Annotated in this window: 52 protein-coding genes and 2 tRNA genes (1 of these 54 only partly in view); 33 read left to right on the top strand and 21 right to left on the bottom strand. The window is 70.0% G+C overall.

All coding sequences use genetic code 11. The features are described 5' to 3' along the window. Together ABZ906_RS23255 and ABZ906_RS23250 are read left to right on the top strand one after the other, a co-directional pair. On the top strand, positions 1-104 hold the 3' portion of the coding sequence (locus ABZ906_RS23255) for a DLW-39 family protein (protein WP_003999697.1). It extends 25 nt beyond the left edge of the window; only the last 104 of its 129 coding nucleotides appear in the window; its start codon lies beyond the left edge, outside the window; it ends in the stop codon at positions 102-104. A gap of 187 nt (positions 105-291) precedes the next feature. Next, positions 292-1,617, top strand: a complete 1,326-nt coding sequence (locus tag ABZ906_RS23250; protein WP_361385482.1) for a hypothetical protein — start codon at positions 292-294, stop codon at positions 1,615-1,617. A 1-nt stretch (position 1,618) separates the two neighbouring features. Here the strand turns inward: ABZ906_RS23250 and ABZ906_RS23245 are convergent, their stop codons facing one another. Then, the gene (locus ABZ906_RS23245) at positions 1,619-3,082 is read right to left on the bottom strand and encodes a serine/threonine-protein kinase (RefSeq protein ID WP_361385479.1); all 1,464 of its coding nucleotides are present in this window, start codon (positions 3,080-3,082) and stop codon (positions 1,619-1,621) included. 49 nt (positions 3,083-3,131) lie between these two features. After that, entirely contained in the window at positions 3,132-3,680 is a 549-nt protein-coding gene (locus ABZ906_RS23240) for a DNA-binding protein (protein WP_361200327.1), read from the bottom strand. Between the two features lie 183 nt (positions 3,681-3,863). Here ABZ906_RS23240 and ABZ906_RS23235 point away from each other — a divergent pair. Next, positions 3,864-3,936 (top strand) — tRNA-Ala (locus ABZ906_RS23235). A 96-nt stretch (positions 3,937-4,032) separates the two neighbouring features. Here the strand turns inward: ABZ906_RS23235 and ABZ906_RS23230 are convergent. After that, complete coding sequence (locus ABZ906_RS23230) at positions 4,033-4,755, bottom strand: DUF5324 family protein (protein WP_361200325.1); 723 nt, start codon at positions 4,753-4,755, stop codon at positions 4,033-4,035. Positions 4,756-5,015: 260 nt separating this feature from the next. On the opposite strand from ABZ906_RS23230, the gene ABZ906_RS23225 reads away from it, so the two are divergent. Both ABZ906_RS23225 and ABZ906_RS23220 read left to right on the top strand, forming a co-directional pair. After that, positions 5,016-5,549 (top strand): peptidylprolyl isomerase, encoded by a 534-nt coding sequence (locus tag ABZ906_RS23225; RefSeq protein ID WP_361200323.1) that lies wholly within the window; start codon positions 5,016-5,018, stop codon positions 5,547-5,549. Between the two features lie 118 nt (positions 5,550-5,667). Continuing rightward, positions 5,668-6,561, top strand: a complete 894-nt coding sequence (locus tag ABZ906_RS23220) for a rhomboid family intramembrane serine protease (protein ID WP_361200320.1) — start codon at positions 5,668-5,670, stop codon at positions 6,559-6,561. 346 nt (positions 6,562-6,907) lie between these two features. Here ABZ906_RS23220 and crgA read toward each other — a convergent pair whose 3' ends face one another. Beyond that, on the bottom strand, positions 6,908-7,162 hold the full coding sequence (gene crgA, locus ABZ906_RS23215) for a cell division protein CrgA (RefSeq protein ID WP_160506128.1): 255 nt from the start codon (positions 7,160-7,162) through the stop codon (positions 6,908-6,910). 92 nt (positions 7,163-7,254) lie between these two features. On the opposite strand from crgA, the gene ABZ906_RS23210 reads away from it, so the two are divergent. The 6 genes from ABZ906_RS23210 (at position 7,255) to ABZ906_RS23185 (ending at position 11,748) form a co-directional block, all read left to right on the top strand. Beyond that, a complete protein-coding gene (locus tag ABZ906_RS23210) occupies positions 7,255-8,025 on the top strand; it encodes a DUF881 domain-containing protein (RefSeq protein WP_361200317.1) in 771 nt (256 codons plus the stop codon). 22 nt (positions 8,026-8,047) lie between these two features. Continuing rightward, positions 8,048-8,743 carry a class E sortase gene (locus tag ABZ906_RS23205; RefSeq protein ID WP_361385868.1) on the top strand — a complete coding sequence of 232 codons (696 nt, stop codon included), beginning with the start codon at positions 8,048-8,050 and terminating at the stop codon, positions 8,741-8,743. Beyond that, positions 8,694-8,936, top strand: a complete 243-nt coding sequence (locus ABZ906_RS23200) for a hypothetical protein (RefSeq protein WP_361200314.1) — start codon at positions 8,694-8,696, stop codon at positions 8,934-8,936. The genes ABZ906_RS23205 and ABZ906_RS23200 overlap by 50 nt, the downstream gene beginning before the upstream one ends. Before the next feature lie 5 nt (positions 8,937-8,941). After that, on the top strand, positions 8,942-9,631 hold the full coding sequence (locus ABZ906_RS23195; RefSeq protein ID WP_361385865.1) for an aminodeoxychorismate/anthranilate synthase component II: 690 nt from the start codon (positions 8,942-8,944) through the stop codon (positions 9,629-9,631). A 128-nt stretch (positions 9,632-9,759) separates the two neighbouring features. Then, positions 9,760-10,965: a class E sortase gene (locus ABZ906_RS23190; protein WP_361385862.1), complete on the top strand. Its 1,206-nt coding sequence runs from the start codon at positions 9,760-9,762 to the stop codon at positions 10,963-10,965. Positions 10,966-10,989: 24 nt separating this feature from the next. Next, positions 10,990-11,748: a class E sortase gene (locus ABZ906_RS23185; RefSeq protein WP_361385476.1), complete on the top strand. Its 759-nt coding sequence runs from the start codon at positions 10,990-10,992 to the stop codon at positions 11,746-11,748. A gap of 100 nt (positions 11,749-11,848) precedes the next feature. Here the strand turns inward: ABZ906_RS23185 and pknB are convergent, their stop codons facing one another. The 6 genes from pknB to ABZ906_RS23155 form a co-directional block, all read right to left on the bottom strand. Next, entirely contained in the window at positions 11,849-13,846 is a 1,998-nt protein-coding gene (pknB, locus tag ABZ906_RS23180; protein ID WP_361385473.1) for a Stk1 family PASTA domain-containing Ser/Thr kinase, read from the bottom strand. 168 nt (positions 13,847-14,014) lie between these two features. After that, positions 14,015-15,472 carry a penicillin-binding protein 2 gene (locus ABZ906_RS23175; RefSeq protein WP_361385470.1) on the bottom strand — a complete coding sequence of 486 codons (1,458 nt, stop codon included), beginning with the start codon at positions 15,470-15,472 and terminating at the stop codon, positions 14,015-14,017. Next, a complete protein-coding gene (locus tag ABZ906_RS23170; RefSeq protein WP_361200303.1) occupies positions 15,469-16,893 on the bottom strand; it encodes an FtsW/RodA/SpoVE family cell cycle protein in 1,425 nt (474 codons plus the stop codon). The genes ABZ906_RS23175 and ABZ906_RS23170 overlap by 4 nt, the downstream gene beginning before the upstream one ends. Positions 16,894-16,919: 26 nt before the next feature. Beyond that, on the bottom strand, positions 16,920-18,458 hold the full coding sequence (locus tag ABZ906_RS23165; RefSeq protein WP_361200300.1) for a Stp1/IreP family PP2C-type Ser/Thr phosphatase: 1,539 nt from the start codon (positions 18,456-18,458) through the stop codon (positions 16,920-16,922). A 131-nt stretch (positions 18,459-18,589) separates the two neighbouring features. Beyond that, positions 18,590-19,114: an FHA domain-containing protein gene (locus tag ABZ906_RS23160; RefSeq protein ID WP_361200297.1), complete on the bottom strand. Its 525-nt coding sequence runs from the start codon at positions 19,112-19,114 to the stop codon at positions 18,590-18,592. Positions 19,115-19,124: 10 nt separating this feature from the next. Next, complete coding sequence (locus ABZ906_RS23155) at positions 19,125-20,030, bottom strand: DUF3662 and FHA domain-containing protein (RefSeq protein WP_361385467.1); 906 nt, start codon at positions 20,028-20,030, stop codon at positions 19,125-19,127. 414 nt (positions 20,031-20,444) lie between these two features. Here ABZ906_RS23155 and ABZ906_RS23150 point away from each other — a divergent pair. The 4 genes from ABZ906_RS23150 to ABZ906_RS23135 all read left to right on the top strand — a co-directional run bounded on the left by ABZ906_RS23150 (position 20,445) and on the right by ABZ906_RS23135 (position 23,605). Continuing rightward, positions 20,445-20,531: transfer RNA gene (locus tag ABZ906_RS23150), tRNA-Leu, on the top strand. Between the two features lie 278 nt (positions 20,532-20,809). After that, positions 20,810-22,267: a DUF2252 domain-containing protein gene (locus ABZ906_RS23145; RefSeq protein WP_361385464.1), complete on the top strand. Its 1,458-nt coding sequence runs from the start codon at positions 20,810-20,812 to the stop codon at positions 22,265-22,267. Between the two features lie 78 nt (positions 22,268-22,345). After that, positions 22,346-23,224 carry a J domain-containing protein gene (locus tag ABZ906_RS23140; protein ID WP_361385461.1) on the top strand — a complete coding sequence of 293 codons (879 nt, stop codon included), beginning with the start codon at positions 22,346-22,348 and terminating at the stop codon, positions 23,222-23,224. A 33-nt stretch (positions 23,225-23,257) separates the two neighbouring features. Continuing rightward, positions 23,258-23,605, top strand: a complete 348-nt coding sequence (locus ABZ906_RS23135) for a rhodanese-like domain-containing protein (protein ID WP_361200288.1) — start codon at positions 23,258-23,260, stop codon at positions 23,603-23,605. Between the two features lie 40 nt (positions 23,606-23,645). On the opposite strand, the gene ABZ906_RS23130 is transcribed toward ABZ906_RS23135, so the two are convergent. From ABZ906_RS23130 to paaA, 6 genes are all read right to left on the bottom strand, one after another. After that, the gene (locus ABZ906_RS23130; RefSeq protein WP_361385458.1) at positions 23,646-24,779 is read right to left on the bottom strand and encodes an acyl-CoA dehydrogenase family protein; all 1,134 of its coding nucleotides are present in this window, start codon (positions 24,777-24,779) and stop codon (positions 23,646-23,648) included. Between the two features lie 193 nt (positions 24,780-24,972). After that, positions 24,973-26,049 (bottom strand): 1,2-phenylacetyl-CoA epoxidase subunit PaaE, encoded by a 1,077-nt coding sequence (gene paaE / locus ABZ906_RS23125; RefSeq protein ID WP_361385455.1) that lies wholly within the window; start codon positions 26,047-26,049, stop codon positions 24,973-24,975. Further along, on the bottom strand, positions 26,049-26,555 hold the full coding sequence (gene paaD, locus ABZ906_RS23120) for a 1,2-phenylacetyl-CoA epoxidase subunit PaaD (protein ID WP_361385452.1): 507 nt from the start codon (positions 26,553-26,555) through the stop codon (positions 26,049-26,051). The genes paaE and paaD overlap by 1 nt, the downstream gene beginning before the upstream one ends. Further along, positions 26,549-27,298 (bottom strand): 1,2-phenylacetyl-CoA epoxidase subunit PaaC, encoded by a 750-nt coding sequence (gene paaC / locus ABZ906_RS23115; RefSeq protein WP_361200276.1) that lies wholly within the window; start codon positions 27,296-27,298, stop codon positions 26,549-26,551. The genes paaD and paaC overlap by 7 nt, the downstream gene beginning before the upstream one ends. Beyond that, positions 27,295-27,585, bottom strand: a complete 291-nt coding sequence (gene paaB, locus ABZ906_RS23110; protein WP_190083040.1) for a 1,2-phenylacetyl-CoA epoxidase subunit PaaB — start codon at positions 27,583-27,585, stop codon at positions 27,295-27,297. Before paaB ends, paaC begins: the two co-directional genes overlap by 4 nt. After that, positions 27,582-28,580: a 1,2-phenylacetyl-CoA epoxidase subunit PaaA gene (gene paaA / locus ABZ906_RS23105; protein WP_361200273.1), complete on the bottom strand. Its 999-nt coding sequence runs from the start codon at positions 28,578-28,580 to the stop codon at positions 27,582-27,584. Before paaA ends, paaB begins: the two co-directional genes overlap by 4 nt. A gap of 225 nt (positions 28,581-28,805) precedes the next feature. Here paaA and ABZ906_RS23100 point away from each other — a divergent pair, with 225 nt between their 5' ends. From ABZ906_RS23100 to ABZ906_RS23090, 3 genes are read left to right on the top strand one after another with little or no spacing between them, the layout of a single operon-like run. Then, the gene (locus ABZ906_RS23100; RefSeq protein WP_361385449.1) at positions 28,806-29,648 is read left to right on the top strand and encodes a DUF5819 family protein; all 843 of its coding nucleotides are present in this window, start codon (positions 28,806-28,808) and stop codon (positions 29,646-29,648) included. Further along, positions 29,645-30,952 (top strand): HTTM domain-containing protein, encoded by a 1,308-nt coding sequence (locus tag ABZ906_RS23095; protein ID WP_361385446.1) that lies wholly within the window; start codon positions 29,645-29,647, stop codon positions 30,950-30,952. Before ABZ906_RS23100 ends, ABZ906_RS23095 begins: the two co-directional genes overlap by 4 nt. A gap of 16 nt (positions 30,953-30,968) precedes the next feature. After that, positions 30,969-31,748 carry an RNA methyltransferase gene (locus tag ABZ906_RS23090; RefSeq protein ID WP_361385443.1) on the top strand — a complete coding sequence of 260 codons (780 nt, stop codon included), beginning with the start codon at positions 30,969-30,971 and terminating at the stop codon, positions 31,746-31,748. A gap of 15 nt (positions 31,749-31,763) precedes the next feature. On the opposite strand, the gene paaN is transcribed toward ABZ906_RS23090, so the two are convergent. Beyond that, positions 31,764-33,455 carry a phenylacetic acid degradation protein PaaN gene (gene paaN / locus ABZ906_RS23085; RefSeq protein WP_361385440.1) on the bottom strand — a complete coding sequence of 564 codons (1,692 nt, stop codon included), beginning with the start codon at positions 33,453-33,455 and terminating at the stop codon, positions 31,764-31,766. A 195-nt stretch (positions 33,456-33,650) separates the two neighbouring features. Here paaN and ABZ906_RS23080 point away from each other — a divergent pair, with 195 nt between their 5' ends. Next, on the top strand, positions 33,651-35,168 hold the full coding sequence (locus tag ABZ906_RS23080) for a 3-hydroxyacyl-CoA dehydrogenase (protein WP_361385437.1): 1,518 nt from the start codon (positions 33,651-33,653) through the stop codon (positions 35,166-35,168). Continuing rightward, the gene (locus ABZ906_RS23075; protein WP_361200255.1) at positions 35,165-35,758 is read left to right on the top strand and encodes a TetR/AcrR family transcriptional regulator; all 594 of its coding nucleotides are present in this window, start codon (positions 35,165-35,167) and stop codon (positions 35,756-35,758) included. The genes ABZ906_RS23080 and ABZ906_RS23075 overlap by 4 nt, the downstream gene beginning before the upstream one ends. Before the next feature lie 4 nt (positions 35,759-35,762). Here ABZ906_RS23075 and ABZ906_RS23070 read toward each other — a convergent pair whose 3' ends face one another. Beyond that, entirely contained in the window at positions 35,763-36,359 is a 597-nt protein-coding gene (locus ABZ906_RS23070; protein ID WP_361385434.1) for an Lrp/AsnC family transcriptional regulator, read from the bottom strand. Between the two features lie 189 nt (positions 36,360-36,548). Here ABZ906_RS23070 and pdhA (ABZ906_RS23065) point away from each other — a divergent pair, with 189 nt between their 5' ends. From pdhA (ABZ906_RS23065) to ABZ906_RS23025, 9 genes are all read left to right on the top strand, one after another. Beyond that, positions 36,549-37,721 carry a pyruvate dehydrogenase (acetyl-transferring) E1 component subunit alpha gene (gene pdhA / locus ABZ906_RS23065; RefSeq protein WP_361385431.1) on the top strand — a complete coding sequence of 391 codons (1,173 nt, stop codon included), beginning with the start codon at positions 36,549-36,551 and terminating at the stop codon, positions 37,719-37,721. Further along, complete coding sequence (locus ABZ906_RS23060) at positions 37,718-38,746, top strand: alpha-ketoacid dehydrogenase subunit beta (RefSeq protein WP_361385428.1); 1,029 nt, start codon at positions 37,718-37,720, stop codon at positions 38,744-38,746. The genes pdhA (ABZ906_RS23065) and ABZ906_RS23060 overlap by 4 nt, the downstream gene beginning before the upstream one ends. Further along, on the top strand, positions 38,746-40,239 hold the full coding sequence (locus tag ABZ906_RS23055; RefSeq protein ID WP_361385426.1) for a dihydrolipoamide acetyltransferase family protein: 1,494 nt from the start codon (positions 38,746-38,748) through the stop codon (positions 40,237-40,239). Before ABZ906_RS23060 ends, ABZ906_RS23055 begins: the two co-directional genes overlap by 1 nt. 71 nt (positions 40,240-40,310) lie before the next feature. After that, positions 40,311-41,399, top strand: coding sequence for an NTP transferase domain-containing protein (locus tag ABZ906_RS23050; RefSeq protein WP_361385423.1), 1,089 nt, complete (start codon positions 40,311-40,313; stop codon positions 41,397-41,399). Beyond that, positions 41,396-43,018: a molybdopterin molybdotransferase MoeA gene (locus ABZ906_RS23045; protein WP_361385420.1), complete on the top strand. Its 1,623-nt coding sequence runs from the start codon at positions 41,396-41,398 to the stop codon at positions 43,016-43,018. Before ABZ906_RS23050 ends, ABZ906_RS23045 begins: the two co-directional genes overlap by 4 nt. After that, positions 43,006-44,127, top strand: a complete 1,122-nt coding sequence (locus ABZ906_RS23040) for a potassium channel family protein (RefSeq protein ID WP_361200234.1) — start codon at positions 43,006-43,008, stop codon at positions 44,125-44,127. Before ABZ906_RS23045 ends, ABZ906_RS23040 begins: the two co-directional genes overlap by 13 nt. 401 nt (positions 44,128-44,528) lie before the next feature. After that, on the top strand, positions 44,529-45,506 hold the full coding sequence (locus tag ABZ906_RS23035; RefSeq protein ID WP_361385417.1) for an NAD(P)H-quinone oxidoreductase: 978 nt from the start codon (positions 44,529-44,531) through the stop codon (positions 45,504-45,506). 271 nt (positions 45,507-45,777) lie between these two features. Next, on the top strand, positions 45,778-46,113 hold the full coding sequence (locus ABZ906_RS23030; RefSeq protein ID WP_361385414.1) for a hypothetical protein: 336 nt from the start codon (positions 45,778-45,780) through the stop codon (positions 46,111-46,113). Positions 46,114-46,233: 120 nt separating this feature from the next. Next, positions 46,234-46,776, top strand: a complete 543-nt coding sequence (locus ABZ906_RS23025; protein WP_361200225.1) for a bacterial proteasome activator family protein — start codon at positions 46,234-46,236, stop codon at positions 46,774-46,776. A 137-nt stretch (positions 46,777-46,913) separates the two neighbouring features. Here the strand turns inward: ABZ906_RS23025 and ABZ906_RS23020 are convergent, their stop codons facing one another. Further along, positions 46,914-48,581 (bottom strand): protein kinase, encoded by a 1,668-nt coding sequence (locus ABZ906_RS23020; protein ID WP_361385412.1) that lies wholly within the window; start codon positions 48,579-48,581, stop codon positions 46,914-46,916. A 295-nt stretch (positions 48,582-48,876) separates the two neighbouring features. Between ABZ906_RS23020 and ABZ906_RS23015 the strand changes: the two genes are divergently transcribed. Further along, entirely contained in the window at positions 48,877-50,466 is a 1,590-nt protein-coding gene (locus tag ABZ906_RS23015; protein WP_361200219.1) for a protein kinase, read from the top strand. Between the two features lie 131 nt (positions 50,467-50,597). Here the strand turns inward: ABZ906_RS23015 and ABZ906_RS23010 are convergent, their stop codons facing one another. Both ABZ906_RS23010 and ABZ906_RS23005 read right to left on the bottom strand, forming a co-directional pair. Further along, on the bottom strand, positions 50,598-51,035 hold the full coding sequence (locus ABZ906_RS23010; RefSeq protein WP_361200216.1) for a pyridoxamine 5'-phosphate oxidase family protein: 438 nt from the start codon (positions 51,033-51,035) through the stop codon (positions 50,598-50,600). A gap of 130 nt (positions 51,036-51,165) precedes the next feature. Continuing rightward, a complete protein-coding gene (locus ABZ906_RS23005) occupies positions 51,166-51,828 on the bottom strand; it encodes a response regulator transcription factor (protein ID WP_361200213.1) in 663 nt (220 codons plus the stop codon). Positions 51,829-52,209: 381 nt separating this feature from the next. Between ABZ906_RS23005 and pdhA (ABZ906_RS23000) the strand changes: the two genes are divergently transcribed. Genes pdhA (ABZ906_RS23000) through ABZ906_RS22990 form a run of 3 tightly spaced genes read left to right on the top strand, consistent with a single transcriptional unit; the run spans position 52,210 to position 55,877 of the window. Beyond that, complete coding sequence (gene pdhA, locus ABZ906_RS23000) at positions 52,210-53,388, top strand: pyruvate dehydrogenase (acetyl-transferring) E1 component subunit alpha (protein WP_361385409.1); 1,179 nt, start codon at positions 52,210-52,212, stop codon at positions 53,386-53,388. Positions 53,389-53,390: 2 nt separating this feature from the next. Continuing rightward, positions 53,391-54,371: an alpha-ketoacid dehydrogenase subunit beta gene (locus ABZ906_RS22995; protein ID WP_361385406.1), complete on the top strand. Its 981-nt coding sequence runs from the start codon at positions 53,391-53,393 to the stop codon at positions 54,369-54,371. A gap of 12 nt (positions 54,372-54,383) precedes the next feature. After that, positions 54,384-55,877: a dihydrolipoamide acetyltransferase family protein gene (locus ABZ906_RS22990; RefSeq protein ID WP_361385403.1), complete on the top strand. Its 1,494-nt coding sequence runs from the start codon at positions 54,384-54,386 to the stop codon at positions 55,875-55,877. Positions 55,878-55,928: the final 51 nt, after the last annotated feature.

The raw sequence follows: 55,928 nt of genomic DNA, 5'->3' as shown, positions 1-55,928 counted from the left end.
TGGCCGCCATCGGCGGGCTCCTCGTGTACCGCCAGATCCAGGCGGATCGCGCCGAGCAGGATCTGTGGACGGAGGCGACTGACTCCGTGCCCACGGGTTCGTGAGTACAGCCAACAGTCTCTTCACAGGGCCCCGGCCGCTTCTGCGGCCGGGGCCCTGTGCTGTCCGGATCTTTCCGTCCTCCTGTCTTCGCGTGCGCAAGCCGTCGCCTTGCGTGAGCAAAGGTTGTCGTGTGTCCGCGCGGGCATGAGTGGGCGGTATTGCTGTGGCATCGGGGAGGGGTGGCACGTGATGGGGCGGGTGCGCGGAGGCCGGGCGGCTCTGGCCGCTGGAGCGGCGCTGTGCGTGGTGATGGCACTGCCGGGAGCGACCGCGGCCGCGGACACGCCTGGCCCGTACGTCTTCGCCGACCGGGCGGTGCCGGTCGAGGGCGCGAAGAGCAGCACGGGCAGCGCGAGACTCACGCCCGGATCGACGTACAAGAGCTCCCTCGCGCGCGGGGGAAAGGTCTACTACCAGCTTCAACTCGACGCCAGAGAGACCGTGTACGTCTCGGCCACCGCCGTCCCCGGACCGGATTCCCGGGTCGTCTACGGAGACGGCGTCGAAGTGTCCTTGCAGGACGCGAACGGCAACAACTGCAACTCACAGGACGCCCGGTTCGGTACGTCGCAGAGCCCGCGCCCCATCACCGCCTGGGCGGTACGGGAGGTCGGCCCCGCCGAGAACCGGTGCAAGGCGGCCGGCACGTACTACGTGGTGGTCGAGCGGAACACGCGGCCCGGATCCAGTACGGAGACGTGGGACACGGAGCTCCGTGTCGTCTCGGAGCCGGGCGTGGCCAAGGGCGCCTCCACGATGCCGCCGGATTCCTGGAACTCCGCCTCGCCCACGCCGCCCGCGGGCGGACGCACGGAACGCAGGGGCGGCACCGGGTACAACGACGCCCGTGCGCTGCGGGCGGGCGTCTGGGGGGATCGGATCGAGCCGGGCCAGACGCTCTTCTACCGCGTGCCGGTCGACTGGGGACAGCAGGTCTCCGCAAGTGCCGAGCTGGGCGGTGCGAGCGGGGGCCGGGACGAGTACGTCCCCGCGGCGCTCGTCATGTCACTGTCCAATCCGCTGCGGGCCCGCGTCGAGGAAGCCGACACGGCCTACGACGGCAAGCAGAGCTCGACCGCGCTGGATCCCATGGCCCCCGTCGCGTACGAGAACCGGTACTCGCCGATCGACGACGTGACCGGGACGCGGGTCGCCGGGTGGTACTACCTCGCGGTCCATCTCAGCCCGAAGGTCGCCGGACAGTTCGGCAAGGGGGCGCTGGATCTGACGCTGCGGGTGGGCGTCGAGGGCACCGCTGAGAAGGGGCCCGCGTACGTGGGGGCGGCGCGGCCCGCGGACCTGTTCAGCGTCACGGGGGAGGACGAGGAGGCCGCGGAGCGGGGGGAGACGGCTGCCGGGAGCGGGGACGGGGGAGAGAGCGGGAGCGGGAGTGGGCACGGCTCCGTGGGCAGGGCCGCCATGAGGGTGGTCGCCGTCAGCGGGTTCGGCGCCGGGGCCCTGATCCTGGCGGTCCTGGGCGTGTGGACGCTGATCGGGCGGCGGCGGGCGACCTGATTCAGGTCTGCGCCAACGCCCAGAAGCCCACTGCGAAGCACAGCAGCGCCGCAAGCAGCATCGGGATCGCCACCTTCGCGGGCGGCCCCCCTCGCTTCTGCCGCCGTCGCCGCGAAGCCGGTCGGCTCTGGAGCGGCGCCTGCGCCGGTGTGTGAGCGGTGTACGGATAGGCGGGGGCAGGTACGGGATGCGCCGGTGACATCACGGAGTGTGACGACTCGTGCGTCTGTAACTGGTGCCCCTGCAACTGACCGAGGGCCTGGGCCGGGACGTGGACCGGGACCTGAACGGGGGCCGGGGCCTGCGCCTCGTAAGGAGCGTCGTAGAGGGAGTCGTAAGGGGAGGGCGCATGGGGGGACTGAGCGGGCGGAGGCGGCGTCACCGGCTGCTGTGGCAGTGGCAGTGGCTGCGGCAGTGAATGTTGCTGCGGCTGCGGCTGCGGCGACGGCGGCTGCGACGGCGGAGTCCGTGGCGGAGTGGGCGGGATGCTTCCCGTCCGCGGCGCGGAGAGGGGCGGGGGCGGTACGGAGGGGGATACGGAGGGCGGTACGGAGGGGGGAGCGAAGTCCGGCTGTGCCGGCACCGTGAGGGGCCCGTCGGGGCCGAAGCCCCGCGGAAGCGGGCCCAGGTGGTCGAAGATGTCGACGATCTCGTCGTCGGGCCCCGGCTCGGGCAGCAACTCGACGGCCGCGTTCAATTCTCTGCGCGCGCTCGTCGCGGTACGGAACCGCTTGTTCGGATCCGGCTGGAGGAGCAGGGCGACGACCCGCCACAGCGGCTCGGGCACGCCCTGCGGAGCCCCGGGCGTGCCATGGTCGGCGAAATGCTCGACCAGGGCCTGCGTGTCCGGCTTGGCGCCCTCCAGCAGGTGCAGGGCCACCAGGCCGACGGCGAAGAGGTCGGCGGGAAAGTCCGGTTCGGCACCCATCATCTGCTCGGGAGCGAAGTAACCGGGCGTCCCCACCACGTAGTTGGCCTCGGTCAGGCGTGGCTCGCCCTTCCGCATCGAGATGCCGAAGTCGGAGAGCCGTAGGTGCGGACGTGCGTTGCCGGTGACTTCGAGCAGGATGTTGGCCGGTTTGATGTCACGGTGCACGACCCCCTCGGCGTGCACCGCGGCGAGACCGGAGAGCAACTGGTCCAGGAGCGTGCAGACCAGGCGGGGCGGCAACGGGCCGTAGTCCCCGATGACATGCGCCAGCGAGCCGCCGGCGACCAGGGCCATGGTGAACAGGACCTTGTCGTCGTCGGCGGCCCAGCTGGCCGGCGCGAGCACATGGGGGTGGTCGATCCGCAGCGCCTGCTCCCGCACGAAGCGCAACAGCGTGTGCGCGTCGCTCTGTTGCAGGACCTTGGCGGCCACATACCGGCGTCGCCGGTGGTCCCAGGCGCGCCAGACCGCTCCTACTCCCCCGCGGCCGATCGGGTCGACCAGTTCGTAGCGGCCGGCGAAGACCTCACCCATGGTCGCGCATTGCTTCCTCTCCGGGCCGCCCGGTGGCCCGGCCGGCGGCTCAGTTCTGGTGCGCCTCGTAGTGGGCGACCGCGTCCGCGGTGCGTCCGGCGCCGTACACCCGGAGGAACTCTGCCAGTTCCGGGTGGGTCGGGGCGAGGGAGTCCGCGGCATCGATGATGTCGCCCGCCGCCGCGACGGAGCGCAACAGTGACTGGATTTCGCGCACCACACGCTTCACCGTGGGCGCACCCGAAGGCAGCGGCGACTGCGCGGTGTTGGTCAGGACGGAGCCGCCCTGGGATTTCCTGATCTCGTCCATGCGGTCGGTGGCCTCGGCGGCGCTCACACTGCCGTCGGCGACCTGGCCCGCCAGCTCCTGGAGGAGCTGCACGCGCTGGACGACCGCAGGGTTGCCGATCTTGGCGCGCTGCCCGCTCATCAGCTGGGACAGCATGGGCGCGGACAGACCGAGGACGCCGGCGAGGCGTGCCTGGTTGAGGCCCAGATCATCGATGAGACGGCGGAAGAGCGCCCCCAGCGGCTCCCCGTACCAGTTCCGCTGGAGTTCTCGTGCTCTCGCGGTCGTCTCTTGTTGTGCGGCGTCCATTGCGTCTCCCCATCGCTTCCCCAAAAAACCGTGGTTCGCTGCCGCGAACCACGCCGAGCATCTTACGGAGCGTGGTCGTTCACCGGGACCCCCAATCCTTTTGCGAGATGTGGGGGGTGACCCGGTACTCTGGTCTGCGTTGCCCACCGGAGCGGGATTCTTCCGGATGGGTGCGCCGTTTTCGGGGCCTTAGCTCAGTTGGTAGAGCGCTGCCTTTGCAAGGCAGATGTCAGGAGTTCGAATCTCCTAGGCTCCACAGGAACGCCGTAGGGCGGACCACCTCCGAGGTGGTCCGCCCTACGGCGTTGTTCGTACTTCTTGTGCAGGTCAGCGCGGGTCAGCGCCGGGCAGGTCAGCGTCGGTCGTCGCGCTCCGAGGCCTCGGACTCGGCCTGCTTGGCCTGGACCTCGGGGTCGAGGGAGGCCTGACCGCTGCCGTCGACCGAAGTCAGCGGCGTGCTGTCGGGGACCTCCGTCGCGGCCGGCGGCTCGACGAGCCAGTCCGGGTTCGCCTGCTTGTCCCACCACTTCCACGCGGCGATCGCGCCACCCGCCACGATGCCGGTGACGATCAGGACCTTGGCCATGCGTCCGGCACGGGCCCGGCGGTTGTGCTTACGGGTCAGCCGCCGGATCTCCTTGGGAGACACCTCGCCGCGCAGGGCGGACAGCGCCGCGGACCCGCGGGACGCCGCCTCCTCACGGACGGGCTGAGCTGCGGCCACGGCGCTCTCGATCCGCGGCTTCGAATAGTCGGCGGCCTGCCGGGCGGCCTCGCGAGCCTGCACGGCCGCCTTGCGGGTGCGGACGGCGGCTTCGTGCGCGGCGTGGTCGACCTTCGGCGGCACGTGCGCACGGGCCTGCTCGATGCGGGGCCCGACATGAGCGCCGTACTGGGCACGGGCTTGCTCGGCGGCCTGCGACACCTTTGGCGCGAGCCGTACGCGGGATTCGTGCGCGTAATGGACGGCCTGTTCCTTGGCCGTGCCGGCGTAGGGGGCCACCGCCTCCGCGGCATGCCGCACGCTGTCCCTAGCCGAACCGGTCGCGGCGCGCACGCTGTCGATGCGGGTCACAGGATCCTCCTCCTCGGTGGCTTATAGGTATGTCACCTTTCCACCCTTTACAGGATCATGCCTTCCAGGTGACTCCGAGGCATGAGAGGGCGGGCATCCGGGTGCATCCGGGTGCCATGAATTTGATCAAATCGGTACAAGGAGAGTTCTTCGCCGACAATGCCACGGATCGTCGCGGCGCGCTCCCACTCGGTGACTACTCGTCCCAATCCGGTCCGTGGGAGTATCAGGACGTCACAGAAGACAACGGAAGGCAGACCGTGGCCGAGCAGCTCTACGCCACCCTGAAGACCAACCGCGGCGACATCGAGGTGCTGCTGCACCCCAACCACACGCCGAAGACGGTCAAGAACTTCGTCGAGCTCGCACAGGGCGAGCGTGAGTGGGTCAACCCGGAGACCGGCAAGAAGACCACGGGACGGCTCTACGACGGAACGATCTTCCACCGCGTCATCAGCGGCTTCATGATCCAGGGCGGCGACCCGCTGGGCAACGGCACGGGCGGTCCGGGCTACGAGTTCGAGGACGAGTTCCACCCCGACCTCGCCTTCGACAAGCCCTACCTGCTCGCCATGGCCAACGCGGGCCCGGGCACCAACGGCTCCCAGTTCTTCGTGACGGTCTCCCCGACCGCCTGGCTCACCCGCAAGCACACCATCTTCGGTGAGGTCACGGACTCGGCGAGCCAGAAGGTCGTCGACGAGATCGCGGCCACGCAGACCAACCCGCGCACCGACCGCCCGGTGAACGACGTGGTCATCGAGTCGGTCGTCATCGAAACCCGCACCGCCTGACACCGGCGCACCCCGCGAGGGAACCAAACCGCCCCGCCCATCCGTAAGGAAGGGCGGGGCGGTGCGTTCGCCACGCGCGCGCGTAACTGTGCCTTCGTACGGACATTGAGGGGACCCCATGGACCAGGCACCCGGCAGCCCGCAGGGGCCACAGGACGCATCGAACCTGCCCGGCTGCTACCGGCATCCGGACCGCGAGACGGGCATAAGCTGCACCCGCTGCGAACGCCCCATCTGCCCGGAGTGCATGATCAGCGCCTCGGTCGGCTTCCAGTGCCCCGAGTGCGTGCGCGAGGGCTCGGGCACCGGACACGCGCCCGCGGCCAACCAGCCGCGCACCATCGCGGGCGGCTCCATCGCGGCGGACCCGCGCCTGATCACCAAGATCCTGGTCGCGATAAACGTCCTCGTGTTCATCGCGATCCAGGTGAACGACCGGCTCGTCGGCGACCTCGCCCTGATCGGTGAGTGGCCGCCCTATCCGTACGCGCCGACCGAGGGCGTCGCCGAAGGCCAGTGGTACCGCCTGGTCACGTCGATGTTCGCGCACCAGGAGATCTGGCACATCGCGTTCAACATGCTGGGCCTGTGGTGGCTCGGCGGCCCGCTGGAAGCCGCGCTCGGCCGCACCCGCTATCTCGCGCTCTATCTGCTCTCCGGCCTGGCCGGCAGCGCGCTCACCTATGTCCTCGTCGGCGCGAGCGATGCCTCGCTCGGGGCCTCCGGAGCGATCTTCGGTCTGCTCGGCGCCACCGCCGTCCTGATGCGGCGCCTGAACTACGACATGCGTCCGGTCATCGCGCTGCTCGCGCTGAACATGCTCTTCACCTTCACCTGGAGCGGCATCGCCTGGCAGGCGCACGTCGGCGGTCTGATCGCCGGAGTCGTGATCGCGTACGGGATGGTGCACGCGCCCCGCGAGCGGCGGGCGCTCGTGCAGTGGGGGACCTGTGCCGTGGTGCTGATCCTGGTCCTTGCGACCGTGGTCATCAGGACCGCGCAGCTCGGCTGAGGCTTGCTCCGAGCTCGGAGCTCTGACCGGCGGAAGCACCGCTCGGAGGCCTCCGCGGTCACCCGAAGCGCACTGTTGTCCACAGCGTGTGCCGAATCTTGTGCATGCTGTGGGGAACAACTGTGCCCCTTGTCGCTGACCTGGGTTTACCCAGGAAGGACAAGGGGCCAGTAGTCACTCGGATGTCGATCTGCCAGTCACACCGGCGTCAACGTCACGAGGGTTATCCACAGATCGTCTTTCTTTTCCCCAGTTCGGTCCCCAGTGTGGATAGCGCTGTGGATAACTCAGGGCAAGGCTTGATTCCCGCCGCCGTGGCAGCGCGCTCACAGCCGGTGGAACGGCGCTACTTCCACTGGGTGGAGACGCCGAACCCCGCAGCGATGAAGCCGAAGCCGACCACGATGTTCCAGTTGCCCAGCGGGTCGATCGGCAGCTTCCCGTCGGTGACGTAGAAGACGACGATCCAGGCGAGCCCGATGAGGAACATCGCTAGCATCACCGGAGCCACCCAGCTGCGGCTGGTCAGCTTGATGTTCGTCGCCTTCTTCGCGGGCGGCGTGTAATCGTCGGCCTTCTTGCGGATCCGTGACTTCGGCACGAGGGTCTCTCCTGTCGATACGGGGAGCTGAGCCCTCCCCCGGGCGTCCGTTAGCGTAGTGCTTCCGCGGCGCTGAAGGAGATAAGGGTACGTTGAGCAATTCTGCCGACTCCCCCGCAGGTCCGGGTCGACGTCCACGCTGGCGGCCGGTCCGGCTGCTCACGGCCGCCGTTTTCGCGCTCGCGGGCCTCATCTTCTTCACCAGCTTCAACACGGCCAAGGGCACGAACATCCGCACCGACGCCTCTCTGCTGAAGCTCTCGGACCTGATCGAGGAGCGCAGCCACAAGAACGGCAAGCTCGACGAGTCCAACGGCTCCCTCCGTGACGAGGTCGAGTCCCTGGCCGAGCGCGACAACGGCGGCACGAAGGCCGACGACGCACGGCTCAAGGCCCTGGAGAAGAACGCGGGCACCAAGAAGCTCAGCGGCGATGCCGTCTCCGTCACCCTCGCCGACGCCCCGCCGAACGCCACCGCCAAGCTCCCCGGCTACCCCGAGCCCCAGCCCAACGACCTGGTCATCCACCAGCAGGACCTCCAGGCCGTGGTCAACGCGCTCTGGCAGGGCGGTGCCAAGGGCATCAAGGTCATGGACCAGCGGCTCATCTCCACCAGCGCCGTCCGCTGCGTGGGCAACACCCTGATCCTCCAGGGCCGCGTCTACTCGCCGCCGTACAAGGTGACGGCCGTCGGTGACCCGGAGAAACTCAAGACGGCGCTCGCCGCGTCCCCGGAGATCCAGAACTACATGCTGTACGTCAATGCGTACGGCCTCGGCTGGAAAGTCGACGACGACGGGGCGATGACTCTTCCCGGCTACTCGGGCACAGTGGATCTCCACTACGCGAAGCCCGTGGAGTAAGCCGCTGGGAGAGCCTGTGTCGGTGCGAGTGCTCGTCAGGACGTTCAGCGAACTGTGCATCACCGTCGGCACGCTGATTGTGCTCTTCGTGGTGTACGTCCTGTTCTGGACCGGCGTGAAGGCCGACAACGCCATGGACAGCCAGATCGACGATCTCCAGGAGCGGTGGGCGCAGGGTTCGGTGCCCGCGCAGACGGACGGCGGCGGGTCCGCGGAGACGCCCTCTCCGAAGAAGCCCGCCCCCTACGAGGACGGCAAGCCCTTCGCCGTCATGTACATCCCGCGCTTTGGTTTCACGTGGAACAAGCCGGTCCTCGAAGGCACGGGGACCGGCATCCTGAAGAAGGGGCTGGGTCACTACGGGGACACCGCGCAGCTCGGCCAGCGCGGCAACTTCTCCGTGGCGGGCCACCGCCGCACCTACGGAGACCCGTTCAAGGACTTCCCGAAGCTGCGTCCGAACGACCCCGTGGTCCTGACCGACGGCACCACGTGGTTCACGTACCGCATCGACAAGAAGCCCTACAAGACGCTGCCCGGCGACATCGGCGTCATCGACGCGGTTCCGCGCAAGTCGGGGTTCGACGGTCCGGGCCGTTACCTCACACTTACGACCTGTGAGCCAGAGTGGGGCCACAGCCACCGGTTGATCGTCTGGGCGCACCTCGATGCCACCCAGCCCGTCGAGGCCGGGAAACCAGAGGCACTGCGCCGTTAGTCTGGTGCCGTACGGCTACGGAAGGGACGGCATGTACGGCTGGATCTGGCGGCATCTGCCGGGAAACGCATGGGTTAGGGCGCTGCTTTCGCTGATGCTCGTCTTCGCTGTGGTCTACGTGCTCTTCCAGTACGTCTTCCCCTGGGCCGAGCCGCTGCTTCCCTTCAACGACGTGACGGTGGACGGCCAGTGAGCGCAGTGAGCCCGGTCAGCGCGGTCAGCGCAGCCAGCGCGGTCAGCGCCGAGGGGCGCCCCCGCCGCATCCTCGTCGTCGACAACTACGACAGCTTCGTCTTCAACCTCGTCCAGTACCTCTACCAGCTGGGTGCGGAGTGCGAGGTCGTGCGCAACGACGAGGTCGAGCTGCGCCACGCGCAGGACGGCTTCGACGGCGTCCTGCTTTCGCCGGGCCCCGGCACACCCGAGCAGGCAGGCGTCTGCGTGGAGATGGTGCGGCACTGCGCCGGCACCGGGGTGCCCGTCTTCGGCGTCTGCCTCGGCATGCAGTCGATGGCGGTGGCGTACGGCGGAGTGGTGGACCGGGCGCCGGAGCTGCTGCACGGCAAGACGTCTCCCGTGGTGCACGAGGGCAAGGGCGTCTTCGCCGGTCTTCCGTCGCCGTTCATCGCGACGCGCTACCACTCGCTCGCCGCCGAGCCGGCCACGGTTCCGGCCGATCTTGAGGTGACCGCGCGTACGGAGGACGGCATCATCATGGGCCTGCGCCACCGTGAACTGCTGGTCGAGGGCGTTCAGTTCCACCCCGAGTCGGTGCTCACCGAGCACGGTCACCGCATGCTCGCCAACTGGCTGGTGGAGTGCGGGGACGCCGGGGCGGTCGGTCGGTCGAGTGGTCTTGCCCCGGTGGTGGGCAGGGCCTCGGCGTGACCGCCTTGCGCCCCGAGCGCGATTCCTCCGGCCTTCCGTACGACGACCAGTACGCGTCGTACGGGGAGCAAGGGGCGTCCGAGGAGCTCGGGGCGTTCGAAGCGGCCGTCGACCACCTCGCCGATCCGCTGACCGATCCGCTGCCGGGGCAGCATCCTTCGCCGTGGTTCCGCAGCGGGTCCGCGGAGCCGGAGCAGCCGCCGCTACCCGAGCCGCAGCCGCTGCCGGAGCAGCCGCAGGAGCAGGAGTGGTACGACCCCGCGGGGTACGCCCGTGACTGGTACGGGGTGCGGGAACCGACGTACGAGGAGCTGTACGGCGCGTACGCCCCTCAGCAGCCCTCCCCGGCGTACGAGCCGATACCGGAGGCCGCGCGGCCCCAGCCCCAGCCCCAGTCGCAACCCCAGCCCCAGCCCCAGCCTCCGGTGGACGACGAGACGGTAGGGCTGCGGACGTCGGACACGCGCCGAATAGCCGACCCGGACGCCGACCCGAACTCCGGGCAGGAGCGCCCCGAACCGGAGCGCCCCGCGGAAGGCGGACGGGCCGCCCGCCGCAAAGCCGCCAAGAAAGGCGCCTCACGCGCCGCCACGAGCCCTGCGGCAGCATCGGCCGCCCCTCTCTCCCGCGTGGAGGCCCGCCGCGCCGAGCGCGCCCGCAGGCCCTCCGCCGGAGCCGTCCTGAGCCGGGGCATCGGTGAACTGTTCATCACCGTCGGCGTACTGATGCTGCTCTTCGTCACGTACCAGCTGTGGTGGACCAACGTCCGTGCCCAGCAGCAGGCCAACGGCGCCGCCAGCGACCTCCAGGAGGAGTGGGCGAAGGGCAAGGGCAAGCCGGGGGCCTTCGAGCCGGGGCAGGGCTTCGCGCTCCTGCACATCCCGCGCCTCGACGTCGTCGTGCCGATCGCCGAGGGCATCGACAAGGCGAAGGTCCTGGACCGCGGCATGGTCGGCCACTACAACGAGGGCGGCACCAAGACGCCCATGCCGGACGCCAAGAAGGGCAACTTCGCGGTCGCCGGGCACCGCAACACCCACGGCGAGCCGTTCCGGTACATCAATCAGCTCGAACCGGGCGATCCCATCATCGTGGAGACGCAGGACAAGTACTTCGTCTACAAGATGGCGAGCATCCTGCCGCAGACCCAGCCGAGCAACACGTCGGTGATCGGTCCTGTCCCGCCGGGGTCGGGCTTCACCAAAGAGGGCCGGTACATCACACTGACCACCTGCACCCCGGAATTCACGAGTAAGTATCGAATGATCGTCTGGGGCAAGATGGTCGAGGAACGACCGCGCAGCAAGGGCAAACCGAGCGCGCTCGTCAATTAGCACGGTGAGAACGGGGCGGAACCAGTGGCAGCCACGACCGACAACGACGAGGAGCAGACCGAGGAGCGGTCGGGGGAGCAGGCCGAGAAGCCCGCGCCCTCCCGCACACCACGGTCACGGGGACGCGGCCCCATCGCCACGGCGGTCAGCGTCTTCGGCGAACTCCTCATCACCGCGGGCCTGGTGCTCGGCCTCTTCGTCGTCTACTCCCTGTGGTGGACCAACGTCGTCGCGGACCGCGAGGCGCACAAGCAGGGCGACAGGGTGCGTGACCGCTGGGCGGGCGGCCCGGGGAAGCTGGACACCAAGGACGGCATCGGCTTCCTCCACGTCCCCGCGATGGGCGGCGAGATCCTGGTGACCAAGGGCACCAGCAGCAAGGTGCTCAACCACGGTGTCGCGGGCTACTACGAGGACCCGATCAAGTCGGCTCTCCCGCAGGACAAGGAAGGCAACTTCACGCTGGCCGCGCACCGTGACGGACACGGCGCGAAGTTCCACAAGATCGACAAGATCAAGAAGGGCGACGCGATCGTCTTCGAGTCACGGGACAAGTGGTACGTCTACAAGGTCTACTCGACCCTCCCCGAGACCTCGAAGTACAACGTGAACGTCCTGAACCCGGTCCCGAAGGAATCGGGCGCCAAGAAGCCGGGCCGCTACATCACCCTGACGACCTGCACGCCGGTCTACACCTCCAACTACCGCTACGTGGTCTGGGGCGAACTGGAACGCATCGAAAAGGTCGACAACAAGCGAACACCGCCGGCCGAGCTGGACTGAGCGCCCCCCCCGCACGGAAACGGAAAGAGCCCGCCCCCGCACGGAAAGAGCCCCGGACAACGCCTGCACGGCGTTCTCCGGGGCTCTTCTCGTACCGGGGTCAGTCCTCGTCGTGGCGGGAGGAGAAGCCCGTGGCGCCTTCGATGAAGCCGCCGCCTCCTCCGTTGCCCCCGCCGTTGTCGCCCTGGTTCCCGCCTGCCGTGGTCAGGTTGACCGCGCTGCCGGGTTCGACCTCTTCGTTGGCGCCGGGTTGGGAGAGGACCACGAGGGCGTCGTCGTCCTGCGGGCCCTGGATGTTGCCGACCGTCAGACCCGCGTCCTCGATGGCCTTGCGGGCGTCCTTGAGCTTCTGGCCGGTGAGGGTCGGCACGGTGGCCTTCTCGGCCTTCTTGGCGACCTTCAGCGTGACCGTGGAGTTCGGGTCGGCCTGGGTCTGCGGGGCGAGGCTCTGCGAGATGACCTTGCCGGGGTCGACCGAGTCGCTCTCCTCTTCCTCGCACACACCGTTGAGCTTGTTGCTCTCCAGCTGAGCCTTGGCCTCGTCACAGGTCTTGCCGGTCACGTCCGGGACCGTGGACTTCGCGGCCTCCTTGGCCACCTCAAGGGTGATCTTGCTGCCCTTCTCCACCTCGGTACCGAAGACCGGATCCGAGTCCAGGACCTCGTCCGGCGTACCGGAAGACTCCACGGGCTTGGTCTCGACCTTGAACTGGTACTTGTCGCCCTCGAGCTTGTCGGTGGCGGTTTCGACGTCCAGGCCGATGACCTTTGGCACCGATACCTTCGGCGCCCCCGTGGACACCGTCACGTTGATCGTGTCGCCCTTTTTGACCGAGGCGTTCGCGCCCGGGGTCTGGGCGCAGATCTCGCCCTTCGGGTACTTCTCGCACGGCTTGTGCTCGGAGTCGTCGAGGACGAGGTCCACGTTCTTGGCCGACTTCTTGGCGTCGGCGAGCTTCTCGCCGACGAAGTTGGGGGCCTTGATCGAATCGCTGCCGCCGCTCCCGGTGAACGCCCACTTCCCGATGAGGATCGCGCCCACCAGGACGAGGAGACCCGCGACCACCAGCAGGATCGTGGAGGTGTTGCTCTTCTTCTGACGGCGGCGCGAGTGATCGTCGTAGCCGTCGTCCGGGCCGACCGGCGGCATCATCGACGTCTGGCCGCCGCCGTTCTGCGGGCGCAGCATCGCCGTCTGCTGGTCGTCCGGGTGGCCGCCGTAACCGACCGCGCCCATGGCGGCGGTGGCCTGGACGGGCTGGCCGTCGAGGCAGGCCTCGATGTCGGCGCGCATCTCGTCGGCCGACTGGTAGCGGTAGTCCGGGTCCTTGGTGAGGGCCTTGAGGACGATGGCGTCCATCTCCGGCGTGATCTCGCCGTCGAAGACGCTGGGGGCCTGCGGCTCTTCCCGTACGTGCTGGTAGGCCACCGCGACCGGGGAGTCGCCCACGAACGGCGGGCGGACGGTGAGGAGCTCGTAGAGCAGGCAGCCGGTGGAGTAGAGGTCGCTTCGCGCGTCCACCTGCTCGCCCTTGGCCTGCTCCGGCGAGAGGTACTGCGCGGTGCCGATGACCGCCGCCGTCTGCGTCATCGTCATGCCGGAGTCGCCCATGGCGCGGGCGATGCCGAAGTCCATGACCTTGACCTGGCCGTTGCGCGTCAGCATGACGTTCGCGGGCTTGATGTCGCGGTGGACGATGCCGTTGCGGTGCGAGTACTCCAGGGCCTGGAGGATGCCGATGGTCATCTCCATGGCGCGCTCGGGCAGCAGCTTGCGCCCGGAGTGCAGCAGCTCACGCAGGGTGGACCCGTCGACGTACTCCATCACGATGTACGGGATGGAGACCCCGTCCACGTAGTCCTCGCCGGTGTCATAGACCGCGACGATCGCAGGATGGTTGAGCGAGGCGGCCGACTGGGCCTCACGGCGGAACCGGGCCTGGAACGACGGGTCACGCGCGAGGTCGACCCGCAGCGTCTTCACCGCCACGGTGCGTCCGAGCCGGGTGTCGTGCGCGAGGTAGACCTCCGCCATCCCGCCTCGGCCGAGCACCTGGCCCAGCTCGTACCGCCCGCCGAGGCGACGCGGCTCTTCCATAGCTATTCCAGCCCTCTCCGTCAGTCCTGACCGCACCCTTGTGTGGTCCGGCGGTGTGCTGTCCGGGCATACCGTACCCGGCTCGCCTTACGAGACCCGGCCGCCACCGTCACCCGATACAGGACCGGTATCGCAACGTGCACTGATGTGAAGAAGCCGTGACGCGGGTCACTTCTTGCTGTCGAGAACCGCCTGCATCACGTCCTTGGCGATGGGCGCGGCCAGACCGCCACCGGAGATGTCGTCACGGCCGGCCTTGCTGTCCTCGACGACCACCGCGACGGCCACCGGCGAACCGGAGTCGGTCTTGGCGTAGCTGATGAACCAGGCGTAGGGGTTCTCGCTGTTGTCGATGCCGTGCTGGGCCGTACCGGTCTTGCCGCCGACCGTCACGTTCGGGATCTTGGCGTTCGTACCGGTGCCGTCGTTGACGACCGTCTCCATCATGTCCTGGAGCTTCTGCGCGTTCTCCTCGGAGAGCGGCTGGCTCATCTCCTTGGGCGCGTGCTTCTCGATCACGTCGAGGTTCGGCGCCTGCAGCTCGCTGACCATGTACGGCTCCATCAGCTTGCCGTCGTTGGCGATGGCCGAGGCGACCATGGCCATCTGGAGCGGCGTCGCGGCCGTCTCGAACTGGCCGATGGAGGAGAGCGCGGTCTGCGGCCGGTCCATCTTCTCGGGGAAGACGGAGGCGTTCGAGCGGACCGGCACGAACTGCTCTTCGTTGAAGCCGAACTTCTCGGCCGTCTCGGTCATCTTGTCCTTGCCGAGGTCCGAACCGATCTTGCCGAAGACGGTGTTGCAGGACACCCGCAGTGCCTCACGCAGCGAGGCGTTCTTGCAGGGGATGTTGCCCTCGTTCGGCAGCGGCTGCGTGGTGTCGGGCATCGTCCACGGCAGCGGCGACTTGGTGGGCGCGTCGATGTCGTCGTACAGACCGTGCTCAAGAGCCGCCGCGGCGGTCACCGCCTTGAAGGTGGAGCCCGGCGGGTACGTCTCGCGCAGCGCGCGGTTGAGCATCGGCTTGTCTTTGTTCTTGTCCAGCTTCTGGAAGGCCTTGCCGTCGGCACCGGCGAAGGTGGAGGGGTCGTACGACGGCGCGGAGGCCAGCGCCAGGATCGCGCCCGTGGACGGGTCGATCGCGGCGACCGCACCCTTGCCGAGGCCCTTCAGGCCGTTGTACGCGGCCTTCTGTGCCGCGGTGTTGAGGGTCGTGACGACGTTGCCGCCCTCCTTCTTCTCGCCGGTCAGCATGTCCAGGCTGCGGCGGAAGAAGAGACGGTCGTCGTTACCGGTCAGGATGCCGTCCTCGATGGACTCCAGCTGGGTCGCGCCGACGCTCTGCGACGCGAAGCCGGTGACCGGGGACCACATGGAGCCGTTCGAGTACGTCCGCTGGTACTTCAGGTCGTTCCCGTCGCCCGACTCCTTGGAGCCGGTGACCGGCTTGCCGTTCACGATGATGTTGCCGCGCGGGGTGGCGTACCGCTCGATGGTGACGCGGCGGTTCTTCTCGTCCTTGGCGAGGGTGTCGGCCTGGACGTACTGGAGCCAGTTGTCCCGGACGATCAGGGCAAGGATGAGGAACCCGCAGAAGACCGCGATCCGGCGCAGGGGCTTGTTCACGGTCGGACCACCTGGGTCATCTCGGCGTCAGGGTTCGGGGCTGGGGCCGGCGCCGGTCGGCGCGCGGTATCGCTGATGCGGATGAGGATTCCGATCAGCGCCCAGTTGGCGATCACCGACGAACCGCCGTACGCCAGGAAGGGCATGGTCATACCGGTCAGCGGGATGAGGCTCATGACGCCGCCGGCGACCACGAAGACCTGGATGGCGAAGGCGCCGGACAGGCCGATGGCGAGGAGCTTGCCGAACGGGTCGCGCGCGGCGAGGGCGGTGCGCACACCGCGCTCCACGATCAGCCCGTAGATCAGCAGGATGGCCATGATTCCGGCGAGGCCGAGCTCCTCGCCGAACGTGGCGAGGATGAAGTCCGAGTTGGCGGCGAACTTGATGAGGTCGGAGTTGCCCTGGCCGAGGCCGGTGCCGAGCGTGCCGCCGGAGCCGAAGGCCCACAGGGCCTGCATCGCCTGCTCGGAGTGGCCGACCACGCCCTGCTGGCTCAGCGTGTACTCGCGCATGGGGTCGAGCCACGCGTCGACGCGCTGCTTGACGTGCGGCTCGAAGGAGGCGACGCCGACCGCGCCGACCGCGGACATCAGCAGACCGAACACGATCCAGCTGGTGCGCTCCGTGGCGACGTACAGCATGACGACGAACATGCCGAAGAACAGCAGGGACGTACCGAGGTCGGTCTCGAAGACGAGGATCAGGATCGAGATGATCCAGACGACGACGATGGGTCCGAGGTCACGGCCACGCGGCAGGTAGAGCCCCATGAAGCGGCGGCTGGCCAGGGCCAGGGCGTCGCGCTTCACCATGAGGTAGCCCGCGAAGAAGATCGCGATGACGATCTTCGCGAACTCACCCGGCTGGATGGAGAATCCGCCGACGCGGATCCAGATCTTGGCGCCGAACACGTTCATGCCGAGGCCGGGGACCAGGGGAAGCAGCAGCAGGATGATGGCGCCGACCATCGAGATGTACGTGTAGCGCTGCAGGACGCGGTGGTCCTTCAGCAGGAGCAGCACGCCGACGAACAGGGCGATGCCGATCGCGGAGTACATGAGCTGGTTCGGCGCCGCCGCGCTGAAGTTGGGCAGCTGTTGTAGCCGCTTCGACTGGTCGAGCCGCCAGATGACGACCAGACCGAGGCCGTTGAGCAGCGTGGCCAGGGGCAGCAGCAGCGGGTCGGCGTACGGCGCGAACTTGCGCACCACGAAGTGCGAGACGCCGGCGAGGAGACCGAGCCCCGCTCCGTACCCGAGCATGCCGGTGGGCAGTTCGCCGTCGATCGCCAGACCTACGTTGATGTAGGCGAACAGCGGGATGACGACGGCGAACGCGAGGAGCGCGAGCTCGGTGTTGCGCCTGCTCGGCGCCCCGATCGCGCCGATGGTCGACGTGTGTGTAGTGCTACTGCTCATGGCGTGCAAAGGCCCCCAACGGCTGCTTACTGCTTACCGCACAGTGGGACCAGCTTCTCCTCGTCCTCGGACAAGCTGGGGCCGGGTGTGGGAGTCGGTGCGGTCTTGGACTTGTTCTTGTCGGTCGAGTCGTTCTTGTCGTTCTTGTCGGCCGGGTCGGTCGGATCGTCGCTGGGGGCCTTGGCGGCCAGGCCGGTGGTGCCGCCCGCCTCGCCCTCGCCGGGCTTGGCGTTCTCACGCTCGGCCTTGCGGCGCTCGGCCTCCTTCTCGCAGGCCGAGGCCTGCAGTCCGAGCTCCTCGATCTTGCTCTTGGCGTCGTCGAGGTTGCCCTCGGCGATGGTCGCCTCGACCTGCTTGCGCTGGTACGGCGGCAGGTACTTGAGTTCGATCTTGGGGTAGTCCTCCTCGACCTTCGACAGGCTGACCCACGCCAGGTCCTGGTCGATACCGCGGTAGAGGGCGACGTTCTGGTCGTTCGTGCCTACGAAGTACTGGGTCTGGGTCCAGCGGTAGCCGCCGTACAGGCCGCCGCCGATGACCGCCAGGGCGAGCACGGTGTAGAGCGATCTCTTGAGCCACTTGCGGCCGCCGCCGGGCTTCACGAAGTCCTCGTCGCTGTAGGCGCCGAAGTTCGACTCCGGGACGTACCCCGTCGTGTCGCCGCTGCCGGGCGGCCCGAAGCCGCCTCCCGAGGGCTGCGGGGGCACCGGACGGCCGAGGCCGGACGCGCGGCCCGCGGGGGTCTGCATGGCGCCGTCGTCCTGCGCCTGGAGCTGGTTCTCGGCGACCGCGCCGACGACCACGGGGGTGTCGGAGAGCTGTCCCGCGAGGGTGTCGCCGCTGTCGATGTCCAGGACATCGGCGACGATCACCGTGATGTTGTCGGGGCCGCCGCCGCGCAGCGCGAGCTGGATGAGCTCCTGCACGGTCTCCTGCGGGCCCTGGTAGCTCGCGAGGGTGTCTTCCATCGTCTGGTGCGAGACGACGCCGGAGAGACCGTCCGAGCAGATCAAGTAGCGGTCGCCGGAGCGGACTTCGCGGATGGAGAGGTCCGGTTCGACGTGCTCACCACTGCCGAGCGCGCGCATCAGCAAGGAGCGCTGCGGGTGGGTGGTGGCTTCCTCTTCGGTGATCCGGCCCTCATCGACGAGACGCTGCACCCAGGTGTGGTCCTGGGTGATCTGCGTCAGGACGCCGTCCCGCAGGAGATAGGCGCGGGAGTCGCCGACGTGCACGAGGCCGAGGCGCTGACCGGTCCACAGCAGGGCGGTCAGGGTGGTCCCCATGCCCTCGAGCTGGGGGTCCTCCTCGACCATCAGGCGCAGTTGGTCGTTGGCCCGCTGCACGGCGGTGCCGAGCGACGTGAGGATGTCCGATCCCGGTACGTCGTCGTCGAGGGTGACGAGCGTCGAGATCACCTCGGAGCTCGCCACCTCACCCGCGGCCTGGCCCCCCATGCCGTCGGCGATCGCGAGGAGACGCGGACCGGCATAGCCGGAGTCCTCGTTCCCCTCCCGGATCATGCCTTTGTGCGATCCGGCGGCGAAGCGCAAAGACAGACTCATGCGCACCTCGCCCGTCGGCTCCGGGTACATCCGCACGGTGCCCACCCTCCGGTCGGGAGCGCGCCGGCGTCCAGGTCCTGGACCGCCGTTTCGGCTCGCTCGCTCCGCTCGCGCTCTGTCATGACGTAGTACTACTTCCGCAGCTCGATGACGGTCTTGCCGATGCGGATCGGCGCGCCCAGCGGAACGGGCGTCGGGGTGGTGAGTCGGGTCCGGTCGAGATACGTGCCGTTGGTGGACCCGAGATCCTCGACGATCCACTGGCCGTCACGGTCCGGGTAGATCCTGGCATGCCTGCTTGACGCGTAGTCGTCGTCGAGCACGATCGTCGAATCGTGTGCCCTGCCCAGCGAGATCGTCTGGCCCTGCAGGGCGACCGTCGTGCCCGCGAGGATCCCTTCGGAGACGACCAGCTTGCTGGGGGCGCCGCGGCGCTGCCGCCCGCCGCCCTGCTGCTGGCGCTGGGCGGGCGGTGCTGCCGCCTGCTGTTGCTGGCGAGCGGCCTGCTGCGGACGCGCGTTCTCACGGCGCGAACCGCGCTGTGTGACGCGCGTACCGAACAGGTCGCTGCGGATGACCTGGACGGCCACGATCACGAACAGCCACAGAACGGCTAGGAAACCCAGCCGCATGACCGTCAGGGTCAGCTCTGACATTGCCCCCGCTTCACCCTTCGGCTTGCCGGTAAACGATGGTGGTTTGGCCCACGACGATCCGCGAGCCGTCGCGGAGCGTAGCGCGGGTGGTGTGCTGCCCGTCTACCACGATGCCGTTGGTAGACCCGAGATCCTGGATCGTCGAGGGCGTTCCGGTCCGGATCTCACAGTGCCGGCGCGATACGCCGGGGTCGTCGATCCGCACATCGGCGTCGGTGCTGCGTCCCAGCACCAGCGTCGGGCGGGAGATCTGATGGCGATTGCCGTTGATCTCGATCCAGCGCCGCACCTGCGCACCCGGAAGAGGCCCGGCGCCGGGCCCCTGGGGGCGGCTCGGTGCCGGTGAGGCGCCGCCGGGACGGCCGCCGGGGGGCGGCCCTGCGGGCATGGGGGGAGGCGCGTTGGAGGGCTGAGGGGATTGCGGGTAGCCGTAGCCGCCGCCCGCGCCGCCCGCGGGGGGCCTCGCGGGGCTGTGACCGCCGCCGTGACCGCCGCCGGGGCCCGAGGGTCCTGCGGGTGCGCGCTCGGGGCTCTGCGAGGTGCTGGACGCGAGCGTGCGGCTGCGCACTCGGTACAGACCCGTGTCGAGATCCTCGGCCTTCTCCAGGTGGACCTTGATGGGGCCCATGAAGCTGTACCGCTGCTGCTTGGCGTACTCGCGGACCATCCCGGAGAGCTCGTCGCCGAGCTGTCCCGAGTAGGGGCTCAGGCGTTCGAAGTCGGGCGCGCTGAGCTCCACGATGAAGTCATTGGGAACGACGGTCCGCTCGCGGTTCCAGATCGTCGCGTTGTTGTCGCACTCGCGCTGCAGGGCGCCGGCGATCTCGACGGGCTGGACCTCGGACTTGAACACCTTGGCGAAGGTGCCGTTGACGAGACCTTCGAGTCGCTGCTCGAACTTCTTCATGACTCCCATGGGGCACCTCCTCCGTCGTAGTCATCCTGGTACTGCTTACTGATCGTATCCACGCGCCGGGAAATCGGCTGGTTCCCCCTGTCCGCCCAGTCGATGAGTGTCGCCTCTCACAAGGCATGCCCGCACCAGGGTTCCGGGATCCTTCCGGACTCCTCTCGGGCTCCTTCAACAGGGATCGTAGAGGGGGCCTCATTCCAGTGTCCCGCACCCGCGTGCGGAGCTTGGCCGCGTACGGCGGAAGTCGGTCGGTCCGGCCCTCATCTCTCCGGATCACCTGGGCAGGTGCCCCCGAATACGGATGTGAATCCACCCGCCGCAGCGTGCTAATCTTCTGGATGTCGGAAGGCGCCGCACCACACAGTGTTCGCACAGAGTGTGTGCACGAAGCGGTGAGGGGCCCAGGACAACACCCATGCGCGGGTGGCGGAATAGGCAGACGCGCTGGATTCAGGTTCCAGTGCCCGAAAGGGCGTGGGGGTTCAACTCCCCCCTCGCGCACCATGTGGAGCGGGTCTCCACCAGGATGAAAGTCCTGGTGGGGGCCCGCTTCTCGTTGTGTCTGCGGTGCTTGCGGTGCTTGTGCGGGCTGTTTGGCGCGGGGGCTCGCGTGACGGTGATGTATGTCACCGGGGGCAGTTCTGGGCAGTTCGGGGTGCCGGTTTGTCCACAGGCTGTGGGTTGTCCACAGGCTCTGACGCGTTCCGGCGCCCGGCGGTACCTTCATGCCAGGTGGGGCCAGGGAATGCCTGCCTGCGCGGTCCGGACGGTGGGGGTTTGTCATGGCGGGGATCGACGGTGTGCGGCTGCCGTACGTGAAGGGGTTCGCGGAGTGGGGCTCCCAGGGGCCGACGGGGGCTGCGGAGGCTTCTGGGGCGGGTGCTTCGGGGGGTTCGCCGAAGCGGGAGGGCAAGGCGCTGCGGGCCCGCGTCAGCCGTGCCTCGCACGAGTGGTTCGCCGAGGACGACGGCCGCCCCGGCCCGGTCGAGGCCGTGGAGGAGACCAACCGCAGCAGGCTCCCCGAGCTGACGCCGATCCGCGTGGGCAGGATGGCCGCTTCCCCCTTCGCCTTCCTGCGCGGTGCGGCCGGTCTGATGGCGTACGACCTCGCGCGCACCCCTGTGACGGGGATAGGCGCCCAGATATGCGGTGACGCGCACGCGGCGAACTTCGGCCTGTACGCGGACGCGCGGGGCGGACTCGTCATGGATCTGAACGACTTCGACGAGACGGGGCACGGGCCCTGGGAGTGGGACGTGAAGCGGCTCGCGGCCTCCCTCGTGCTCGCGGGGCGCGAGGCCGGGGCGAGCGAGGACGTCTGCAGGGAAGCCGCGTTCGACGCGGTGGGGGCGTATCGCCGCACGATGCGGTTGCTCGCGAAGCTGCCCGCGCTCGACGCGTGGAACGCCATCGCGGACGAGGAGTTGGTCTCGCACACGGACGCCCGCGATCTGCTCGGCACCCTGGAGAGCGTCTCCGAGAAGGCCCGGCACAACACGAGCGCCCGGTTCGCCGCCAAGTCGACCGAGCGCGTCGGGGGCGAGAGCGGCCGCGCGGGGCGGCGGTTCGTCGACGCGCCGCCGGTGCTGCGGCGGATACCGGACGCGGAGGCCGTCGAGGTCGCCTGCGCGCTGGAGGAGTACGTGGGCACGCTGTCCGAGGACCGGCTGCCGCTGATCGCGCGGTACGCGATCCAGGACGTGGCGTTCCGCGTCGTGGGCACGGGCAGCGTGGGCCTGCGGTCCTACGTCGTGCTGCTCCTGGACCACCGGGGAGAGCCGCTGGTGCTTCAGGTCAAGGAGGCGCGGCCCTCCGTACTGCTCCCGCATCTGCCCACGGCGGGCTTCGAGGTGCCCGAGGTCGCGCACGAGGGGCATCGGGTGGTGCTCGGGCAGAAGCGGATGCAGGTGGTCAGCGACTTCCTGCTCGGGTGGACGACGGTGGCCGGACGGCACTTCCAGGTACGGCAGTTCAGGAACCGCAAGGGCAGCGTGGACCCGGCTGCACTGGCCGCCGACCAGATCGACGACTACGGCCGGATGACCGGGGCCCTGCTGGCCCGCGCCCACGCGCACAGCGCCGACCCGCGCCTCATCGCGGGCTATGTCGGCAAGAACGACGAGCTGGACACGGCGGTGGCCGCGTTCGCGGTGGCGTACGCGAACCGGACGGAGGCGGACCACGGGGAGCTGGTGCGTGCGGTCAAGGAGGGGCGGGTCGCCGCGGAGGCGGGGGTGTGAGGCGAGGGCCGCGCCGGGGCCGTGCGGCGGGGGATGCCATGCGGGCCGGGCTGTGTCGCGGTGGCCTACGCTGGACGGGTGACGACCCCGGAAACCGAGCCGACGCAGCCCATGACGCCTGATCCTGATCACGTGACCGCCGGTCGCGAAGCTCCTGACGGGGCGGCGGGGCAGGGGGGCGCCGCGCGGCCCGAGGAACGTCTCGAGAAGGCGGTCCGGGCGGCCGAGCAGGCGCTGATCGAGTATGAGATCGCCGTCGAGACGTTCCGGGTCGAGGTGGAGAACTTCTCCCGGCTCCATCACCAGAAGCTCGGCCCGATGTACGCGCGCCTCGACGAGCTGGACGCGGAGATCGCCGAGGCCCTCGCGGCCCGCAGCGGCGACCCGGAGGACCGGCTCAAGGCTGAGGAGGCGCGGGCGCGGGTCATGCCGATGCCGGGCGTCGAGGAGCTGTTCCACGGCTGGATGGACGGTGACGGCCTATATCCGGAGGCCGCCGCGATGCTGACGGACCAGTCGGTGCGGCCGCCGCAGCGGGTGCGGCCCAGCGACGAGGCCCGCAAGCTCTACCGTGAGCTCGTCCGCAAGTCCCACCCCGACCTGGCCCAGGACGACGCGGAGCGCAGCCGCCGGGACGAGTTCATCACGCGGGTGAACGCCGCCTACGCCCGTGGTGACGAGGCCTTGCTCCGGGAGCTGTCGCAGGAGTGGGCCGCCGGCCCCGTGACCGAGCAGCGGTGGCCGAACAAGAGCGAAGAGCTCTACGCGCGCCTGGAGTGGCTCTCCCAGCGCAAGGAACTGCTCACCGTGGTCGCGCAGGAGCTGGAGGAAGGGGCGATCGGCGCGATGCTGCGGATGGCGCCGGACGATCCGGACCAGCTCCTGGACGAGATCGCCGAGCAGCTGCTCGCGCAGGTCACCGAGCGCGAGGCCGAGCTCGCGCGGCTGACCTCGTAATCGACCCCCTGGACGGTCGGGTAGCGTCGGGGCATGGCTTTCGGATCTCACGTGCCCACGGTCGGTGTCGGCGACCTCGCGAGCGGCGACTTTCTCCTTGACGTCCGTGAGGACGAGGAATGGCAGGCGGGCCACGCCGAGGGTGCGCTGCACATCCCGATGAGCGAGTTCGTCGCGCGCTTCGGCGAGCTGACCGAGGCCGCCCCGCAGGACGGCAAGGTCAACGTCATCTGCCGGGTCGGCGGGCGCTCGGCGCAGGTCGCCATGTACCTCGTCCAGCAGGGCATCGACGCCGTGAACGTCGACGGCGGCATGCAGAGCTGGGCGGCCGCGGGCCGGCCCGTCGTCGACGACAAGGGCCAGCCGGGCACCGTGGTCTAGTTCGGCCTGGTCGAGCCCGGGCCGCCTTGGTTCGGGCGGGTCAGCCGAGGGGGTGGGCGGCCAGCAGGTCGCCCAGGGTCTCCTCGTGCGCCGCTGCCGGGCCGAGGGACAGCTCAAGATGCTTGGCCCACGCGTGGTAGCGGTGCAGGGGATAGTCGGTGTCCGATCCGAAGCCGCCGTGCAGGTGCTGGGCCGTCTGCACGACCCTGCGTACGCCCTCCGACGCCCAGATCTTGGCGACGGCCACATCTCCCGTGGCGGGCAGGGCGCCGCTCGCACCGGTGCTGATGCGCCAGGCGGCCTGCCAGAGGGTGACCTCCATCGCGCGCAGGTCGATGTAACGGTCGGCCGCCTGCACCGCCACGGCCTGGAACGTGGCGACGGGGAAGCCGAACTGCTCGCGCTTGCTCGTGTATTCGCCGGTCATGCTCAGCACCGCCTCGCCGAGGCCGAGCGCGAGGGCGCAGGTCCCGGTGGCGAGCAGATCGCGCAGCCACTCCCAGGCCCCGTCGGCCTCGATGACGTCACCGCCGCCGATCCGTACGGAACTCAGGCTGAGCTCGCCGAGGCGCTCACCGCTCGTGGACACCTGCTCGGCGACGCCGATGCCCTGGCCCTCGCGGGGGACCACCGCGATGACGGACCTGCCGGCGGAGGTGTGGGCGGGCACCACGATGTGGTCGGCGTTCTGTGCCCAGGGCACAGCCGTCTGTGTGCCGTCGAGCAGCCAGTCGTCGCCGTCCTGCCGTGCGGTCACGGAGAGTTCGGCGGGGTCGTGCCCGCTGCGGCCGTTCGCCGCGACGGTCAGGACGAGCTCTCCGCGGGCAGCCTTGGGCAGGATCCGCTGCTTCAACTCCGCGCTGCCGTACGTCTGCACGGCATACGCGGCCGCGCTGCTCTCCAGGAGCGGGACCCGGGCGAGCTTCCTCGCGGACTCGCGCAGGACCAGGCAGAGCGCGGTGGCATCCAGGCCCGCGCCGCCGTACTCGGGGTCGAGGAGCAGGCTCAGCAGGTCGGCCGCGGCGACCTTGGACCACAGCGCGCGGTCGAAGTCCTCCGCGACGGCGCCCGGTACGAGGGCGGGGCTCGGCACTCCGTCGGCTGCGACGGAGGCGAAGAGCGCCTTCGCCGCCTCGACGGCCGCCTGCTGTTCCTCGGTGAAGGTGAAGTCCACTGCCTGTCCTCCCGTGCACCGGCCCGACTGCTCTGTCTGTCCCGCCCGCCAGCTATTTCTGACGGGCCGTCAAGATAGAACAGGTTCTATAGGAAGGGAACAGCGACGGGACAGGCAGTGCGGTACGCGGGGCGGACAGTGCGGCGGTACGCGTGACAGGCAGTTGCGGTACGCGGGGTAGCAGTGCGGCGGCTCAGCGGTCGAAGTCCAGCTCCACGGTGTCCGTGGCCGGATGCGACTGACATGCGAGCACATACCCCGCCTCCGTCTCCTCCGGCTCCAGCGCGAAGTTGCGGTTCATCCGCACCTCGCCCGAGACCCTGAAGGCCCGGCAGGTCCCGCACACCCCGCCCTTGCAGGCGTACGGCGCGTCCGCGCGGTTGCGCAGCACGGTGTCCAGGAGGGACTCTCCGTCCCGGACCGGCCAGGTGCCGGAGCGTCCGTCGAGCGTCACCGTCACGGTGCTGTTGGCGGGGGCGGCCGACACGGCGGCGGGCGCCGGTGCGGCGAGGCCGTCGTCCACGTGGAATATCTCCTCGTGGATGCGCTCGCGCGGCACGCCCAGGCGGCGCAGGGTCTTCTCCGCGCCCTGGACCAGGCCGAAGGGGCCGCACAGGAACCAGCCCGACACCTCGTCGACGGGCAGGAGCGCGGGCAGCAGCCTGCCGAGCCGCTCCTCGTCGAGCCGTCCGGAGTCGAGCCCCGACTGCTGCTCCTCGCGGGAGAGCACCGTGACCAGCTGGAACCGCTCGGGCCAGCGGTCCTTGAGGTCGGCGACCTCCTCCAGGAACATCGTCGACGCGGTGGTGCGGTCGCTGCGGACGAGGCAGAACGTGGCGCTCGGATCGCGCTCCAGGAGCGTCGTGACGATGGAGAGCACCGGTGTGATCCCGCTGCCGCCGACCACCGCCGCATAGCGTCCGGGCGCCGGTTCGAGCGTGAAGCGCCCGGCCGGGGTCATCACCTCGAGCGCATCGCCGACGGCGACTTCCTTCAGGGCGTACGTCGAGAAGGCGCCGCCCTCGACGAAGCGCACCCCGACCCGCAAGGTCGTCGGCTCCGAGGGGCGCTCGGGGTGGGGCGCGGGTGCGCAGATCGAGTACGTACGCCGGATCTCCGCGCCGTCGACGAAGCGGCGGACGGCGAGGTGCTGTCCCGGGGCGTACCGGAACTCCTCGCGCAGTGCGGGCGGCACCTCGAAGGTCAGCGCCACGGAGTCGTCGGTGAGCCGCTCGACGTCCGCTACCCGGAGCTGGTGGAAGCGGGCCATCACAACTCCTTGAAGTGGTCGAACGGTTCACGGCAGGAGACGCACCGGCGCAGGGCCTTGCAGGCCGTCGACGAGAAGCGGCTGAGCAGTTCGGTGTCGGTCGAGCCGCAGTGCGGGCAGCGGACCGAGAGGGTGAGCGGTATCGGACCGCCGCTGCCGGTCCCGTCGACGCTGTGCGGGCGCGGGGGCGCGATGCCGAACTCCGCCAGCTTGCGCCGGCCCTCCGCGCTGATGTCGTCCGTCGACCAGGCGGGGGAGAGCACGGTGTGCACGGAGACCTCGGCCATCCCGCGCTCGCGCAGCACCTGCTCGATGTCGGCGGTCATGGTCTCGATGGCCGGGCAGCCGGTGTACGTCGGGGTCAGCTCGACGTCGACCTTGCCGATGCCGCGGACGCGGACCCCGCGCAGGACCCCGAGCTCGGCGAGCGTGATGACCGGCAGCTCCGGGTCGGGCACGGAGCCCGCAAGGGCAAGGAGCTCTTCTTCGAGGGCGGTGGTCACCATGACGCCCCCGGATGACTGCGGTGCAGATGCTGCATCTCGGCCAGCATCCGCCCGAAGGACTCGGTGTGCAGGCCCTGGCGTCCCGCGCCCGCCGCCCAGGCCCCTTCCTGCGGGCCGGTGGGCACGGTCAGGGTGGCCTTCTCGATGACGGCGGTCACCGAGGCCGTCCAGCTCTCGCGCAGCGCCGCCCAGTCGACGCCCGGGGCGCCGTCCGTGCCGTCGAGGCCCTCCACCGGCTGGAACATCTCTCCGGTGAACCGCCAGAGCGCGTCGAGCCCGCGCGCCATCCGCTCATGGCTCTCCGCGGTGCCGTCGCCGAGCCGCAGCGTCCACTGCTCCGCGTGATCCTGGTGATAGGCGACTTCCTTGACCGCCTTGGCCGCCAGCGGGGCGAACGTGCTGTCACCGCTCGCCAGCTGCCCGTACAACAGGGTTTGGTAGGTGGAGAAGTAGAGCTGGCGGGCGATGGTGTGCGCGAAGTCGCCGTTCGGCTGCTCGACCAGCTGGAGGTTGCGGAAGGCGCGCTCCTCGCGCAGGTAGGCCAGCTCGTCCTCGTCCCCCGCCAGGGAGAGCAGGACGCGCGCCTGGCCGAGGAGGTCGAGGGCGATGTTCGCCAGGGCGACCTCTTCTTCGAGGACGGGTGCGTGGCCCGCCCACTCCCCCAGCCGGTGCGAGAGCACCAGTGCGTCATCGCCCAGGGCGAGGGCGGTGGCGGTGGCCGTCGGGGTCAGTGGCGTGGTCACAGGTGCTTCACCCCCTCCGGGATGTCGTAGAACGTCGGGTGGCGGTAGGGCTTGTCGCCCGCCGGTTCGAAGAAGGAGTCCTTCTCGTCGGGCGAGGAGGCGGTGATCTGCGCGGACGGCACGACCCAGATCGAGACGCCTTCGCTCCGGCGGGTGTACAGATCGCGGGCGTTGCGCAGGGCCATCTCCGCGTCCGGTGCGTGCAGGCTGCCCGCGTGGGTGTGGGAGAGCCCGCGGCGGGAGCGCACGAACACCTCCCACAGCGGCCATTCGGTCGAGCTGCTCATGCCTTCGCCTCCCCGTGCTTGGCGGCGAACGCCGCTGCTGCCTCGCGCACCCACGCGCCTTCCTCGTGCGCGGTCCTGCGCTGGGTGATCCGCTGTTCGTTGCAGGGGCCGTTGCCCTTGAGGACCGCCCAGAACTCCGTCCAGTCGATCGCGCCGAAGTCGTGATGCCCCCGCTCCTCGTTCCACACGAGGTCCGGGTCGGGGAGCGTCAGGCCGAGCGATTCGGCCTGGGGGACGCAGATGTCCACGAAGCGCTGGCGCAGCTCGTCGTTCGAGTGGCGCTTGATCTTCCAGGTCATCGACTGCTCGGAGTGCGACGACTCGTCGTCGGGCGGGCCGAACATCATCAGGGACGGCCACCACCAGCGGTCCACCGCGTCCTGCGCCATCGCGTGCTGGGCCTCGGTGCCCCGGCTGAGGGCGAGCAGCGACTCATATCCCTGGCGCTGGTGGAACGACTCCTCCTTGCAGACGCGGACCATCGCGCGGGCATAGGGGCCGTACGAACAGCGGCACAGGGGGACCTGGTTCGTGATCGCGGCGCCGTCCACCAGCCAGCCGATCGCGCCGACGTCGGCCCAGGTCAGCGTCGGGTAGTTGAAGATCGACGAGTACTTCTGGCGGCCCGAGTGCAGCTTGTCGAGCAGTTCGTCGCGGCTGGTGCCGAGGGTCTCGGCGGCGCTGTACAGATACAAGCCGTGGCCGGCCTCGTCCTGGACCTTGGCCATCAGGATCGCCTTGCGCCGCAGGGACGGGGCGCGCGTGATCCAGTTGGCTTCCGGCTGCATGCCGATGATCTCGGAGTGCGCGTGCTGCGCTATCTGCCGCACCAGCGAGGCGCGATAGGCGTCGGGCATCCAGTCGCGCGGCTCGATGCGCTCGTCGGCCGCGACCGCGGCGTCGAAGACCGCGGTGAGCGCCGCTGTGCCTGCGGCGTCGGCCGCTGCCCGGTCCGCTTCGGACCGGGCCGTCTGATGCTCGGCTGCTGTCGCCATCGCGGTCCCCCTCGACCTTTAGCTAGCTACCGACCGATCGTTCGGTTCGTCGAGTTCAATGGTGCGGCTCAGCGCCATAAGGTGTCAACCCTGTGGATAACTTCACGGACGCTGTGCCTGGCGCGCAGGCATGAGTACCGTTCCGGTGCGAAGCGGGCGGCAGAGAATCCTGTGACGGGCAGGCCGACGGGTACACCACCGTGCGGGAACGGGAATCGGGGCGGAATGGACGCGAACGACAACAACGCCAACGAGTCGCCGCCTCCATCCTCCGGCGCAGTGCCGCCGCCCGCCGACTCCGCCGACGCCGTGTCCCCGCCCGTCGACGCCATCGCCGACACCCGGCCCGCAGCCGGTGTCCCGGCCGCGCCCTCGCCCCCGCCCGCAGCCCCGCCCCGCGGCGGCATCGCCGCCCTCTCCCCGCGCTATCAGGTGGCCGGGGTGCTCGCGCTGGTGCTCGTCGCGGTCACGGCCTGTGTCCACGTCGGGATGCTCTTCCTCCACGTCGCCCCCTCGAACACCGTGACCAAGCAGCACGGGCAGGCCGTCGACGACTGGATCTACCCCGAGTTCGAGCAGAACTGGAAGCTCTTCGCGCCCAACCCGATGCAGCAGAACATCGCGGTGCAGGCCCGCGCCCAGTTCCGTACGGACAGCGGAACCAACGGGACCACCGGTTGGTACGACCTGTCCGCACGCGACGGCGCCGCCATCGACGGAAATCTGCTGCCCAGCCACACGCAGCAGAACGAGCTGCGCAGGGCCTGGGACTTCTACGTCGGCGCGCACGACGCGCAGAATCGTCCCCGCGGCCTGCGCGGGCAGCTCTCGGAGCAGTACATCCGCCGCATCGTGGTGATGCGCGTCGAGCGCGAGGAGGCCGTGGGTCCCGGCGTCACCATCGAGCGCGTCCAGGTCCGCTCCAGGACCACGAACGTGCCGCCGCCCGGGTGGAGCGACGAGAAGGTCAGCAGCAAACCTGTGCTCCGCCAGTTGCCGTGGTGGTCCGTGACAGCCGATGACGTGCCTCTGGGCAAGGCTCCGAAGACCGAGGGGGACGCCCGGTGAACCGCTTCGGCTCCCTGCTCGGGCGCGGCATCGAACGCGTCAGCGCATCCGCCCTCGGTCCGTATCAGACCGCGGTGGTCCGCATCGGATTCGCCGCCACCTGGCTGCTCTTCCTGCTGCGTGAACTCCCTCACCGTCATGAGCTGTACGGGCCCGACAGCCCGTGGAACTGGGACATGGCCCAGCAGCTCATCGCGGAGAACCACGCCTTCACGGCCCTGATGTGGTCCGACGGACGCATCTGGTTCGAGGTCGTCTACGCGCTCGCGGTCCTGAGCAGCGCCCTGCTGATGCTCGGCTGGCGCACGCGCACGATGTCCGTGCTCTTCATGATCGGCGTGCTCTCGCTGCAGAACCGCTCCATCTTCATGGGAGACGGCGGCGACAACGTCATCCACCTCATGGCCACCTACCTCGTGTTCACGCGATGCGGCCAGGTCTGGTCGCTCGACGCCCGGCGTGCGGCACGCGCGCGTAAGGCTTCGGTCCGGCAGGAAGCGACGGCGGAGCCCTTCGACGGGGAGGAGCCCTTCGACGGGGAGGAGTCCTTCGACGGGGAGGAGCCTCTCGACAGGGCAGAGCCCGTCGACAGGGTCGGGCCCGTGCTGTGGTGGGTCCTCGGGCTCGGTCTCTCCGTGGTGACGTTCATGGGGGAGCTCAGCGGCGGCTGGCGGCTTGTCTTCTGGGGCCTGTGGCTGACGCATGGCCTGTGGTGGGTCGTCGGACGGCGCGCGCCGGACGGCGAGGCGCGCAAGCTGCTCGACGTCATCGTGAAGATCGCGCACAACGCCGCACTGCTGGTGATCATGGTCGAGGCGTGCCTGATCTACGCGACGGCCGGCTGGTACAAGATCCAGGGCAGCCGCTGGCAGGACGGCACGGCCATCTACTACCCGCTGCGTCTGGAGTACTTCTCCCCCTGGCCCGCGCTCTCCGACCTGCTCGCCTCGCACGGCCTCATGGTGATGCTCGTGACGTACGGGACGGTCGCCGTGCAGGTCGCCTTCCCCTTCACCCTCTTCAACAGGAGGGTCAAGAACGTCCTGCTCGCCGCCATGATCTTCGAGCACGCGGTCATCGCCGTCGTCCTCGGTCTGCCGTTCTTCTCGCTCGCGATGATCGCGGCCGACGCCGTGTTCCTGCCGACGTCGTTCCTGCGGCGCGTCGGCGGATGGGTGGCAAGCGCGCGTGGAGGTCTTGTCGCGCGTTTCCCGCGCGGCCGCACGGTGCCGGGGCAGCGCGCACAGGACGATGAACCGGCCCGGGAATCCGCCGACCACGCGCGCGTAGGCTTCCCTTCATGAACAGGACGCACGCGGGATGAACGGGACGCACCAGCGTGATCCGGACGATGCCGTGCGTGCCTGGCGCGAGGTCGCCGAGACCTCCGTACTGCTCGACGGGTTCCATGCCGTCAAGCACGCGCTGCGCTTCTCGGCGCTGATCCCCTCCGCGCTGACCAGCGACAGGGCCGCTGTCCTCGCCCTCGCCGACGAGCTCGCACCGGACGTGAAGGACGCCCTCGACGCGCTCCTCGTGCAGGTCCCCGACGGCACCCTGCGCGCCCTTGTGCCGCGCCTGCACCCCACCGGGGTGGCCGCTCTCGCGGTACGCCCTTCCCGTACGGCCAACCTCGATGCGCTCGCCCGCATGCCCAGGACCGCGCCCGTCGTCGTCCTCGACGACCCCCGCAATCTGGGCAACGCGGGAGCCGTGATCCGCCTCGCCGCGGGGTTCGGGGCGACGGGAGTCGTCACGACCGGCACGCTCGATCCGTGGCACCCCACGGTCGTCCGCGGTGGCGCCGGCCTGCACTTCGCCACGGCCGTCGAGCGGATGGACGTCTCCGGGCTGCCGCCGGGGCCGGTGTTCGCGCTCGACGCGGAGGGCGAGGACATCCGCGCCCTCAAGCTGCCGGACGACGCCGTCCTGGCCTTCGGCTCCGAGCGCAGCGGCCTGTCCGCGCAGCTGCGCGAGCGGGCCGACCATCTGGTGTCGCTGCCGATGCGGCCCCAGGTCTCCAGCTACAACCTGGCCACCAGCGTCGGGATGACGCTCTTCCACTGGTCGGCGGGCAGGCCTCCGGGCGCGGAGGCCTGAACCCGCCGCGGGACGTCAGGCGTCCCTGCGCACCTCCACCACGCGGAAGCGGTTGGCCACGAACGCGCCGTCGCACAGCGCGGCGTTCGCCGCGGGGTTGCCGCCCGAGCCGTGGAAGTCCGAGAACGCGGCCGTCTGGTTCACATAGACGCCGCCCGTGAGGTTCAAGGAGAGCTGGGCGCACTCCTCCAGGCAGGTCTCCTCAACGGCGCCGGACACCTCGTCCGACGTCGTGTACGCGCCGACCGTCATCGCGCCCTTGTCGCGCACCGTGCGGCGCAGCAACTCCACGGCTTCCGCGGACGAGTCGACCGCGACGGCGAAGGAGACGGGGCCGAAGCACTCGTTCAGATAGACCGCCTCAGTGTCCGGCTTCGCGCCGTCCAGCTTGACGATCACCGGGGTGCGGACCACGGCGCCGGGGAACTCGGGGTTGCTGATCTCCCGCGAGGGGAGCGCCACTTCACCGAGTCCGGCGGCGGCCTCCAGGCGGGACTTCACGTCCGGGTTCACCAGGGCGCCCAGGATGCCGTTCGCCCTGGCGTCGTCGCCGAGCAGGCCGTTCACCGATGCGGCGAGGTCGGAGACCACGTCGTCGTACGACTTGGCTCCGGCGTCCGTCGTGATGCCGTCGCGGGGGATCAGGAGGTTCTGCGGGGTCGTGCACATCTGGCCGCTGTACAGCGACAGGGAGAAGGCGAGGTTGGCCAGCATCCCCTTGTAGTTGTCCGTCGAGTCGACGACGACCGTGTTCACGCCGGCCTTTTCCGTGTAGACCTGCGCCTGGCGGGCGTTGGCCTCCAGCCAGTCACCGAAGGCGGTCGATCCGGTGTAGTCGATGATCTTGATCTCGGGCCGGACGGCGAGGGTCTTGGCGATGCCCTCGTCGGGCTGCTCGGCGGCCAGGCACACCAGGTTCGGGTCGAAGCCCGCGTCGGCGAGGGCCTCGCGCGCGATGCGGACCGTCAGCGCGAGCGGCAGCACCGCGCGCGGGTGGGGCTTGACCAGGACGGGGTTGCCGGTGGCCAGGGAGGCGAAGAGGCCCGGATAGCCGTTCCACGTCGGGAAGGTGTTGCAGCCGATCAGGAGCGCGATGCCGCGGCCCACGGGCGTGAAGCGCTTGTCCAGACCGATCGGGTCGCGCTTGCCCTGGGGCTTGGACCACTCGGCCGCGTCGGGGGTGCGTGCCTGCTCGACGTACGCGTACGCCACCGCTTCGAGGCCGCGGTCCTGGGCGTGCGGCCCGCCCGCCTGGAAGGCCATCATGAAGGCCTGGCCGCTGGTGTGCATGACCGCGTGCGCCATCTCGTGCGTGCGGGCGCTGATGCGCGACAGGATCTCCAGACAGACCATCGCGCGCACTTCCGCGCCCGCCTCGCGCCAGGCGCGCATTCCGGCGCGCATCGCGGGCAGCAGCGTGTCGATGTCCGGGTGGGGGTACGTGATGCCCAGCTCGGGGCCGTACGGAGAGACTTCCGCGCCCGTCCAGTCGTCCGTGCCCGGCTGGTCGAGGTCGAAGCGGTTTCCCAGGAGGGCGTCGAAGGCGGCCTTGCCCTCGGGCAGGCTCAGACTGCCGTTCTCTCCATAGGCCTTGGGGTGCTCGGGGTGCGGCGACCAGTACGCGCGTGTGCGGATCGTCTCCAGCGCCTGGTCGAGTGTGGGCCGGTGCGTGGCGATCAGCTGATGCGCGGTGAGTTCGGCGGCCATATCGGACCAACTCCTCGTCGAGCCGGCTCTCCGTCGAGCCGGCGAGCTGGGCAGGGCAGTGGGCAGGAACAGACGGACAGAGCTAGAGTAACCGAACGATCGGTCGGGACAAGGGGGTCCGCCGAACCTGTGGACAACTTCTCGCCGGACACCCCGCACCCTCCGGCGGACACCTCGTGCGGGAGGATCGCGAGCATGACAGCACTCGAGCTCAGCAGCCCCGTTGCCGTGGTCGGCACCGGCACCATGGGGCAGGGCATCGCCCAGGTCGCCCTGCTTGCGGGCCACCCCGTGCGGCTGTACGACGCCGTGGAGGGCCAGGCGAAGGCCGCGGCCGCCGCGATCGGCGCCCGACTGGACCGGCTCGTCGAGAAGGGCAGGCTCACGGACGGCGACCGGTCCGCCGCGGGAGCCCGGCTCGCACCGGTCGAAAGCCTCGCCGAGCTGGCCGGGTGCGGACTCGTCGTCGAGGCGATCCTGGAACAACTGCCCGTCAAGCAGCGCCTCTTCGAAGAGCTGGAAGAGATCGTCGGCGAGGACTGCCTCCTCGCCACCAACACGTCCTCCCTCTCCGTCACCGCCATCGCGGGCACGCTCGACAAGCCCGGCAGATTCGTCGGCCTGCACTTCTTCAACCCCGCGCCGCTCCTCCCCCTCGTCGAGGTCGTCAGCGGCTTCGCGACCGACGAAACGGCCGCCACGCGCGCGTACGAGACGGCGCGGGCCTGGGGCAAGACACCGGTACGCAGCGCGGACACCCCCGGCTTCATCGTCAACCGCATCGCCCGGCCCTTCTACGCCGAGGCGCTGCGCCTGTACGAGGAGCGGGCCGCGGACCCGGCCACCATCGACGCCGTCCTGCGTGAATCCGGCGGCTTCAAGATGGGCCCCTTCGAGCTCACCGATCTCATCGGGCAGGACGTGAACGAAGCCGTCACCCGCTCCGTGTGGGAGTCCTTCTTCCAGGACCCCAAGTTCACGCCGTCACTCGCCCAGCGCCGCCTCGTCGAATCCCGGCGCCTGGGCCGCAAGTCCGGTCAGGGCTGGTACGCGTACGGGGACGGCATATCGCGCCCCGAGCCGCACACGGCGGCGCCCGCGGCGGCCCCGGCCTCCGTCGTCCTGCACGGAGACCTGTTCCAGGCGCACGACGTCGCCAAGCTGATCGACGAAGCCGGCATCGACATCCCGTACGAGGAGGCCCCCTATCCCGACCGCCCCGGCTGGCTCGAACTGCCCGGCGGGGCGCGGATGTTCCTGGCCGACGGTTCCACGGGGGACGACGCCGAGGAGGCGGTGATCCAGTTCGATCTCGCGCTCGACTACCGTTCCGCGACCAGGATCGCCCTGGCCCCCTCCGTGGCGGTGACCGAGGAGCAGCTCCACGAGGCCGTGGGCCTCTTCCAGGCGCTGGGCAAACAGGTCAGCGTCATCGCCGACGTCCCCGGGATGATCGTGGCCCGTACGGTCGCCATGCTCGTCGACTTCGCCAGGGACGCCGTCGCGCGTGGTGTCGCCAGCAGCGAGGACATCGACACGGCGATGCTCCTGGGCGTCAACTACCCGCGCGGACCGATCGAATGGGGCCAGGCGCTCACCGTGCACTGGGCCATCGAAACCCTGGAATGCCTGCACCAGGAGTACCCCACCGGCCGCTACGCACCGTCCCGGGCGCTTCGCCGCGCGGCAGCGCGAGAGGACCTCAACGCATGACCACCACCAGGCGCGACACGTACACCCCGGAGAGCCTCCTGACGGTGGCGGTCCGGGTCTTCAACGAGCGCGGATACGACGGCACCTCCATGGAGCACCTCTCCAAGGCGGCCGGTATCTCCAAGTCCTCGATCTACCACCACGTCACGGGCAAGGAGGAGCTGCTGCGTCGCGCGGTGAGCCGCGCGCTCGACGGGCTCTTCGGGATCCTCGCCGAGGAGCACGCGCGTGTGGGCACCGCCGTGCAGCGCCTGGAGCACGTCACGCGCCGCACCGTCGAGGTGCTGATCGCGGAACTGCCCTACGTGACGCTGCTCCTTCGCGTGCGCGGCAACACGGACACCGAGCGGTGGGCCATGGAGCGGCGCAGGGAGTTCGACCAGCAGGTGGCCGATCTGCTGAAGGAAGCCGTGGCCGACGGCGACCTGCGTTCGGACGTCGAACTGCGTCTCGCCACCCGGCTGCTCTTCGGGATGATCAACTCCATCGTGGAGTGGTACCGGCCGGACGCCCGCGGCGCTTCGTCGGGCGAGCAGGTCGCCGACGCCGTCGTCCAGCTGGCCTTCGCGGGGTTGCGCAGCGGCAGCTGAGCGGTCAGCTGTCCGGATCGAGGTCGTCTTCCTCGAAGACCAGCAACGTACGCGTGCTGAGTACTTCGGGGATGGACTGAAGCCGGGTCAGGACCAGCTCGCGCAGCGCGCGGTTGTCCGGCGTGTGCACCAGGAGCAGCACGTCGAAGTCGCCGCTGACCAGCGCGATGTGCGAGGCGCCCGGCAGGGTGCGCAGGTGCTCCCGCACCGTGCGCCAGGTGTTCTGGACGATCTTGAGCGTGATGTATGCGGATGCGCCCTGACCTGCGCGTTCGTGGTTTATCCGGGCTCCGAAGCCGCGGATCACCCCGTCGTCGATGAGCCGGTTGATGCGTGCGTACGCGTTGGCCCGTGACACGTGGACGCGCTCGGCCACGGCCCGTATCGACGCGCGTCCGTCCGTGTGCAGGATGTGCAGGATGTCGCGGTCGATCGAGTCCAGCGGGCGGGGCAGCGCCTCCTGGCGGTCACCGGGCCTGCTCTCCGGACGATCGCCGGACCGGCCTTCCGGACGATCGCCGGACCGGCCTTCCGGACGATCGCCGGACCGGCCTTCCGGACGTTCGCCGTCCCGTCCGTCGGCCATTCGTTCAGATGCCATGTCCCCCCGCCTCCCTACCATGGACGTACTGCATCCATCCCAGGCTGTGGAGAACCGTTTGTCCACAGCCTGGAGGTGCCTGTAGCCAAAATGTGCCGACGACCGAACAATCGGTAGGTGAGGCGCCTCACATTGCCGCGCCTCTTTGCCGCTCCCCAGAGGAGATCGCTTCCACATGGAGGTGCCGACATGACGGTCATGGAGCAGCGGGGCGTCTACCGGCCCACCCCGCCACCCGCATGGCAGCTCAGGACGGATCCCGCGCCGCTGCTGCCCGACGCGGAGCCGTACCGCGTCCTGGGCACGGAAGCCGCGGGCAAGGCCGACGAGGAGCTCCTGGGCCGCCTGTACGCACAGCTGGTGCGCGGACGGCGGTACAACACGCAGGCGACGGCCCTCACGAAGCAGGGCAGGCTGGCCGTCTATCCCTCCAGCACCGGCCAGGAGGCGTGCGAGGTGGCCGCCGCGCTGGTCCTTCAGGAGCGGGACTGGCTCTTCCCCAGCTACCGGGACACGCTCGCCGCGGTGGCCCGCGGTCTCGACCCCGTCCAGGCGCTGACCCTGCTGCGGGGCGACTGGCACACCGGGTACGACCCGCGCGAGCACCGCATAGCGCCCCTGTGCACTCCTCTGGCGACCCAGCTCCCGCACGCCGTGGGCCTCGCGCACGCCGCCCGCCTCAAGGGCGACGACGTGGTCGCGCTCGCCATGGTCGGCGACGGCGGCACCAGCGAGGGCGACTTCCACGAGGCGCTGAACTTCGCGGCCGTCTGGCAGGCTCCCGTCGTCTTCCTGGTGCAGAACAACGGCTTCGCGATCTCCGTGCCGCTCGACAAGCAGACCGCCGCCCCCTCCCTGGCCCACAAGGCCGTCGGGTACGGAATGCCGGGACGCCTGGTGGACGGCAACGACGCGGCCGCGGTGCACGAGGTCCTGAGCGAAGCGGTGTCCCGCGCGCGTGAGGGCGGCGGCCCCACGCTCGTCGAAGCGGTGACGTACCGCATGGACGCCCACACGAACGCCGATGACGCCACGCGCTACCGCGGGGACGCCGAGGTCGAGGCCTGGCGCGACCACGACCCGATCCTGCTCCTGGAGCGGGAGCTGACCGAGCGCGGCCTCCTGGACGAGGAGAGGACGCGGGCGGCCCGCGACGACGCCGAAGCCATGGCGGCCGACCTGCGCGAACGCATGAACAAGGACCCCGAGCTCGACCCCATGGACCTCTTCGGCCATGTGTACGCCGAGCAGACGAGCCAGCTGCGCGAGCAGGCCGCCCAGTTGCGGGCCGAACTCGAGGCATCGGACGAAGAAGGCGTGGACGGCGCGGAGAGCGCGGACGGCGAGGAGAGCGCGCGATGAGCACGGTCGCGGCCGAACGGGCCGCCAAGAAGGCAGCCAAACCGGCCACCATGGCGCAGGCGCTCGGACGCGCGCTGCGCGACTCCCTGGCCGAGGACCCGGCCGTGCACGTCCTCGGAGAGGACGTCGGAGCGCTCGGCGGGGTCTTCCGGGTCACCGACGGACTCACCAAGGAGTTCGGCGAGGACCGCTGTACGGACACGCCGCTCGCCGAGGCGGGCATCCTGGGCACGGCCGTCGGCATGGCGATGTACGGCCTTCGGCCCGTCGTCGAGATGCAGTTCGACGCGTTCGCCTACCCCGCCTTCGAGCAGCTGATCTCCCACGTGGCGCGGATGCGCAACCGCACGCGGGGCGCGATGCCGCTGCCCATCACGGTGCGGGTGCCCTACGGCGGCGGCATCGGCGGCGTCGAGCACCACAGCGACTCCTCCGAGGCGTACTACATGGCGACTCCGGGGCTCCATGTCGTCACGCCCGCCACGGTCGCCGACGCCTACGGACTGCTGCGGGCCTCCATCGCCTCCGACGACCCGGTCGTCTTCCTCGAGCCGAAGCGCCTCTACTGGTCCAAGGCCGACTGGAACCCGCAGGCGCCGCAGGCCGTTGAACCCATAGGCAAGGCCGTGGTCCGGCGCACCGGACGCAGCGCCACCCTCCTCACGTACGGCCCGTCCCTGCCCGTCTGCATGGAGGCCGCCGAGGCGGCGGTCGCCGAGGGGTGGGACCTCGAAGTGGTCGATCTGCGCTCCCTCGTGCCCTTCGACGACGAGACGGTGGCCGCTTCCGTGCGGCGGACCGGGCGCGCGGTCGTCGTGCACGAGTCGAACGGCTTCGGCGGTCCCGGCGGGGAGATCGCCGCGCGCGTCACCGAGCGGTGCTTCCACCACCTGGAGGCGCCGGTGCTGCGCGTCGCCGGGTTCGACATCCCGTATCCGCCGCCGATGCTCGAGCGGCACCATCTGCCGGGCGTGGACCGGATCCTGGACGCGGTCGCGCGCTTGCAGTGGGAGGCGGACAGCTGATGGCGCAGGTGCTTGAGTTCAAGCTGCCCGATCTCGGTGAAGGGCTCACGGAGGCGGAGATCACCCGCTGGCTCGTGCAGGTCGGCGATGTCGTCGCCGTGGACCAGCCGGTCGTCGAGGTCGAGACGGCCAAGGCGATGGTCGAGGTGCCCTGCCCGTACGGAGGCGTGGTGACGGCCCGCTTCGGCGAAGAGGGCACGGAAATGCCGGTGGGAGCGCCGCTGTTGACGGTGGCCGTCGGCGCCCCGGCCGGGAACCCCGACGCGGCACCGGAAGAGCCGGCGGAGCGTGCCCTTCAGGCGGCTGCCGCCGAGGAGTCCTCCGGCAACGTCCTGGTCGGATACGGCACGGCCGCGGCGCCCGCGCGGCGCAGGAGGGTGCGGTCGACGGGGCCCGCCACGCAGCTCGCCCCGAAGCCTGCCGCGCAGCCCGCACCGCCCGCATCGCCCGCATCGAAGGAGGAGCCTTCCCGGCCGCACAGCCCCGCCGGGCCGGCCGGGCCCGCTGGTCCGGGCGCCCTCCCGCGCGCGGACGGCCCGATACCGGTGATCTCGCCCCTCGTACGGAAGCTGGCCAGGGAGAACGGCGTGGAGCTCCGTCAGCTGACGGGCTCGGGGCCGGACGGGCTGATCATGCGGGCCGACGTGGAGCGGGCCATCGCGGCGGAGCCGGCGGCCGTGAACGGGGTGACGGCGCCCGCGCACCCGCCCGTGCCCGCGCACCCCCCGGCGCCCACGCACACACCGGCGGCAGCCGAGAGCGAAGAGCCGCGCGGCACGGCGGCGGGAGCGGAGATCCGCCATCCGCTGACCGGCATCAGGGGCCTCGTCGCGGACAAGATGTCCCGCAGCAGGCGCGAGATACCGGAGGCCACCTGCTGGGTCGACGCCGACGCGACCGAACTGCTCGCGGCCCGCGCCGCGATGAACGCCGCCGTGAAGGAGGGCGGCGGCGGACAGAAGATCTCGCTGCTCGCGCTGTTCGCCCGCATCAGCGTGGCCGCCCTCGCCCGCTACCCGATGCTCAACTCCACCGTGGACATGGAAGCGCGCGAGGTGGTGCAGCTCGCCGACGTGCACCTCGGCTTCGCCGCGCAGACCGACCGCGGCCTGGTCGTCCCCGTGGTCCGCAACGCGAACAAGCGGACCACCGAGGAGGTCAACACCGAACTGATCCGGCTGACGGAGGCGGCGCGGGACGGGAAGCTGACGCCGGGGCAGCTGACGGGCGGCACGTTCACGCTGAACAACTACGGGGTGTTCGGGGTCGACGGCTCCACGCCGATCATCAATCACCCCGAGGCGGCCATGCTCGGCGTGGGCCGGATCGTGCCCAAGCCGTGGGTGCACCAGGGGGAGTTGGCGGTGCGGCACGTCGTGCAGCTCTCGCTCACCTTCGATCACCGGGTGTGCGACGGCGGCACGGCCGGCGGGTTCCTGCGGTTCGTGGCGGACTGCGTGGAGCAGCCCGCGGTGCTGCTGCGGGCGGTGTGAGTACCGGCGCGGTCATGTGAGTCGCCGTACAGAGGGGTGGCATTGATCCTTCGTGCGCCCATACTCGGGGGATGACCGCGCAGAGGGCTCCGGGTGGCTCCGTATCCGCCGCCTCGAACGCCGCCCCGACCGATGCACCCGCCGACGATCCCGACGATCGGCACGGCGCTCCGGATGACCGGTACGGCGATCCGTACGACGCCGTGGTGCTCGCGGGAGGCGGCGCACGACGGCTGGGCGGTGCGGACAAGCCCGGCGTACGGGTGGGCGGCCGGGCGCTGCTCGACCGGGTGCTCGGGGCCTGCGCCGCCGCGGGGACCACGGTGGTCGTCGCCGGGCCGCGCCCGACCGCGCGGCCCGTGGTCTGGGCGAGGGAGGAACCCGCCGGGGCGGGCCCGCTCGCCGCGCTCGACGCGGGGCTGCGGCGCACGGGGGCTGAGCAGGTGGTGGTGCTCTCCGCCGATCTGCCGTTCCTGGAGGAGCGGACGGTCCGGAGTCTGCTCGGCGCGCTGCGGGAGAGCGGCGCGGACGGCGCGGTGCTCAGGGACCCCGACGGCCGGGACCAGCCCCTGGTCGCGGCCTACCGCAGCGCCTCGCTCCGGCGTGAGACGGCGCGGCTCGCCGACGAGCACGACGGTCTGACGGGGCTTCCGCTGCGGGCGCTCACCGCGCGGCTCGAACTCACCAGGGTCGCCGACCCCCTCGCGTCCTTCGACTGCGACACCTGGGACGACATCGCCGCCGCGCGGGCGCGGATCAGGGAGCATGGGCACGTGTTGGATGAATGGATTTCCGCAGTCAAGGACGAACTGGGCATCGAGCTCGACGTCGACACCGGCTTGCTGCTCGACCTCGCCCGCGACGCCGCACACGGCGTGGCCAGGCCTGCGGCTCCGCTGACCACCTTCCTGGTGGGGTACGCGGCGGCGCGGGCCGCGGAGGGCGGCGGACCCGAGGCGGTGGCCGAAGCCACCCGCAAGGCGGCGGCGCTGGCCACGCGGTGGGCACAGGAGGGCGACTCCGAAGCGGGGCCCGGCGAGAAGCCGGATGCCGCTCCCGACGCGACGCCGCCCGGTGCCGCGCCCGACGTGGCGCCGGAAGCTGCCCGCCCCGACCCGGGGCAGGACGCGCGGGCCGACATGCGGCCGGACGCCGGATGACTGGGCGGCCCACGCCGGACGCCGAGCTCGACGAGGCTCTCGCCCTGGTGAACGACGACCGTGACCGCAGGACCGGCAGGCGCGGCGACGGTGCGCCCGTCGGCGGCGGTGATCTTCGGCGCGCCCCGGCCGCCGCGGGCGAGCCGGGGCACGAAGCCCGGCCCCAGCCTCCGTCAGGGCCTGCGTCAGGGCCTGCCGCGCCGCCCATGCCCACCGCGCCTCCCACCGTGAGTGGTCCCAACGCCCCCAGCGGCCCCACCGCCCCCATGGCCCAGGCGGCCCGGGCGGTCGAGCACCGCGACATCACCCCCTGGCCCGCCGCCCGCACCACCGCCGGACGTGCCGTCGGGAACGGTCCCTCCGCGCGCACCGCCGTCCCCTCGGGGCAAGCGCTGGGCCTCGTCCTTGCCGCGCCCCTCGCCGCCCTCACCGATCTGCCCTCCTTCGACACCTCCGCGATGGACGGCTGGGTCGTCGCCGGCCCGGGACCCTGGGATGTCCGGGCCGACGGGATTCTCGCCGGGCACGGGCAGCCGGGCCCGCTCTCCGACGGCGAGGCCGTGCGCATCGCGACCGGGGCACGGATTCCGCAGGAGGCCACCGCCGTCATCCGCAGCGAGCACGGGCTCATCGACGACAAGGGACGGCTGCACCCCCGGCGTGACGTCACGCAGGGGCAGGACATCCGGCCGCGCGGCCAGGAGTGCCGCTCGGGCGATCAGCTTCTGCCCCCCGGCACCCTGGTGACCCCGGCGGTGCTCGGCCTCGCGGCGGCAGCCGGGTACGACGAGCTGTCCGTCGTTCCGCGGCCCCGGGCCGAAGTGCTGATCCTGGGCGACGAGTTGCTGACCGAGGGGCTCCCCCACGAGGGCCTCATCCGTGACGCACTCGGACCGATGCTCCCGCCCTGGCTGCGCTCGCTGGGCGCCGATGTCATCGCCGTACGCAGGCTCGGTGACGACGCCGAGGCGCTCCATCAGGCGATCACCACCTCGGACGCCGACATCATCGTCACCACCGGCGGTACCGCCGCGGGACCGGTCGACCACGTCCATCCCATCCTGCGCCGCATCGGTGCCGAACTGCTCGTGGACGGCGTCGCGGTGCGCCCCGGGCACCCCATGCTGCTCGCCCGCATCCGCCCCGACCAGCACCTCGTCGGCCTGCCCGGCAATCCGCTCGCCGCGGTGTCCGGCCTGCTGACCCTTGCCGAGCCCCTGCTGCGTACGCTTTCGGGGCGTCTCGCCCCGTCGCCGTACACCGCTGTTCTGCGCGAGGACGTGCACGGGCATCCGCACGACACCCGCCTCGTCCCCGTCACCCTCCGAGCCGAGCACGCCGTGCCGCTGCACTACAACGGCCCGGCCATGCTGCGCGGGATCGCGGTGGCCGACGGCCTCGCGGTCGTTCCGCCGGGCGGCGGGCGGCAGGGCCAGGAGCTGGAGGTCCTCGACCTCCCGTGGACCCTGCCGGACGCAGGAACGGAAGCAGGGACGGAAGCAGGAACGGACGCAGGAACACAAGCAGTAGCGGAAGCAGGAACGGAAGCAGTGAGCGGAACGGGCGTGAAGCCGGGAGCGGGTGGCCGCACGGACGCGGCCGGGGAGTGTTTCACGTGAAACTTCCCGGACACGACGCCATCGCCCGACATCCCGACGAGCATCTGGTGACTCACCGGATCAAGCTGCCCCGTCGGGTCGTCGAGCGGCCCCTGTTGCAGGTCGGCAAGCGTCTTCTCATGGCGCTCGCGGTGCTCGCCCTGACGACCTTCATCGTCTACATCGACCGCGGCGGCTACCACGACAACTCGGACGACCGGCTCGACTTCCTCGATGCCGCCTACTACTCCACCGTCACGCTCTCCACCACGGGTTACGGCGACATCGTCCCGTACAGCGACAGCGCGCGGCTCTGCAACATTCTCCTGATCACGCCGCTGCGCGTGCTCTTCCTGATCATCCTGGTCGGCACCACACTTGAAGTACTCACGGAACGTACGCGCGAGGAATGGCGTCTGAACCGCTGGAGGTCCAACTTGCGTGAACACACCGTCGTCGTCGGCTTCGGTACCAAGGGTCGCTCCGCGATCCAGACCGTCTGTGCGACCGGTCTGAAGCCCGAGCAGATCGTGGTGGTCGACCCGAGCGCGAAGGTCGTCGACGCGGCTACCGCGGAGGGCTATGCGGGCGTCATCGGCGACGCGACGCGCAGCGATGTACTGCTCCGTGCGGAGGTGCAGCGTGCCCGGCAGATCATCATCGCGACCCAGCGTGATGACACCGCCGTCCTGGTCACGCTGACCGCCCGGCAGATGAACCGCGGGGCGAAGATCGTGGCCGCGGTGCGCGAGGAGGAGAACGCGCCGCTGCTCCGGCAGTCCGGTGCCGACGCGGTGATCACCAGCGCCAGTGCGGCGGGACGGCTGCTCGGCCTCTCCGTGCTCAGTCCCAGTGCGGGCATGGTCATGGAGGACCTGATCCAGCAGGGCAGTGGGCTCGATCTCGTGGAACGGCCGGTCATAAAGGCCGAGGTGGGGATGGGGGTCCGCGAGACGGACGACCTCGTCGTGAGTGTCGTACGCGGGCACCGGGTGCTCGGGTACGACGATCCCGCCGTCGGGAAGCTGCAGTTGATGGACCGTCTGATCACCATCGTGCGGGCGACGCCGACGTCACCGATGGCCCCTGACACCAAGTCGAACCCGCCACGGGGCGGTTTGCGCACGTAGGGCACGTAGGCGACGTGCGTCGCGCGGCGGGGGCGGGAACGGGGGCCGCGTGCGTCGCGTGGCGGGGCTGAGAGCGTGGGCCGGCCCCTCATGCGGCGGGGCCGGGAGCGAGAGCCGTGTCCGTCCTGCGGGGGCTGCGATCGCAGGTCGAATCCGCCGTGTGGCGGGGCCGCGCACGCACGTTGCATCGGCCGCGCAGCGAAGACACAGAAGACACACACGTAGGTCGAATTCGTCGCGCGGTGAGGCTGCCCGCGTAGGGCGAACCCGCCGCACGAGGCTGCGCACGCACGTTGCATCCGTCGCGCCGCGAGGCTGCCCGCGTAGGGCGGGAGTGTCGTGTGGCGGGTCTGTGGGTGTGCTTTGGGTGGCTGGAAACTGCGGAGAGTAGCCTCGCCCGCATGCATGCGATCACGATCCCCGAAGCCGGTGGACCCGAAGCGCTCGTATGGGCGGAGGTCCCCGATCCCGTGCCCGGTGAGGGCGAGGTGCTTGTCGACGTCGTGGCCAGCGCCGTGAACCGCGCCGACCTGCTCCAGCGCCAGGGCTTCTACAACCCCCCGCCCGGCTCGTCCCCCTATCCGGGGCTCGAGTGCGCGGGCCGCGTCACCGACATCGGCCCCGGCGTCTCCGGCTGGCAGATCGGCGACGAGGTGTGCGCACTGCTCGCCGGCGGCGGCTATGCCGAACAGGTCGTCGTCCCCGCGGGTCAGCTGCTGCCCGTGCCCGACGGCGTCGACCTCGTCACGGCGGCGGCGCTGCCCGAGGTGACGTCGACGGTCTGGTCCAACGTCTTCATGATCTCCCACCTCCGCCCCGGCGAGACGCTCCTCGTGCACGGCGGCTCCAGCGGTATCGGCACCATGGCGATCCAGCTGGCCAAGGCGGTCGGCGCCAAGGTGGCGGTCACCGCGGGCACCAAGGTGAAGCTCGACTTCTGCCGTGAGCTCGGCGCGGACATCCTCATCAACTACCGCGAGCAGGACTTCGTCGAGGAGATCAAGAACGCCACGGACGGGGCGGGCGCGGACGTCATCCTCGACAACATGGGCGCCAAGTACCTGGACCGCAACGTGCAGTCCCTCGCGACCAGCGGCCGCCTCGCGATCATCGGCATGCAGGGCGGCGTCAAGGGCGAACTGAACATCGCCACGCTCCTGACCAAGCGCGCCGCGGTCACCGCGACCTCGCTGCGCGGACGCCCCGCCGAGGAGAAGGCGACGATCGTCGCGGCGGTGCGCGAGCACGTGTGGCCGCTGTTCGGCGCGGGCCACGTACGCCCGATCGTCGACCGGACGGTGCCGATGAGTGACGCGGCAGCCGCCCACCGCGTACTGGAGGAGAGCTCGCACATCGGCAAGGTGCTGCTCGTCCGCTGACACGGAGCCCGGCCCAGGCCTTCCGGCCCCGGCCCCCGGGCTCGGGGCCGGAAGCCCTGCCGCCGCCGGGTCACCAAGACGGTCAAGATGCCGGAGTTGTATCGCTATGTGACGCTTGATGCAGCTCCAGTGATCTTTCTTGATCTTGGCGACCCGGTAGCGGGAGGGGGTCAGTGCGATGACTCCATGGCTTCGCCCCTTGTTGATCCTGACGGTGTTCCTGGCCCTCGCGCCTGTCTCACCCGTCTCACCTGTATCCCTCGCATCTTTCGTGTCCCCGGCGTACGCCGCCGATCCCACCCCCGGCGGGACCCGCGCGGGAAGCGTTCCCGGCGAGGGGCGGGCCCGGCCGGGGCGCGCGGATCCCGAGCCACCACCCCCGGCGCCGTCGGTCTCCGTACCGCCCCGCGAGCCGCAGCCCCCCGCCGAAAGGACCACCGAGACCGAGACCACTGACACCGACACCGACACCACCGCATCCGACGCCACCCGCCGGACCGCCACCGAACCCGCCTTCCCCGGTCTGCGCGTCCTGCCGCTCGGCAGCGGACTCGTCCTGATCGGTCTCGGCCTCGGATTTCTCGCCGTGAGACTGCGCCGCGGCTGAACGTGGCCGATACGCCACCTGACACGTCCACTGACACGACCGGCCCCGCCGTACACGGTGGATCAGCGGCAAATGGGGGCACCACCGATGTGTGATGTACGCGTGCGAGAGAATGGCGGCATGGAGATGCCGAGGAACGAACGGTCGCCCGAGAGCCCCCAGGTCCTGGTTGTCGGACAGGACGGAATGGCGCTCGGCGGAGGCGGAGACGACGAATCCCGCGAGGTCCCGGTGACGGACATGGTCGAACAGCCGGCGAAGGTCATGCGCATCGGCAGCATGATCAAGCAGCTGCTCGAGGAGGTGCGGGCGGCACCTCTCGACGAGGCGAGCCGAGTGCGGCTCAAGGAGATCCACGCCAGTTCGGTCAAGGAGCTCGAGGACGGCCTCGCCCCCGAGCTCGTCGAGGAACTGGAACGTCTCTCCCTGCCCTTCACCGACGAAGGGGTGCCCAGCGACGCCGAGCTGCGCATCGCGCAGGCCCAGCTGGTGGGCTGGCTCGAAGGCCTTTTCCACGGGATCCAGACGGCTCTCTTCGCGCAGCAGATGGCGGCGCGGGCGCAGCTCGAATCGATGCGGCGCGCGTTGCCGCCCGGTGCGGGCGGCGGCGAGGAGGAAGAGGACGGCGGCATCGCGGGACGGACCGGAGGCCCGTACCTGTAGGCGCCAGGCGATAGGCGACAGCCGATCATCGAAGCAACAACGCGGAGGGCCCGGTCACAAGGTGACCGGGCCCTCCGCGTCGTTCCTGCTCAGCCCATCAGCCCATCAGCCCATCAGCCCATCAGGTCGTCAGCCCATCAAGCCGGATTACCCGTAGAAACGGTGAACTCGATGTCCACGTCGTCCGGGTCGACGTCCGAGTCCTCCTTGGGCGACTGCTGCATGACAGTGTCCTTCCCGTAGGTGTTCTCGTCGATCGTGCGCTTGTCGTACTGCCAGCCGGCCGCCTGCAGGCACTTCTGCACGGACCGCCAGTCCTTGAACGTGAAGTCCGGGACCTTGATCTTGGTCTCGTCGTTGTACGCCGTGTCAGGGTCGGTGCACTCCTCGGTCTCCACCGTCTGAGTCCGGTCCGGACCCCGATATCCCGCGACCGGCGCGTTCGACTCCTTCGCTTCCTTGCCGCCCTTGCCCTCGTCGTCACCGTTCATCGACATGGCCGCGATCAGCCCGCCGATGGCAAGCAGCGCGACGACGATCGAGCCGACGATCACCGGCATGTTCCGCTTGCCGCCGCCGCTGTTACCGCTACCGCTACCGCTGCCGCCGCCCTGCCCGTGCACGGACGTCTGCCCCTGCTGCGGCGAGAGCGTGTACGGCGGCGGGGTCTGCGCGCCCTGCGGGGCGTACGCGTTCGTGGGCGGCGGGGTCTGGTAGCCGCCCTGCTGCGGGTAGCCGTAACCGGGGGTCACGGGACCGGGGGCAGGCGTGGGCGGTCCATAGGAACCGGAATTGGGCTGGTACGGCGTCTGGACGCCGCCCTGCTGCGGGAGCGAGGAGTCGACGGGCGGGAAGACCGCCGCACCGACGCCCCCGCCGCTCGCGGTCTGGGCGCCCGGCACGATGCTCGGCGCGGCCGCCTGGAAGGACTGGGCGACGCGCAGGCACTCGTCGCGCATCGCCTCGGCGGTCGGGAAGCGCTCGTTCGGGTTCTTCTTCAGCGCACGGGCGACGATCGCGTCGACGGCGGGCGGCAGCGAGCGGTTGATCGAGGACGGAGCGACCGGCTCCTCCTGGACGTGCGCATACGCTATGGCCAGCGGCGAGTCCGCCTCGAAGGGCAGCCGCCCGGTGGTCAGCTGGAACAGCATGATGCCGACGGAGTAGAGGTCGGACCTGGCGTCCACGCCGCGGCCGAGGGCCTGCTCCGGCGAGAGGTACTGGGGGGTGCCGACGACCATGCCGGTCTGCGTCATGGAGGTGACGCCGGACTGCATGGCGCGGGCGATGCCGAAGTCCATGACCTTGACGACGTTGCGCTTCGTCATCATCACGTTGCCGGGCTTGATGTCGCGGTGGACCAGGCCCATCTCGTGGCTGATCTCGAGCGCGGCGAGCACATCGGCGGTGATCTTCAGCGCCTGGTCGGTCGGCATCGCGCCGAACTGGGTGACCGAGGCGTCGAGCACGGAGCCGAGCGGCTTGCCCTCCACGTACTCCATGACGATGTACGGCATCGTCGCGCCGTCGAGCTCGTCCTCGCCGGTGTCGAAGACCGAGACGATGTTCGTGTGAGTGAGCTTGGCCACCGACTGGGCCTCGCGACGGAAGCGTTCGCGGAACGACTGCTCCCGTCCGAGTTCGGTGTGAAGCGTCTTGATCGCGACCTGACGATCGAGTACGGAGTCGTACGCCAGGTGAACGGAGGCCATGCCGCCTTCACCGAGAAGATCGCGCAGCTGGTACCGGCCGCCGGCCAGCGAGCGCCCCGCATACCGTCCCTGTGCGCCGTCCTGGCTGCTCATGTCGTGCGTCCCCCATCGGCGCGGTGTGCCGGACGGCTCCGCGATCGGTGATCGATTCCCGCTATTCCTGGCCAAGTCTGCCCGAGGGCACGGACACGTCAAGCTCGATGCCCGTTCCGTGACCGTACGCGCAAGAAGCGTCTCGGAAGCGTTACAAGTTTGCGCGCGAGGGCACCCGGCGGGTTTGATGTCCGGTCCACCTCGAACCGCCGCGGCACGCGGAGGCTGTAGCGTGGCCCGGCGGGGATCCCCCAGTACCACCAAGCACCACGACCAGAAACGACGGCGAGGACTGATGGCACAGACGCAGCGCGCTCAGGGCCCGTCCGACCCCGAGGCGACTGGCGGCGGAATGTCGGATGCGCCTGAGTTGTGGGGCAACAACGGGCTTGTTGGGGATGGCCGATATCGGCTCACCCACAGACTCGGCCGGGGCGGCATGGCAGAGGTGTTCGCGGCCGAGGACGTACGTCTCGGTCGTACGGTCGCCGTGAAACTGCTCCGCTCCGACCTCGCGGAGGACCCGGTATCCAAGGCCCGCTTCACGCGCGAGGCCCAGTCGGTCGCGGGACTCAACCACCATGCGGTGGTGGCGGTCTACGACTCCGGCGAGGACGTCGTCGGGCCGAGCGTCGTCCCGTACATCGTCATGGAGATCGTCGAAGGCCGGACGATCCGTGACCTGCTGCTCAACGCCGAGGCGCCGGGTCCCGAGCAGGCCCTGATCATCGTCTCCGGGGTGCTCGAGGCGCTCGCGTACTCGCACCAGCACGGCATCGTGCACCGCGACATCAAGCCCGCGAACGTGATCATCACCAACACCGGCGCGGTGAAGGTGATGGACTTCGGCATCGCCCGTGCGCTGCACGGCGCGCAGTCGACGATGACGCAGACCGGCATGGTCATGGGCACGCCCCAGTACCTCTCCCCGGAGCAGGCGCTCGGCAAGGCCGTCGACCACCGCTCCGACCTCTACGCCACCGGCTGTCTGCTCTACGAGCTCCTCGCGCTGCGTCCGCCGTTCACCGGCGAGACGCCGCTCTCCGTGGTCTACCAGCACGTCCAGGACATCCCCGTGCCGCCGTCCGAGACCTCGGACGCGGCGCCGCCGGAGCTGGACGGCCTGGTGATGCGTTCGCTCGCCAAGGACCCGGACGACCGTTTCCAGACCGCCGAGGAGATGCGCGGTCTGGTCCAGTACGGGCTCCAAATGCTGCACGAGCAGGGCAGCCACACCGGGACCTGGAACACCGGGCCCGTCGATGTCGCGGGCATGCACGAGGGCGGCAGCACTCCGGCGATGGGCGTCGCGGGCACCACCGCGATGCAGCACCCGGGCGACTCCGGCACCGCGCAGATCCCCGGTGCCATGCTGCGTCCGCCGGGCGGCGACGACGGCGGCTTCGAGGGCGGTCACCGCGACGGCAACGGCCGGGGCGGCCGCGGCAAGATGTGGATCTTCGCCGTGCTCGCGGTCATCGCGATCGCCGTGGGTGTCGCGATCGCCCTGTCGGCGAACGACAACAAGACGAAGGACAAGGACACCCCGACGAAGTCGCCGACGAAGCAGTCGGAGACGCAGAAGCCGAGCAAGAGCTCGGACGACGAGACGTCGGACGAGGACACCGCCGAGCCCGGCGACGGCACCGGCGGCCAGGGTGACTGGACGCCGTCCCAGCCGAACACCACGGGACCGACCGCTCCCGAGTCGCCCACCGAGGACGAGCCGTCGGACGACCCGACGAAGCCCTCGGACGACCCCACCGAGCCGTCGGACGACCCGACGACGCCCACCGGGGAAGAGAGCCCTCCGGAGAGCGAGGACCCGCCGGCGACGGACGGCGGCACCGAAGGCGGGGTCGTCGCGGGCCAGGAAGGCGGCTGAGCGGCCGCCGACAGCCCTACGCATGACGCACGCGCGCGTGGAGCCCGGAAGGGCACCACGCGCGCGTGCGTATGTCTGGAGGCTCCAAGTGCGTACCCCTGAGGCTCCAGGGCGGCAGCGGCTCTACCGGCTCACCGCACGCTCTCCTGGAACTGCCGCTCCCGGCCGCGCTGCAAGGTGTGCACCGTGGCCAGCTGCGGCTCCAGGCGCATGTAGACCGGGTCGTACAGCTCGCCGTCCACGTAATGCGGGCCGGGGCCGAAGAGTTCCAGTTCGTCGTTGGTCGGCTCGATGACCTCGCAGAGGCCGACGAACTGCACGGTCCACTGCCCCGTGCGCGCGGTCTCGGCGCTCAGATTGTCCGCCCCGTAGGCGATGACGCTGCCGATGCAGGCCTCGTGGTAGCCGTACCCCTTGTGCATCCGCAGCAGAATGCGGCCGTCCACGACGACGTGCCGGGCCGCGGCGAGGAAGGGCAGCGCGCGCATGCTGGTAGCGACGCGGCCGTAGTCGGTGCGTCCGAGCAGTTCGAAGGCGAGCCGTTCGTCCTGTTGATCGTCGGTGGGCATGCGTTCCACCCTCCGGCACCGGCGGGGGGCCGGGGAAGGGGAGCACGCCCCTACGGACGGGGACGTAAGTCCCGTTTCAAGCACTCACGGACGGTGGTGAGTGCTCACGGTCAGCGATGAGGGCCCGCGGTCAGTGATTCTGCTCCGCCTGCATACGTGCCACATACGCCGCCGCCTGCGAGCGCCGCTCCATGCCGAGCTTCGACAGCAGGCTGGACACGTAATTCTTGATCGTCTTTTCGGCGAGGTGCAGCCGTTCGCCGATCACCCGATTGGTCAGGCCCTCGCCGATCAGGTCCAGGATCTTGCGTTCCTGATCCGTGAGGTTCGCCAGGCGGTCGTCGCCCTTGGGGGTGTTGCCGTCGCGCAACCGCTCCAGGACGCGGGCCGTGGCGACGGGGTCGAGCAGGGACTTTCCGGCTGCCACGTCACGTACGGCCGAGAGGAGTTCATTGCCGCGAATGGCCTTCAGGACATAGCCGGAAGCGCCCGCCATGATGGCGTCGAAGAGCGCCTCGTCGTCGGCGAACGAAGTGAGCATCAGGCATTTGATGTCCTCGTTCTGCGAACGGATCTCGCGACAGACCTCGACGCCGCTGCCATCCGGAAGGCGCACGTCCAAAACGGCCACGTCCGGCCGGGTCGCCGGGATCCTGACCAGGGCGTCCGCCGCTGTTCCCGCCTCGCCGACGACCTCGATGTCGGACTCCACGGAGAGCAGCTCATGGACTCCACGCCGGACCACTTCATGGTCGTCGAGGAGAAATACCGTAATTTTTCCGTCTTCGCGCACGCAGCCAGTCTCACACACGATCTCTACCGGTGCCCTGGCTGAACCCTTCCCGTCCACGGGGTGGCCGGGATAACGTGCCGGTGTTCCGGCCCCCTGCCAGGCTGTGATCAGTGCTGTGACCAGGAAGTGTTCCCGACTTTCTCGATTTACTCGGAAATCCAAGCAGTCAGATACTTGGAAATCCAAGCAAATTCGCAGGTCAGATGGGGTTTCACAGAATTGGGAAGCACTGGGTAACGTGCATTGTGCAGGGCGCTCGCCGGGGCACCTGTCACGCCTGTTCCCGGCCGAGTCGCACCCACCCCGTGCGCGGGCACGGATCAGGCGAGCCGCACTGGCTTACCCGGTAATCCCGGGGGCCGGACCGACGGAGGAGCACACGTGACCGTGGAGAGCACCGCCGCGCGCACACCGCGCCGCAGCACGACCAGCGGCGGGAAGCGCGCAAGCGCCAAGAAGGCCGCGCCCAAGAAGAGCACGGAACCCCAGCTTGTCCAGCTGCTGACCCCCGAGGGCAAGCGGGTCAAGAACGCCGAGTACGACTCGTACGTCGCGGACATCACCGCCGACGAGCTGCGCGCCCTGTACCGCGACATGGTTCTCACCCGCCGCTTCGACGCCGAGGCCACCTCCCTGCAGCGCCAGGGCGAGCTGGGCCTGTGGGCGTCGCTGCTCGGCCAGGAAGCCGCCCAGATCGGCTCGGGCCGCGCCACCCGCGAGGACGACTACGTCTTCCCGACCTACCGCGAGCACGGCGTCGCCTGGTGCCGCGGGGTCGACCCGACCAATCTGCTCGGCATGTTCCGCGGCGTGAACCACGGTGGCTGGGACCCCAACAGCAACAACTTCCACCTGTACACGATCGTCATCGGCTCGCAGACCCTGCACGCCACCGGCTACGCCATGGGCGTGGCCAAGGACGGCGCGGACTCGGCAGTGATCGCGTACTTCGGTGACGGCGCGTCCAGCCAGGGCGATGTCGCCGAGTCCTTCACTTTCTCCGCGGTCTACAACGCCCCCGTCGTGTTCTTCTGCCAGAACAACCAGTGGGCGATCTCCGAGCCCACCGAGAAGCAGACCCGCGTGCCGCTCTACCAGCGCGCGCAGGGCTTCGGCTTCCCGGGCGTGCGGGTCGACGGCAACGACGTGCTCGCCGTCCTGGCCGTCACCAAGTGGGCCCTGGAGCGGGCGCGTTCGGGCGAGGGCCCGGCGCTCATCGAGGCGTTCACCTACCGCATGGGCGCGCACACCACCTCCGACGACCCGACCAAGTACCGCAGCGACGACGAGCGGGAGTCCTGGGAGGCCAAGGACCCGATCCTGCGCCTGCGGACCTATCTCGAGGCCGAGAACCACGCTGATGAGGGATTTTTCGCGGAACTCGAAGCGGAGAGCGAAGCGTTGGGCAAGCGAGTGCGAGAGGTGGTGCGGGCGATGCCGGATCCGGATCTGATGGCGATCTTCGAGAACGCGTATGCGGACGGGCATGCGCTCGTCGACGAGGAGCGCGCGCAGTTCGCCGCGTACCAGGCGTCGTTCGCGGACGAAGGCGGTAAGTGACCATGGGCGTTCAGAAGCTTCCCCTTGCCAAAGCGATCAACGAATCGCTGCGCACGGCCCTCGACACCGACCCCAAGGTCCTCATCATGGGCGAGGACGTCGGCAAGCTCGGCGGCGTCTTCCGGGTGACGGACGGGCTCCAGAAGGACTTCGGCGAGGACCGTGTCATCGACACCCCGCTCGCCGAGTCCGGCATCGTCGGCACGGCCATCGGACTTGCCCTGCGGGGTTACCGCCCGGTGGTGGAGATCCAGTTCGACGGCTTCGTCTTCCCGGCGTACGACCAGATCGTCACGCAGCTCGCGAAGATGCACGCCCGCGCGCTCGGCAAGATCAAGATGCCGGTCGTCATCCGCATTCCGTACGGCGGCGGCATCGGCGCCGTCGAGCACCACAGCGAGTCGCCCGAGGCGCTTTTCGCGCACGTGGCGGGGTTGAAGGTCGTCTCTCCGTCGAACTCGTCGGACGCCTACTGGATGATGCAGCAGGCCATCCAGAGCGACGACCCGGTGATCTTCTTCGAGCCGAAGCGGCGTTACTGGGACAAGGGCGAGGTCGACACCGAGTCCATCCCGGCGCCCCTGCACAAGGCCCGCGTCGCCCGCGAGGGCACGGACCTCACCCTCGCCGCGTACGGCCCGATGGTGAAGGTCTGCCTGGAGGCCGCAGCGGCCGCCGCCGAGGAGGGCAAGTCCCTGGAGGTCGTGGACCTGCGCTCCATGTCGCCGATGGACTTCGACACGGTGCAGGCATCGGTCGAGAAGACGCGGCGGCTCGTCGTGGTCCACGAGGCTCCGGTCTTCCTGGGCACGGGCGCGGAGATCGCCGCCCGTATCACCGAGCGCTGCTTCTACCACCTCGAAGCTCCCGTGCTGCGGGTCGGCGGCTTCCACGCGCCGTATCCGCCGGCGCGGTTGGAAGAGGAGTACCTGCCGGGCCTCGACCGGGTGCTCGACACTGTCGACCGCTCGCTGGCGTACTGAGGGAGAGGGGTCATGACGACCATGACAGACGCGACTGAGGCTACAGACGCTGCGCTGGCCGAGTTCAAGATGCCCGACGTGGGCGAGGGGCTCACCGAGGCGGAGATCCTCAAGTGGTTCGTGGCGCCGGGCGACACGGTCACCGACGGGCAGGTGGTGTGCGAGGTCGAGACGGCCAAGGCCGCCGTCGAGCTGCCCATCCCCTTCAACGGAGTCGTACGGGAACTGCGCTTCCCCGAGGGCACCACGGTCGACGTCGGCCAGGTGATCATCACGGTGGACGTGTCCGGCGGCGGTGCGCCCGCCCAGACGGACGCCGCCCCCGTGTCGGACGCCGTCCCCGCCCCGGCGGAGGAGGCCGCCCCCGCGGAGGAGACCGCTCCCGAGGGCCGCCAGCCGGTGCTTGTCGGCTATGGGGTCGCCGAGTCCTCGACGAAGCGCCGCGCGCGCAAGTCGGCGCAGGACCAGGCCGCTGCCGCCGGTACGTACTACGCGGCAGCGGTCCAGGCCGAGCTGAACGGCTCCGCCGCGGCAGCCGCCGCCCCTGCCGCCGCCCCCGCTGTCCCGGCCCCCACGGGCAGCCGCCCGCTGGCCAAGCCGCCGGTGCGCAAGCTCGCCAAGGACCTGGGAGTCGACCTCACGGTCATCATCCCGTCCGGTCCCGACGGGATCATCACGCGCGAGGACGTCCACGCGGCAGTGGCCCCGGCCGCCGCCCCCGCCCCGGCTCCCGCGCCCGCACCCCGGCAGGCGGCAGCCGAAGCCGACGCACAAGCCGAAGCTCCCGCTTTGGCAGGCAGCGACGCCCGCGAGACCCGCGTCCCCGTCAAGGGCGTCCGCAAGGCCATCGCGCAGGCGATGGTCGGCTCGGCCTTCACGGCGCCGCACGTCACGGAGTTCGTGACGGTGGACGTGACGCGGACGATGAAGCTGGTCGAGGAGCTGAAGCAGGACAAGGCCTTCGCGGGCCTGCGGGTCAATCCGCTCCTGCTCATCTCCAAGGCCCTGCTGGTGGCGATCCGGCGCAACCCGGACGTGAACGCCGCCTGGGACGAGGCGAACCAGGAGATCGTCCAGAAGCACTACGTGAACCTGGGCATCGCCGCTGCGACCCCGCGCGGTCTGATCGTCCCGAACATCAAGGACGCCCAGGCCAAGACGCTGCCCGAACTGGCCGAGTCCCTCGGTGAGTTGGTCTCCACGGCCCGTGACGGCAAGACGTCTCCGGCCGCGATGCAGGGCGGCACGGTCACCATCACGAACGTCGGCGTCTTCGGCGTCGACACCGGCACGCCGATCCTGAACCCGGGCGAATCCGCGATCCTCGCGGTCGGCGCGATCAAGCTCCAGCCCTGGGTCCACAAGGGCAAGGTCAAGCCGCGTCAGGTGACGACGCTGGCGCTCTCCTTCGACCACCGCCTGGTCGACGGCGAGCTCGGCTCCAAGGTCCTCGCCGACGTGGCGGCGATCCTGGAGCAGCCCAAGCGACTCATGACCTGGGCGTAGCCGGCACGGACGGAGTACGACGAGGGGGCCCGCCGCATCACGCGGCGGGCC

The sequence above is a fragment of the Streptomyces sp. NPDC046925 genome (assembly GCF_040644915.1).
Lineage (GTDB): Bacteria > Actinomycetota > Actinomycetes > Streptomycetales > Streptomycetaceae > Streptomyces.
The sequence above is the reverse complement of the archived record's forward strand: the minus strand, read 5'-3'. Positions and strand labels throughout refer to the sequence as shown.

What these genes read in the sequence shown, in the direction of transcription:
- ABZ906_RS23155 (WP_361385467.1), bottom strand. Translation starts at nt 20,030, where the DNA reads ATGGGAGTCATGAAGAAGTTCGAGCAGCGACTCGAAGGTCTCGTCAAC.
- ABZ906_RS23045 (WP_361385420.1), top strand. Translation starts at nt 41,396, where the DNA reads ATGACTGGGCGGCCCACGCCGGACGCCGAGCTCGACGAGGCTCTCGCC.
- ABZ906_RS23060 (WP_361385428.1), top strand. Translation starts at nt 37,718, where the DNA reads ATGAGCACGGTCGCGGCCGAACGGGCCGCCAAGAAGGCAGCCAAACCG.
- ABZ906_RS23100 (WP_361385449.1), top strand. Translation starts at nt 28,806, where the DNA reads ATGGACGCGAACGACAACAACGCCAACGAGTCGCCGCCTCCATCCTCC.
- ABZ906_RS23245 (WP_361385479.1), bottom strand. Translation starts at nt 3,082, where the DNA reads ATGGGTGAGGTCTTCGCCGGCCGCTACGAACTGGTCGACCCGATCGGC.
- paaB (WP_190083040.1), bottom strand. Translation starts at nt 27,585, where the DNA reads ATGAGCAGCTCGACCGAATGGCCGCTGTGGGAGGTGTTCGTGCGCTCC.
- ABZ906_RS23050 (WP_361385423.1), top strand. Translation starts at nt 40,311, where the DNA reads ATGACCGCGCAGAGGGCTCCGGGTGGCTCCGTATCCGCCGCCTCGAAC.
- ABZ906_RS23020 (WP_361385412.1), bottom strand. Translation starts at nt 48,581, where the DNA reads ATGAGCAGCCAGGACGGCGCACAGGGACGGTATGCGGGGCGCTCGCTG.
- pknB (WP_361385473.1), bottom strand. Translation starts at nt 13,846, where the DNA reads ATGGAAGAGCCGCGTCGCCTCGGCGGGCGGTACGAGCTGGGCCAGGTG.
- paaN (WP_361385440.1), bottom strand. Translation starts at nt 33,455, where the DNA reads ATGGCCGCCGAACTCACCGCGCATCAGCTGATCGCCACGCACCGGCCC.
- ABZ906_RS23010 (WP_361200216.1), bottom strand. Translation starts at nt 51,035, where the DNA reads ATGCCCACCGACGATCAACAGGACGAACGGCTCGCCTTCGAACTGCTC.
- ABZ906_RS23220 (WP_361200320.1), top strand. Translation starts at nt 5,668, where the DNA reads ATGGACCAGGCACCCGGCAGCCCGCAGGGGCCACAGGACGCATCGAAC.
- paaD (WP_361385452.1), bottom strand. Translation starts at nt 26,555, where the DNA reads ATGGTGACCACCGCCCTCGAAGAAGAGCTCCTTGCCCTTGCGGGCTCC.
- paaA (WP_361200273.1), bottom strand. Translation starts at nt 28,580, where the DNA reads ATGGCGACAGCAGCCGAGCATCAGACGGCCCGGTCCGAAGCGGACCGG.
- ABZ906_RS23015 (WP_361200219.1), top strand. Translation starts at nt 48,877, where the DNA reads ATGGCACAGACGCAGCGCGCTCAGGGCCCGTCCGACCCCGAGGCGACT.
- ABZ906_RS23135 (WP_361200288.1), top strand. Translation starts at nt 23,258, where the DNA reads ATGGCTTTCGGATCTCACGTGCCCACGGTCGGTGTCGGCGACCTCGCG.
- ABZ906_RS23090 (WP_361385443.1), top strand. Translation starts at nt 30,969, where the DNA reads ATGAACGGGACGCACCAGCGTGATCCGGACGATGCCGTGCGTGCCTGG.
- ABZ906_RS23165 (WP_361200300.1), bottom strand. Translation starts at nt 18,458, where the DNA reads ATGAGTCTGTCTTTGCGCTTCGCCGCCGGATCGCACAAAGGCATGATC.
- ABZ906_RS22990 (WP_361385403.1), top strand. Translation starts at nt 54,384, where the DNA reads ATGACGACCATGACAGACGCGACTGAGGCTACAGACGCTGCGCTGGCC.
- ABZ906_RS22995 (WP_361385406.1), top strand. Translation starts at nt 53,391, where the DNA reads ATGGGCGTTCAGAAGCTTCCCCTTGCCAAAGCGATCAACGAATCGCTG.
- ABZ906_RS23170 (WP_361200303.1), bottom strand. Translation starts at nt 16,893, where the DNA reads ATGAGCAGTAGCACTACACACACGTCGACCATCGGCGCGATCGGGGCG.
- ABZ906_RS23025 (WP_361200225.1), top strand. Translation starts at nt 46,234, where the DNA reads ATGGAGATGCCGAGGAACGAACGGTCGCCCGAGAGCCCCCAGGTCCTG.
- ABZ906_RS23070 (WP_361385434.1), bottom strand. Translation starts at nt 36,359, where the DNA reads ATGGCATCTGAACGAATGGCCGACGGACGGGACGGCGAACGTCCGGAA.
- ABZ906_RS23145 (WP_361385464.1), top strand. Translation starts at nt 20,810, where the DNA reads ATGGCGGGGATCGACGGTGTGCGGCTGCCGTACGTGAAGGGGTTCGCG.
- ABZ906_RS23160 (WP_361200297.1), bottom strand. Translation starts at nt 19,114, where the DNA reads ATGTCAGAGCTGACCCTGACGGTCATGCGGCTGGGTTTCCTAGCCGTT.
- ABZ906_RS23055 (WP_361385426.1), top strand. Translation starts at nt 38,746, where the DNA reads ATGGCGCAGGTGCTTGAGTTCAAGCTGCCCGATCTCGGTGAAGGGCTC.
- ABZ906_RS23080 (WP_361385437.1), top strand. Translation starts at nt 33,651, where the DNA reads ATGACAGCACTCGAGCTCAGCAGCCCCGTTGCCGTGGTCGGCACCGGC.
- ABZ906_RS23035 (WP_361385417.1), top strand. Translation starts at nt 44,529, where the DNA reads ATGCATGCGATCACGATCCCCGAAGCCGGTGGACCCGAAGCGCTCGTA.
- ABZ906_RS23250 (WP_361385482.1), top strand. Translation starts at nt 292, where the DNA reads ATGGGGCGGGTGCGCGGAGGCCGGGCGGCTCTGGCCGCTGGAGCGGCG.
- ABZ906_RS23075 (WP_361200255.1), top strand. Translation starts at nt 35,165, where the DNA reads ATGACCACCACCAGGCGCGACACGTACACCCCGGAGAGCCTCCTGACG.
- ABZ906_RS23200 (WP_361200314.1), top strand. Translation starts at nt 8,694, where the DNA reads ATGCCACCCAGCCCGTCGAGGCCGGGAAACCAGAGGCACTGCGCCGTT.
- paaE (WP_361385455.1), bottom strand. Translation starts at nt 26,049, where the DNA reads ATGGCCCGCTTCCACCAGCTCCGGGTAGCGGACGTCGAGCGGCTCACC.
- ABZ906_RS23240 (WP_361200327.1), bottom strand. Translation starts at nt 3,680, where the DNA reads ATGGACGCCGCACAACAAGAGACGACCGCGAGAGCACGAGAACTCCAG.
- pdhA (WP_361385431.1), top strand. Translation starts at nt 36,549, where the DNA reads ATGACGGTCATGGAGCAGCGGGGCGTCTACCGGCCCACCCCGCCACCC.